The sequence below is a fragment of the Stenotrophomonas sp. NPDC077421 genome, from assembly GCF_049545505.1.
Taxonomy (GTDB): Bacteria; Pseudomonadota; Gammaproteobacteria; order Xanthomonadales; family Xanthomonadaceae; genus Stenotrophomonas; species Stenotrophomonas nematodicola.
The window spans coordinates 1-55,847 of the sequence record NZ_JBMWDP010000028.1 but is presented as its reverse complement, the minus strand read 5'-3'; the positions used below and the strand labels follow the sequence as shown (position 1 = coordinate 55,847).

Sequence of the window (55,847 nt, the reverse complement as noted above, 5' to 3'; positions counted from 1 at the left end):
ACTGGACCGCGATGGTTTCGCCGCGACCTGGGTGCGCGACGTGCCGCTGTTCGATCCGCTGTTCGGCGACGCCGGGCAGGTGTTCGATCTCTTCACCTATCTCGCCTTCCTTGCCGCGCGTACCGAGCGGCTGGCGTTGGCCACGGGCAGCGCGATTTTCACGCTGCGGCACCCGATCGACCTGGCCAAGGCGGCGGCCACCCTCGACCAGCTGTCCGGCGGGCGCCTGGTGCTGGGTATCGCCTCCGGGGATCGACCGGTCGAGTTCCCCGCGTATGGGCTGGATCACGCCACGCGCGGCGAGCGCTTCGCCGCGTCGGTCGCCTACGTACGCCAGTTGATGCAGTCCGGCCCGCTGCAGATCGACTCGCCGCTGGGCGTGCTGCAGGGCGTGGAACTGCTGCCCAAACCGGTGGCCGGCGCGATTCCGCTGCTGGTGACCGGTACCTCCCGGCAGACGCTCGACTGGGTGGGGCAGCACGCCGATGGCTGGCTCACCTATCCCGATGCGACCCACCATGCCGGTGGGCCGCAGCGTCTGGCGGAGAAGATCCGGGCGTGGCGCCGTCTCATTCCCGACGGTGGTTTCCGGCCGCATGTCACCAATGAATGGCTGGATCTGGTGGAGGACCCGAACCATCCACGCACCCCGCTCAATGGCGGCTACACGCTGCGGACCGGCCGCAACGGGCTGATCGAGCTGCTCGGCGAGTGGCAACGGGCCGGCGTCAACCACGCCGCGCTCGGCATCCAGTTCTCGCAGCGGCCCGCCGCAGAGGTGCTGCAGGAGCTGGCCGAGTACGTGCTGCCGCTGTTCCCCTCGCATGACGGGCCACCCGCAGCGCCCGTGCGCTGGTAACACGCAGGCCCCATCGCCAGCCCTCAGCCGGCGGTGGGGCGCTGCAGGCAGATGCGCGCCGCACCGGCGGTGATGTCCACCTGGCTGTCGAGCATCGCGTCGGCACCCAGGATCAACGCCGGCCGATCCTCCAGTCCAATCGCCTTGAACACCGGCAGCGCGCTGATCCGTACCTCGAAGGCCGGATGCTGCCACGCGCCACTGCGCAGCGCGGGCAGGGTGTACAGCCAGCTTGGCTGAGGTTGCCCGCCCAGCCCCTCGGTGCCTTTCTCGCGAGGGACCACCCGCGGATCACTGCCATCAGTGCGCAGCCCCAGGGCCTGCGCGGCGGCGGCGTTGAGCACGGTCTGCGCGGCCCCGGTATCCACCACTGCAATCGCCTCGATGCCGGCGTCGCCCAGGCGGGTGGTGATGAAGCCGAAGCCCTCCAGACCCCGACGTCGTTCCGGCATCGCATTGGTCTGGCAATGGGGCCCCCCGGCGAGCTGGCCGGCCGTCCACAACTGCAGTTCCTTCGCGGCAAAATCCCAGCGGGTATCCCAGCGCCGCGTGAGGTCGTTGCCGAGAATGCCGTCAACGGTGACCGCCTTTTCCGGCGCGGACAGGCGTGACAGGTCCGAGTGCATGCCCACGATCTTCAGCGTCATGCTGCCGATCGCCCAGTCGGCCTGCCGCATGCGGTTCGCCGTGGCGCTGCTGGCGGACGCGCCGCGGATCTGCCCGGTGGTCGGGTTGCCGACGTCTTCCAGGCCATAGCGGCGGGCGATCCGGCTGTCGAGCAGGGTGGCTCCTGCGGCGCTGTCCACCACGAACCGCAGCGGCTCTGCGCGTCCATCCAGGCGCACGGCGATGGCAGGGTGCATCGCCTGCATCCACATCGGCAGCACATGTTCCGGTGCTGTCGCGGCGGGGGCGATCGGGGCGGTGGGGACGGCCGCGGCCGTGGCGGCAAACAGCGGGAGCAGGGCAGGGTGCATGGGAAATCGCCGTGGAAAGGAGGCGTCATTGACCCGCATTGCCGTATCGCGGGAATGTCCGCGTTGATACCGTGCCGATACAGAGCTGCCCGATACTGCACGCATGAACGCAACCGCCGACATCATCGTGGTCGACGATGACACCAGCATCCGCGACGCCCTTGCCGAGTGCCTGGAAGGGCATGGATTCCGCGTGCGCGTGGCCGCCGATGCGCAGGCGCTGGACCGGTTGCTGGCGGTCCAGCGCCCCGACGCGATCATCCTGGACTGGATGATGCCGGGTGAGGATGGCCTGTCGGTCTGCCGACGGCTGCAGGCCCGTGCCATCCCGATCCTGATGCTGTCGGCGATGGGGGCCACGCCGGACCGCGTCATCGGTCTGGAAATGGGGGCCGACGATTATCTGGCCAAACCCTTCGATCCGCGCGAGCTGATCGCGCGCGTGCGCGCGCTGCTGCGCCGGCAGGACAAACTGCGGGGGCAGGCCGTGGTCGAGCTGCGCTTTGCCGGCTGGCGCCTGCTGCCGGAGCAGCGTCGTCTGTGGGCGCCCGATGGCGCCGAAGTGCTGCTGAGCCGTGGCGAGTTCGCGTTGCTGCAGGCGCTGGCCGAGCGTCCCGGCCGCGTGCTCGATCGCGAGCGGCTGATGCAGCTCACCCGCGGCGACGCGCATGACAGCGTGGACCGCGTCGTGGATCTGGCCATCAGCCGGCTGCGTCGCAAGCTGGCGCAGGCGGCTGTCGGCGGCGAGGCGCTCGTCCACACGCTGCGGGGCGAAGGCTACCGGTTCGACGCCACCGTGGAGACGCTGTGACCCGGCGCTGGTCTACGGCTGCCTGGATCGCGATGCTGGCGGTGAGCAGCCTGCTGCTCGCCACTCTGGTGAGCCTGGTCGTGATCGGCTGGATGCCACGGCCCGCGCCACCGCAGATGCGGCTGGATCGTGCCGTGGAGGTGCTGCGCGGCGCACGCGCGCCAGGGCCGGAAGGGATGCGCGTGACCCTGCGCGAGGTGCCGCCTGGCGGGTATGCCAGTCCCTGGCTGACGCAGTTGGCCGCCCAGCAGCTGGGCCAGCCGGTTGAGCACGTCAGGCTGGTCTGGAAAGGGGCCGACAAAGCCCCGGACATCAAGGTGTTCGCCCGCGGTGCATCGGTCAGCGCAAGCGCCGACCCCGACGTGGTACGGACGCAGGGCGCGCTGCTGGCAGCGCTGCAGTGGCCGGCGTTCGAACTGGGCGTGCGCGGCGCCGACGGCCGTTGGCAGGTGCTGGGCAGCGACGTCAGCGACGTTGCCGCGTGGCGTCGGCAGGTGCTGCTGGCGTTGCTCGGCGGCACCTTGCTGCTGGCCCCGTTGGCGACCTGGGCCGCACGTCGGATCGGGCGTCCGCTGCGGCGGCTGGCCGATGCCAGCGCTGAGGTGACCCTGCACGCGATGACGCGGCTGCCCGATGATGGCCCGCGCGAGGTCCAGGTGCTGGCCAGTGCGATCAACGCCGGCCGCGAGCGCCTGCGCGACCAGGCGCAGGACATGACGCGCATGCTCGCCGCCGTGGCGCACGACCTGCGTACTCCCTTGACTGGCCTGCGCCTGCGCGCGGAATCCGCACCGCCTGCGCAGGCCGCGCGGATGGTGGCCGACATCGAGCGCATGAACGCCATGATCGAACAGGTGCTCGACTACGCCCGCGGCGAACTGGAGCCGGCCTCGATGCGGCCTGTGGAGATGGGCGCGCTGCTGGACGACTGCGTACAGTCCGCGCGCCTGCGGGGCGTGCAGATCCATGCCGATCTGCCCGTGCACCTGCCCTGGCACGGCGACGCGCTGCTCCTGCGGCGCGCGCTGGACAACCTGATCGACAACGCCGCGCGCTATGCCGGCGCGGTGGAGGTGGCCGTCCAGCGCACGGCGGAGGCGCTGTGGGTGGACGTTGCCGATCGTGGCCCGGGCATTCCCGAGGCGGAGAAGGCCCGGTTGCTGCAACCCTTCCAGCGCCATGAAACCTCGCGCAACCGCAGCACCGGCGGCACCGGCCTGGGCCTGGCGGTGGTGCAGGGCGCGGTGCGTCAGCACGGTGGCCAACTGCAGCTGGTGGACCGGCCGGGAGGCGGGTTGATCGTTCGTCTGTGCTTTCCGATATAGTTAGCCGCCGTATTACGTGATCCGTGCCCGCATGCTGGAACCAAAACACCACGCCTTTCTCAGCGAACTGCAGCGCCGTGGCCACGCCGAGCACGAGGGTCTGACCCAGTGCTTCCAACTGCTGTCGCTGTCCCGCGCGATCGACCAGGACTGCGCGCACCGCCTGGCCCCGCTGGGGCTGAGCGAAGGCCGCTTCGTGCTGCTGTTCCTGCTCCAGGGGGCCGAGCAGCCCCTGTCGCCACACCAGCTCGCCGAGCGCGCCGGCGTGACCCGCGCCACCATCACCGGGCTGCTCGACGGCCTGGCGCGGGATGCGCTGCTGGAGCGCCACCCCGATCCGGACGACAGGCGCCGGGTCAACGTGCGTCTCACCGCCGCGGGCGAGGCGCTCGCGGTGCAGCTGTTCGACCAGCACACGCAGTGGATCGGCGGCCTGTTCGCCGATCTCAGCGATCAGGAACGCAGCCTGCTCAGTGGCATGCTGTGCCGCATCTGGGCACGCACCGATGCGGGGAAGATCGCATGACGAAGAAGCCGCCGTTGTCACGCGAGCGCCGTGCCCAGCTGGATGCGGGCCGGGTCGAAGCGGCGCATCTGGCCGAGATCCTCTCGCTGGATTTCGCCCGCCTGCTTGCCGCTGTCGCCCCATCCCTGCCGGCCTCGGCCGTGGACAGCATGCGCAAGGCCGCCAACAGCGGCATCACCCTGCGCATGCAGGGCGCGGCGACGCTGCTGCGCGCGCATGCGCTCGGCGATCCGCAGCACTGGCAGCGCCATACCAGCGACACCGTGCGTGGCTGGGCCTGCTATCTGATCGGCAGCGACCCGCGCCTGACACTGGAGCACAAGCTCGATGCGATGCGCGCGCTGGCCGACGATCCGCATTTCGGCGTGCGCGAATGGGCGTGGCTCGCACTGCGCCCGCACATCGCCGCCGAGCCGCTGCGGGTGCTGGCGCATGTGCACGGCTGGACCGCCGATGCGTCCCCCAACGTGCGCCGTTTCGCCTGCGAAGCGCTGCGTCCGCGCGGGGTGTGGGCCGCGCACATCGCGTTGTTCAAGCAGGAACCGCAGCACGCGCAGCCGCTGCTGGAAGCGCTGTGCTGCGATGAATCGCGTTACGTGCAGGACTCGGTGGGCAACTGGTTGAACGACGCCGGCAAGAGCCAGCCGGCGTGGGTGCGATCGCTGTGCGCGGCTTGGGCCGAACGCCATGACGGCGCGGCCAATGCATACGTGCGCAAGCGCGCGCTGCGCCTGCTGGACAAGGCGGGGTAAGCCGCCGCGATGCGACCGCGTCCACGCCTGAACGCGGCGCGCCAGTTGCGTTTGAAACAGTTGGCAGCCCTGAAACCCTGTGTTATCACTAGTCCCCAATGAACGCACGCCCCGCCAATGCCTACTTTTGGTATTACTTTCCGAAGCCACCGGCGGAGGAAGGCATGCGCTCACCCTGAAGAAAGCTTCAGACGCATTCCCGAAAGCCGCCAGCGCACCTGGCGGCTTTTTTGTTGCCGCCGCGCTGGGGACCCCCACCTTCCAAGGAGTTTCCCCCATGCCCCCGCACACCGACGACCTGCGCATCCGCAAGATCGAACCGTTGACCCCGCCGGCCCAGCTGCTGGCGATGCTGCCCTGTGACGATGAAGCCTCCGACACGGTAAGCGCCTCGCGCGCCGCGCTGCACGAGATCCTGCATGGCCGCGACGACCGTCTGGCGGTGGTGATCGGCCCGTGCTCGATCCACGATCCGGTGGCCGCCATCGAGTACGCCCAGCGCCTCAAGCCGCTGCGCGATGCGTATGCCGATGCGCTGGAGATCGTCATGCGCGTGTACTTCGAGAAGCCGCGCACCACGGTGGGCTGGAAAGGCCTGATCAACGATCCCGACCTGGACGGCAGCTTCAACATCAACAAGGGCCTGCGCGTGGCGCGTGGCCTGCTGCGCGACATCAACAAGCTGGGCCTGCCGGCCGGCGTGGAGTTTCTGGACGTGATCTCGCCGCAGTACATCGCCGACCTGGTGGCCTGGGGCGCGATCGGTGCGCGGACCACCGAAAGCCAGGTGCACCGCGAGCTGGCGTCTGGGCTGTCGTGCCCGGTCGGGTTCAAGAACGGCACCGACGGCAACATCAAGATCGCCGCCGATGCGATCGGCGCGGCCTCCAACCCGCACCACTTCCTCTCGGTGACCAAGGAAGGCGGCACCGCCATTGTTGCCACCGCCGGCAACCCCGATTGCCATGTGATCCTGCGCGGCGGCAAGACCCCCAACTACGATGCCACCCATGTCGAGGCAACCAGCCAGACGCTGGCGAAGTCGCACCTGCCCGCGCGCATCATGATCGACGCCAGCCACGCCAACAGCAGCAAGAATCCGGAAAACCAGCCCAAGGTCATCGCCGACATCAACGCGCAGCTGGCCAATGGCGAAGAGCGCATCGTCGGTGTGATGGTCGAGAGCCACCTTGTGGCGGGCCGGCAGGATCTGGTCGAGGGCCAGCCGCTGGTCTACGGGCAGAGCATCACCGATGGCTGCATCGGCTGGGACAGCTCCCTGGCCGTGCTCGAGTCGCTGGCGCAGGCGGTCCGCGCCCGGCGTGCCGCGCGGGTCAGCGAAGCGGCCTGAAAGTGGGGCGACGCCGGCAACGGTGATCCCGCTGAAGCATGGCATCGCCGCATCGTCGCATCGTCCGACGACGATGCGACGGCGGTGGTGGCGCGTGTGTCACGGCAGAACGCCGCCGGGCAGAACCCGGCGCTACGCGGGGCGTCGCAGCCGGGCCAATGCAAGGTAGATGGCCGGGGTGGTGTACAGGGTCAGCCACTGGCTGACCAGCAGCCCGCCGACGATGGCGATGCCCAGCGGCTGGCGCATCTCCCAGCCTTCGCCGGTGGCCAGCATCAACGGCAGGGTACCGAGCAGGGCGGCCACACTGGTCATCAGGATCGGGCGGAAGCGCAGCCGTGCGGCCTCGCAGATCGCATCGCAGGGCGACAGGCCGCGCTCGCGCTCGGCCGACAGCGCGAAGTCGATGATCAGGATGGTGTTCTTCATCACCACCCCGACCAGCAGGAACAATCCGAGCAGCGAGATCAGATTCAATTCGTTGCCGAACGCCATCAACGCCAGCAGCGCGCCGACGCCGGCCGAGGGCAGGGTGGAGAGGATCGCCAGCGGCTGCACGACGCTCTCGTACAGCACACCGAGCACCAGGTATACCGCCAGCATCGCGCCAAGGATCAGCCACAGCTGGCGTGCGCGCAGTTTCTCGAAGCCGCCGGCCTCGCCACTGAGCCGCGCCTGCACCTGGGTAGGCAGCATGATCCCGGCCATCGCGCGGTCCACCGCCTTCACCGCCTGCTCCAGGCTCACGCCGGGGGCCAGCGCGAACTCGATCCAGACCGAGGCGAACTGCTGGCTGTGGTAGATCCGGTCCGGTGCCATGCCGTAGTCCCAGCGGGCGATGGACGACAGCGGCAGGCGCTGGCCATCCTTGCCGATCACGTGGATCTGCTCCAGCGTCGAGGGGTCCTGCGTGTAGCGCGGGTCCAGTTCCATCACCACCCGATACTGATTGAGCGTGTCGTACAGGGTGGCCACCTGGCGCTGGCTGAAGGCGTTGTTGAGCACCGAGGCGATCATGCGCATGTCCACGCCCAGCCGGGCGGCCGCATCGCGGTCGATGTCCAGCACCACCTGGCGCATGCCCTCGTCACCTTTGGACGCCACGTCCACCAGTTCGGGCAGGGCGCGCAGCGCATCGCCGACCCGCGGCGTCCACTGGCGCAGCGCGGCCAGGTCGCCGGACAGGAGCTGGAGCTCGTACTGGCCGCTGTCACCGCCGCCCTCGAGCTTGAGGTCCTGGTCCACCCAGAGGAACATCCCGCCGCCGGGAATCTTCGGCATGTTGGCGCGCAGGCGGTCGATCACCTGTTGGCTGGACACCCTGCGCTCGGCCAGCGGCTTCATCTTGATCATGATGAAGGCGTTGTTGACCCCGCTGCGCCCGCCGATGTACCCGATTATGTCGCTGATCGCCGGATCGGCCAGCAGCAGCTGGCGATAGGCCTCGATCTTGGGCTGCATCACCTGGAAGGACAGCCCGTCGTCGCCACGCGCGAAGCCGCGCAGCTGCGCGGTGTCCTGCTTGGGCACGATGCCCTTGGGCACCTGCTGGAACAGCCACACGTTCAGCGCGATCACACCGGCAAACAGCAGCAGCGGCAGCGCGAGCCAGCGGAGCATCGCCTGCAGGCTGCCCACGTAGGCGTTGCGCAGGCGCTCGAACAGCGCGGTGCCCGCACGCTGCAGTCCGATGCCGGGGCCAGGCCGCGCCTGCCCGGGCAGGCGCGCGCACAGCATCGGGGTCAGGCTCAGCGACACCAGCAGCGATACGCCCATCGCGGCGACCAGGGTCAACGAGAACTCGCGGAACAGTTTCTCGACGAAGTCGTCCAGGAACAGAATCGAGACGAACACCACGGCCAGCGCGATGTTCATCGACAGCAGCGTGGCGCCCACCTCGCCGGCACCGCGCAAAGCGGCCTGCAGCGGTGACGCGCCGAGCTCACGATGGCGGGCGATGTTCTCGAGCACGACGATGGCGTCATCGACCACCAGCACTGCGGCGACGATCAACGCCATCAGCGACAGTGTGTTGAGCGAGAACCCCAGCAGCGCGATGATTGCCAGCGCGCCCAGCAGCGACACGGGGATCGCCAGCGCCGGCACCAGCGCCGCGCGCCAGTGGCCGAGGAAGGCCAGTACCACCAGCACCACCAGCGCGACCGCCAGCAGCAGGGTCAGCTCGGCCTCGCGCAGGGTGGCGCGGATCACCGGCGAGCGGTCCATCACCAGTTGCATGTCGATGCTGGCCGGCAGCAGTGCCTGCAGGGTATCCATCTGCGCGGTGATCGCATCGACGGTCTCGATGATGTTGGCATCCGGCTGGCGGCTCACAATCAGCAGCACCGCCGGACGTGCGTTGTGGAAGCCGCTGGCGTAACGGTCCTCGACCCCTTCGCTGACCGCCGCCACGTCCCCCAGATGGACCGGCCTGCCGTCACGCATGGCGACCACAAGCGACCGGTACTCGGCAGCCGTGCGCAGCTGCAGGGTTGCCTCCAGCTGCCATTGCCGCGACCGGCTGGCGATCGTGCCGAGCGGTTTGAGCGCATTGGCATTGCGGATCGCCGCGGCCACATCGTCCAGCGCGATGCGGTACTGGTTCAGCGCGTTGGGGTCCAGAGACACGCGTACCGCCGGCAGCGAACTGCCGCCCACCTGTACCTCGCCCACGCCGGGGATCTGCGCCAGCTTCTGCGCGATCACGGTCGAGGCCACATCGTAGATCTGGCCTGGCGAGAGACTGTCCGAGCTCAGCGCCAACGCCAGGATCGGCGCCTGCGAGGGATTCACCTTGCGGTACTGCGGCATGCCCGGCATGCCGCTCGGCAACTGCGCGCGTGCGGCGTTGATCGCGGCCTGCACATCACGCGCGGCATCGTCCACGTTGCGGCCCAGCGCGAACGTCAGCTCCACCTGGGTGGAGCCCTGCGTGCTGGCCGAATCGATCCCGGTCAACCCGGGAATCGTGCCGAGCGCGCGCTCCAGCGGCGTGGCCACGTTGGCGGCCATCGACTCGGGGCTGGCCCCGGGCAGGCTGGCGCTGACATTGATGGCCGGGTAATCCACCTGTGGCAGCGGCGCGACCGGCAGCAGGCGCAGCCCGAGCAGACCGGCCAGCACCACCGCCACCGACAGCAGCACCGTGGCGACGGGGTGCTGCACGAACCAGCCGATCGCGCGCGACAGCGGTGTCACGCCTGCGCCTCGGCGGTATCGGCAGCGCTGGCGGGGCGACGGCGGAAGCGGTCGAAGAACAGGTAGATCACCGGCGTGGTGAACAGCGTGAGCACCTGGCTGACGATCAACCCGCCCACCATCACCACGCCCAGCGGCTGGCGCAGTTCCGCGCCGGAGCCGCTGGCGAACATCAGCGGGATCGCGCCGAACAGCGCAGCCAGGGTGGTCATCAGGATCGGGCGGAAGCGCAGCAGCGCCGCCTGGTGGATGGCCTCACGCGGGCGCAGGCCCGCTTCGCGCTCGGCCTCCAGCGCGAAGTCGATCATCATGATCGCGTTCTTCTTCACCAGCCCGATCAGCAGCACGACGCCGATCACCGCGATCAGGTCCAGGCTGCGGCCGCTCAGCAGCAGCGCCAGCAGCGCGCCCACCGTGGCCGAGGGCAGGGTGGAGAGAATGGTGATGGGGTGGATGAAGCTCTCATAGAGCACGCCCAGCACCAGGTACATCACCACCACGGCCGCCAGGACCAGCCACAGCGTGCTCGACAGCGACGCGCGGAACGCATCGGCGGCGCCCTGCAGGCGCAGCTCCACGCTGGTGGGCAGGCCGATCGCCGCGCGTGCGCCGTCGATCGCCGCGACCGCTTCGCCAAGCGAGGCATCCTCGGCCAGGTTGAACGAGAACGTCACCGCCGGAAACTGGCCGACGTGGTTGATCAGCAGGTGCGCCGGGCGCTGCTCGATGCGGGCGATGCCGGCCAGCGGAACCTGCCGTCCGTCCGGGCCGGTCACATGCAGGCGCGCGATCGCGTCGGGTCCGAACGCGGCGTCCTGCCGCGCTTCCAGCACCACGCGATACTGGTTGGCCTGGGTGAAGATGGTGGAGATCTGGCGCTGTCCGAACGCGTCGTACAGCGCATCGGCCACCGCATCCACACCGATGCCCAGGCGCGCGGCGGCCACGCGGTCGATCAGCACGTGCGCCTGCAGGCCCTGGTCCTGCAGGTCGCTGGCCACGTCGGCCAGTGCAGGCGCCTGCTGCAGATGGGCGAGCAGGCGGGGCGTCCACACGGCCAGCGCATCGCTGTCCGGGCTGGTCAGGGTGAACTGGTACTGGGTACGGCTGATCCGGTCTTCGATGCCCAGCTCCTGCACCGGCTGCAGGTACAGGCGGATGCCCGGAACATGCGCCACGCGCTGCTGCAGCCGCGCGATGATCGCCTGCGCATCGGCATCGCGCTGCGCATGCGGTTTGAGTTCGATCAGCAGCCGCCCGCTGTTGAGCGTGGCGTTGTTGCCGTCCACGCCGATGAACGAGGACAGGCTGGCCACGTCTTCGTCGGCCAGCAGCGCCGAGGACAGCGCCTGTTGGCGCTGCGCCATCGCCTGGAACGAGATCGACTGCGGGGCTTCGCTGATGCCCTGGATCAGCCCGGCGTCCTGCACCGGGAAGAAGCCCTTGGGCACCCACAGGTACAGCACCGCCGTCAGCAGCAGGGTCGCCACCGTGGCGGCCAGCATCAGCGGCTGGCGCTGCAGCACCCAGCGCAGCTGGCGGTCGTAGAGGGCGACCACGCGGTCGAACGGATCGCCCTGCTGCGCCGATTCGCGGCCGTCGCTGTCGCGGCGCGTGGCGTGGCCGGCCTTGAGCAGCCGTGCGCACATCATCGGGGTCAGCGTCAGCGAGACCAGCAGCGAGATGCCGATGGCCACCGCCAGGGTGATGGCGAACTCATGGAACAGTCTGCCCACCACGTCGGCCATGAACAGCAGCGGGATCAGCACCGCGATCAACGACAGGGTGAGCGAGATCAGCGTGAAGCCGATCTGTCGCGCGCCTTTGAGCGCGGCCTGCAGGGGCGTCTCGCCGCGCTCCAGATGCCGGGCGATGTTCTCCAGCATCACGATCGCATCGTCGACCACGAAGCCGGTGGCGATGGTCAGCGCCATCAGGGTGAGATTGTTGAGCGAGAACCCGGCCAGCAGCATCACCCCGAACGTGCCCACCAGCGACAGCGGCACCGCGATGGACGGGATGATCGTGGCCGGGATGTTGCGCAGGAACACGAAGGTGACCATCACCACCAGCGCGATCGCGATCAGCAGCTCGTGCTGCACCCCGCGGATCGAGGCGCGGATCGACTCGGTGCGATCGCTCATCACCGTCACATCCACGCCCTTGGGCAGCGAGGCCTGCAACTGGGGCAGCAGCGCGCGCACCTGGTCGACCACGGCGATCACGTTGGCGCCGGGCTGGCGCTGGATCGTGACCAGTACCGCCGGGGTGGTGCCCGACCACGCGGCGAGCTGGCGGTTCTCGGCGCCGTCCTCGATGGTCGCCACATCGCCCAGCCGCAGCGGCGCGCCGTCCTTGTAGGCCAGGATCAGCGCACGGTACTCGGCCACCGAGCGCATCTGGTCGTTGGCATCGAGCATGATCGCGCGGGTCGGGCCGTCGAAGCTGCCCTTGGGCACATTCACGTTGGCTGCGCCGATCGCCTGGCGGATGTGCGCCATGCTCAGGCCGTTGGCGGCCAGTGCGGACGGATTGGCCTGGATCCGCACCGCCGGACGCTGGCCGCCGGCCAGGCTGACCAGGCCCACCCCGGGCAGCTGCGACAGCCGCTGCGCCATGCGCGTATCCACCAGGTCGTGCACCTGCGGCAGCGACAGGCCCTGCGAGGTCACCGCGAGGGTCAGGATCGGCGTGTCGGCCGGATTGACCTTGCGGTACACCGGCGGCACCGGCAGGTCATCGGGCAGGACGCTGTCGGCGGCGTTGATGGCGGCCTGCACTTCCTGCTCGGCCACGCCCAGCACCACCTCCAACGAGAACTGCAGGGTGATCACCGAGGCCCCACCGGAGCTGGTGGACGACATCTGTTTCAGGCCGGGAATCTGCCCGAGCTGGCGTTCCAGCGGGGCGGTGACCGCGCGGGTGGTCACCCCCGGACTTGCGCCCGGGTACAGCGTGGTCACCTGGATGATCGGGTAGTCCACCTGTGGCAGTGCGGCCACCGGCAGCAGCCGGTAGGCCATGATCCCGGACAGCAGCAGCGCCACCATCAGCAGCGTGGTGGCTACCGGGCGCTCGATGAAGGGACGCGACAGGTTCATGCGCCGGTCCGTGCCGGGTCCTGCGCGACCACCTCCACCTTGGCGCCTTCGCGCAGACCGTCGATGCCTTCGACCACCACCCGCTCGCCGGCCCTGAGCCCCTCGCGGACCGAGACGCGCTCGCCGTCGGCGGGGCCGAGCACCACGTTGCGCAGGTGCGAGGTGTCATCGGCGGCAATCACATACACATAGGTGCCCTTGCTGCCGAACTGCACGGCCGCATTGGGGATCACCACCGCGTCGCTGCTGCTGACCTGCAGGCGGATGTTGACGAACTGGTTGGGGAACAGGGTTTCGTCGGCATTGGCGAACTGCGCGCGCAGCTTCAGCGTGCCGGTGGCGGTGTCGATGCGGTTGTCCAGGCTGGACAGCACCCCGTCACCGAGCGCCTGGCGTTCTTCGCGGTCCCACGCTTCCACGGTGAGCTGGGGGGTGGTGCGCACCGCGGCGACCACTGCCGGCAGGTCCGGCTCGGGCACGGTGAACAGCACGCTGATCGGCATGGTCTGGGTGATGGTGGCCAGCGGCTCGGTGTCGCCGCTGCGCACCAGGTTGCCCACATCCACGTTGCGCAGCCCCATGCGCCCGGCCACCGGCGCGGTGATGCGGGTGTACTGCAGTTGCAGACGTGCTTCGTCCACGGCGGCCTGGTCGGTCTGACGACGGCCCTGCAGCTGGCGCACTCGGCTCTGCTGGTCGCTCAGTTCCTGCGCCGAGACGAAGTGTTTGCTCTGCAGTTCGACAAAGCGTCTGAGCTGGGTCTGGGCGTTGTCCAGCTCGGCCAGGTTCTGCTGCTGGGTGCCCAATGCGCGCGCCAACTGCACCTGGTAGGGGCGCGGGTCGATCTCGGCGATCAGATCGCCCGCGTTGACGTGCTGGCCCTCGCGGAACGCCAGCCGCAGCAGTTCACCCTCGACGCGACTGCGCAGGCTCACGGTGTGCAGCGGGGTCACCGTGCCGAGCGCTTTCAACCGCACCACCAGGTCCTCGCGCGCTACCGTGGCCACGCGGACCGGGATGGCAGCGGCGGCAGGGGCCGCCTTGTCCGCCGGTGCCGGCGCGAACACACGCCAGGCGATCGCGGCGACGGCCAGCACGGCCAGCAGCAACAGCGGTTTGAACAGACGGCGGGTACGCGACGACGGGGGCAGCGGGGCAGACATGGGGCATCCTGCGCGCCGACCAGCGGTTGGCGCGTCCATGAGATACCGGCCCGTGGGGGCAGGCGGGACGAAGTGGGGATGTCTGGCGGGGCCGCAGTCGAATGCCGCAGCGTGGCTGGATGCCGTCGGCGAGGACGGGGCCGCTATGGTAACGCGCGCGGCCCCCTGCGCTCACATGACCTTGGTCATGTGTGCGTCAGCGGCTCAATGCACCTCGTCGCGGTACACGAACTTGGGCATTTCCCATTTGAAGTGGATCGCCAGCAGGCGGAACAGGAAACCGCCGCCGAGGCACCACAGCGTGGCTGCATTGAGCGACATCCCCAGTTCCAGCAGCACCAGCCAGGCCGCGCCGGTCAGCAGGGTGATCACCGCATACAGTTCCTTCTGGAAGATCAGCGGCACTTCGTTGCACAGCACGTCACGCAGCACGCCACCGAATGCACCGGTCAACATGCCGGCGATCAGCACGATCGGCGCGGTATGCCCACCTTCGCGCGCCACCGCGCAGCCGATCAGGGTGAACGCAATCAGGCCCAGCCCGTCCAGCACCAGGAAGGTACGGCGGAAGTGGTGCATCCAGCGCGCCACCCAGGTGGCGATCAGCGCCGCGCAGATGGTGAAGCCGAGGTACTCCGGGTGCTTCACCCAGCCCAGCGGGTAGTGGCCCAGCACGATGTCGCGCAGCGAGCCGCCACCGAGCGCAGTGACGCAGGCAATGATGACCACGCCGAACAGGTCCATGCGCCGTCGCCCGGCAGACAGTGCGCCGGTCATGGCTTCGGCGGAGATGGCGATGAGGTAGATCAGGGAGAGCAGCATGGGGGGCTCCGGACACGACAAACGGGGACGGAACCACGCACGGCGCACGCCAGCGCGGTGCACTGTCGTGAGAGGGGGATACCGTTGCCGCTCCCGCTGTCCTTTTGCCTGAGAGTTCGGTGGCCAGGCCACGTGCCCCTTCGGCGGGTCATTGAAGACCTCTCTCCAGATCGGCGTGTCGGATGCATGGTTGGTGGCGTATCGGGCCACCGGCCTGAGCGATTATGGGAGCCTGCGCCTTCGGCGGGCGCCAGCGCGGCGCCTCTCTCCTGCATCCGGGGCGGATTCTAGCAGCCAGCGGCACCGGTCCGGGGGATAATCCCGGTATGTCCGCTGAACCGCCCACCGCGTCCGCCTGCTGGTATCTGTACCTGCTCGAATGCCGCAACGGCAGCTTCTACGCGGGCATCAGCACCGACGTGGCGGCTCGCTTCCAGGCCCACCTGGCCGGCAAGGGGGCCCGCTACACGCGCGCCAATCCGCCGGTGAAAGTGCTGGCCATGCGCGCCTACCCCGACCGCGCGGCAGCCTCGAAGGCCGAATGGGCGCTCAAGCGCCAGCCGCGCGCACGCAAGCTGGCGTGGCTGCAGGCGCCCTGAGCAGACCCACTGGTCGCCCACGCGATCCTGGCCGACAATCCCTGCAGACCACCCACTCTGGATTGCCATGACCCGCGATGTTGCGTTGTACCCGGAAGACGAAAACGGCGATGTGCTGTGGAACATGCTGCAGGACGGCGACGACCTGACCATTCCCCGCGAAGTGGACTTCGCGCTGATCTTCCCGACCGAAGACGTCGCCATCGCGTTTGCGGTGCACCTGCTGCGCAACGAGCAGAAGGTGTCGTTCTCCGCCTATGAAGAGAACGAGGACTTCCCGTGGCAGGTGGTGGTGCATCCGCTGATGATCCCGACCTACCAGAACATCGCCGGCTTCGAAGGCCTGCTGGTCAGCGAGGCGGTGTCCTACAGTGGCAAGGTCGACGGCTGGGGCTGCATGTCGCAGGCCAGTTGACCGCACGCCCGCATGAACAAGGAACGCACATGACCGACATTGCAACGCAGCGGCAGGCCGATGCCCTGGCCGCGATAAAACAGGCCATCGGTACCGAGGCCGCAGAGGACGGGGTCGACCTGTTCGCCAGCCATCATCGCGAGGAACTGCCGGCCAGCTACTGGCGCCAATACCTTGGCCAGACCGAACCGGATACCGCCAGCATCATCGGCCTGCTCCAGTTCGCCTCGGCATGGGGGGAAGATAAAATGGAGTACATCGATTTCACCCTGCCGGGCGACGTCACCCAGTACGTGCTGTCGGTCCATTTCGACGACGCAGGCGTGATCGACGGCATTTCGATGGAAAGCTGACCGGGTCCGTCCCGCACGACCCGACACAAGGAGCAGCGTGTCATGACGACGATGGAAGAAGGGGCGGGCGGGGACCGCTGGCGAGGCAGAGCCGGCGCGGCTGCAATGGGCGGCGCGTCGGGTGCCGCCCCGCGCGTGGCGGCGTCAATGTGGCTGTGCGCGGTGGGCGTGCCGCTGGACGCCGATTCCGCCAATGCGTGAGACCGGAGCCGCGAATCGGACCAGGGCCGATCCTCACCGTGTGCGTCCGCCACGGCACCGGCGTGATCGACGCCATCGACGACTGACGTGGGGCGCGGATGCAGCGCCCGGCAGGCACCGGGCGCTGCAGGGAGCGCTCAGGGGAGGTAGTTGCCGAGGCTGAAGGACCTGTGCTCGTGCAGGCTGGCGCTTGCCGCAACCGACAGCACGAAGTCCCGGTATCGCGGCTCGTCGTCGAAGCGCTTGGAGATCCGCTCCTGGTCGTCCATCAAAACCTGGGCGTGCTTCGCCCAGTCGGCCTGGATGGCGTCGCACTGTGTCGTCGTCAGTGAGGGGGACACCCACAGCGTGCCCGCTGTTTCCGGGGAGGCGTCGGCGAGGGCCCTGGCCACGGGGAGATGGCGGCACAGCTCGGAGTACTTTCCGCCCATCTGCGTTCCTGCCCGATACGTCATCGGCTGGGCAATGGTGGTCCCGATCACCAGCGACTTCGTGTCCACCACCGTAGGCGCATCAGCGGCGAAGCCCAGGACGTGGCTTTCCATCGGCCAGTCGGTTGTGGAGCCGATGTTCACATCCACACCGTTGCCGTATTTCCTGCTGGTGATTGCGTGGTGGGTGTGCCCCGAGACGTAGGTCCACCCTGCGGGGCGCACCTTGTTGAACAGCGCGATGAGTTTCCTGCGATCTCCCTTGAGATCGTTGAGCGGGAAATGACCGCCGACAATCAGGCTCCTCTCATCCGCCATGCCATCCAGCATCCTTGTCAGCGTTGCGTACTGCTCCCAGCCGAGACAGGCATTCTGTCCGGCATTGCTGAGCACATACGAGGGACCGCCGCGGGCGTTCTGGCACACGGACGTATCGATCAGCACCAGGGTGTGTCGCGCATCCAGGTCGACGGCCTGCACCATGTACGAGTTCCAGCTGCGGGCGTAGTCCGAGTGTCCAGGCGTCGTGGACTGCTTCGGGCGGTACCAGATGCCTTCGGAGCGATAGTTCAGTGCAGCCAGCGGTGTCCCAGGCACGGCGCTACCCGTGAATCGCAGTCCCCCGTGCTTTGCCGTGCCGCCCGGTGTCTGGACCAACCCCTGCGCCTCAAGGCTCGCTGCATAGCGTGCCATCCAGCGCACCTTGTTCATCGGGGTGCCGGGTTGCCCCCCGTTCCGGACAGGCTGATAGCAGCCGTCGGCCCAGTTGCGGTTGGCCATACTGGTGCCGGTGACCACAGGAGACGGCGTCGCGGTGTACCAGGTTTCGTCCACCGGCAGCGGCGCCCTGCTCATGTGATCAAGCGGGCGGGTATCCTCTGGACGGGGCCCATACGAGTTCACGGTGCCCATCAGGTAACTGTCGTGATTGCCGTGTGCCATCAGGCGGATCGTGGTATCGGAACGTCGAAACTCCGCATCGAATACCTCGGCCTCGCCGCTACAGCCAATGTTGGTTCCATCTCCCAATACGACGACCAGGCGATTGTCCGCTGGCAGCTGTTCCATCCCACGGGTCAGTGAGTGCCTCAGCACAAGCGGCGCCAGCAGGTTGACCTCCGGCGGCCGGATCGCCACGCCCGACACCCAGTTGGACACCGGAAACATCTGCTTCAGCGCGGCGCCGTACACGTTGTGGATCTGCGGATCCGCCAGGAAGAACACCTGCGTGGGCGATGTCGTTTCCTCCGCGCCCAACGCCGACGCCGAACACGCCGCCAACGCGGCGGCAACCAGTACCTTGTGCATGCACTACTCCTCCTTGGTGGTGACACGTGACGCGGCCACTGGGGCAGTGAACTCCAGCATTGCCCGGACCAATGGGCCGCGGGGGAAGTGGTTGTTGCGCCGGAACGGGCGCATCAGCGGGGCGGGGCTGTCCTCGAACGGCAGCGCGATCGACCAGTGGTCGGCACGGAACACGCCCAGCACCGTGCTGCCGGGAATCACGGCGTCTTCCAGCAGCACCTGTCCGTCGTTGCGCGCGTCGATCAGCGACAGCCACGCGTGCGTGCCGGCGAGCAGGGAATTGACGTTGCCACGATCGGCAACGGCGACGACGCTGTAGGTGGGAAACGGCGGACGCGATGCCGCAAAGGCGTCGGCGACGCGCATGGCCTCCGCATGCGTCAGGCTGCGGACGCCCCCGGCATCGCTGCGGTCGCAGGTGGGCAGATCGAACCGCGCCAGGTCGCGATACAGCGTGTGCCCGTCATCCGCGAGCGGCGAGCCCTGCACCGCGCCGGCCACGGCGATCAGGGCCGATACCTTGTGCCGCCACGCAGCAGCCTGTGGCTGGCTGGCCGCCAGCATCACGTCGGTGGCGCCCTTGGAATAGGCGATGATCACGGCGTTGGCACCCTCCGGCAGCCGTGCCAGGTGGGTATGCAGGTGGTCGGCGTTGCGCGCCGCGGACGCGCGCCCCTCCACGTCCGCCACGCTGACCCGGTAGCCCAGCGCTGCCAGCGCCGCATGGTCGTGCGAGAAGGGCGTTACCCACGGTGCCACGCACTCGCCGAAGATGCCGGGGATGATCACCAGATCGCGTGTGGCGGGCAGCGGGTCGGACAGGGGCCGGTCGGCGACGCCGGTGGCCCCGGCCTCGATCGGCCACCACCACCGCGCGCAGTCCTGCATCGCCGTGGCGGGCGTGGCCTGCAGGTGCCGGCAGAACACGGCGGAGAACGGCTGGCGTGCATCGGTGATGCCGGCCTGCGCCCAACTGCTGCGCACCGTCGGGTACGGGACGTCCTTCACGCCGATACCGGTGGTCGCGCTGCAACCGGCCAGCAGGGCCGACAGGGCCAGCGGCCAGCCTCGTACCTGACGGTGATGCGTCATGCGGCTTCTCCCCCTGAAGAAACTGCCGCGACTCTACCGCCGATCCCGGCGGTCGTCGAATCCGGGTCCGCGTGGTCGCAACGTGGTGATCCGCGATGGCGACGCGCACGACCATGCGCAACGCCTGCACGCTGCCTGCGGGACAGTCCGCGACGTGTGGCCGGCGAAGCGGGACGACACCGCACCGGAGGCCGTCACCGCCAGCGTAAGGCACCTGCGCACGCCACGCATCGACGTCGCCCGTCGCCCGCCCGGCTGAGTGCCGCCGGGCTCAGGGTGACGGGGGACGGAGCCGTCGGTCGTCGCGGTCGTCGCCGAAGATGATCCGCGCGCTGCGCTGGTAGCTCCAGTACGCCACGGCCCAGTTGAGCAGCACCACGATGCGGTTGCGGAAGCCGATCAGGAAGAACACGTGCGCGGCCAGCCAGAACCACCAGGCGAGCACGCCGGACAGCTGCAGCCTGCCCAGGTGCACGATCGCCGCCATGCGCCCGATCGTGGCCAGGTTGCCGACGTCCTGGTACGCGAAGGGGCCCGGCGTGGGCTTGCCCTCCAGCCGCGCGCGAATGGTCGCGGCGACGTGCTTGCCCATCTGTTTGGCGGCGGGCGCAACGCCCGGTACCGGTTTGCCGTCGGCCTGGCTGATGGCAGCCAGATCGCCGGCCACGAAGATCTCCGGGTGACCGTCCAGCGTGAGGTCGGGTTGCACCGGCACGCGGCCGGCGCGGTCCAGCGGGACGTCGAGCGTGCGGGCCAGCGGCGAGGCCGCCACGCCAGCGGCCCAGACCACGGTGCGGGCGGCAAAGAACCGGTCGCCCAGCTGGAAGCCCTCGCCATCGATGTGGGTCACCGGCGTGCCGGTCAGGACGTCCACGCCGAGCTTCTCCAACTGGCGACGCGCCTTCAGCGAGAGCACCTCGGGGAAGCTGGACAGCACGCGCGGACCGGCCTCCACCAGGCGGACCTTGGCGCTGGCCGGGTCGATATGACGGAACTCGTTGCGCAATGTGTGGCGCGCGATCTCGGCCAGCGTGCCGGCCAGCTCCACACCGGTCGGGCCGCCGCCGACCACGGCGAAACTGAGCCAGGCGGCCTTGCGCGCCGGGTCCGGTTCGGCCTCGGCGCGCTCGAAGGCAAGCAGCAGTTTGCGGCGCAGTGCGATCGCATCGTCCAGGGTTTTCAGGCCTGGCGCGTCGGCGGCCCATTCGTCGTGGCCGAAGTAGGCATGCGTGGCCCCGGTGCAGAGCATCAGCATGTCGTAGCCGAGCTGGCTGCCGTCGGCGAGGGTGATGCTGCGGGCGTGCTTGTTGATCGCGGTGACTTCGCCCAGTCGCACCTCGACGTTGCGCTGGTTGCCGAGGATATGCCGCAGGGGTGCGGCGATATCGGGTGCAGACAGGCCGGCGGTGGCCACCTGGTAGAGCAGCGGCTGGAACAGGTGGTGGTTGCGGCGGTCCACCAGGGTGATGCGGACGTGCGCCCTGGCCAATGCGCGGGTGGCCCAGAGGCCGGCGAAACCGCCACCGATGACGACCAGGTGGGGCAGGGGGGCGCGGGTCATGCAGTCACTCCTGGGCTGGGGCCGGCCATCCGGCACCGTGGGAACGTTGTCGACGCGTCGTATCGTCGCACGTGACGCGCGATGTTCACGTGGATGGTCGATACTGGGTTCAGCAGCGGTCGCGCTTGCCGGCGGCCTGTGTCCATCCGCACTGGAGGTCGAGATGTCCGAACCGGAAAAGCGCATCGCCCTGTTGATCGATGCCGACAATGCGCCGTCGTCGAAGATCGACGTGGTACTGGCCGAGGTGGCGCGCTATGGCGTGGCCAACGTGCGCCGCGCCTACGGGAACTGGAAGAGCCCGCGGTTGAAAGGCTGGGAATCGGTGCTGCACGCCTACGCGATCCGCCCCATCCAGCAGTTCGCGTACAGCCGGGGCAAGAATGCGTCGGACATGGCGATGGTGATCGATGCGATGGACATGCTGTATGCGCGCAACCTGGACGGCTTCGCCATCGTCTCCAGCGATGCGGATTTCACCCCGCTGGTGATGCGCCTGCTGACCGACGGGGTGAAGGTGTATGGCTTCGGCGAGAAGAAAACGCCGGAACCGTTCGTCAACGCCTGCTCGAAGTTCACCTACCTCGAAGCGCTGGGACAGGGCCACGCTGCCGACCCGGAAGTGGAGCAGGACAACGAGGAAGCGCGGCCGCGCAAGACCGGCCCGGAGCTGCGCAGCGACACCCGCCTGGTACAGATGCTGCGCCGCGCGGTGGCGTCGGCCGAAGCCGAGGATGGCTGGTCGCACCTGGGCCCGGTCGGAAGCCAGATCGGCAATCAGGCCTCGTTCGACTCGCGCAACTACGGCTACGCCAAGCTGAGCGAGCTGCTGGCCGCGACGGGCCTGTTCGAAATGAAGAAGGACGGCAAGTCGACCTACGTCCGCGCGCTCCCCAGGAAAAGCGCCCGGTAGCGCCGACCGTTGGTCGGCTGCGCTGCGCGCCTGAGCCGACCAGCGGTCGTCGCTACCGGCGAGGTCCCGGCTCAGGTCAACGCCGTCATGACACCGCGCTGGTACGCGGGCCGCTGCTTCAGGCGCTCGTACCAGTCGGCCAGGTGCGGCAGCGCGGGGCGCTGGATGGGCATTTCGAACCACGCGTAGGCAAAGGCGCCCAGCGGAATGTCGCCCATCGCGAAGCGCTCGCCGGACAACCAAGGCTGGCGCGACAATGCATCGTCGGCCATCGCCAGCAGCTCACCCGAGCGCACCAGCGCGGCCGCAATGCGCGCGTCGTCGCGGTCGGCCGGGGCGGTACGCAGCGTGCCCCAGAACAGATCGCGGAAGGCGCCGGAAAAGGTGGAGGTGGTCCAGTCCATCCACTTCTCCGACTGCGCACGCTCGACCACATCTTCCGGATACAGCGTGCCGAGCGAATAACGCGCGGCCAGATAGCGCACGATGGTGTTGGATTCCCACAGCGGCAGGCCGTGGTCTTCGATCACCGGCACCAGGCCGTTGGGATTCATCGCACGGTACTCCGGCGACTGTGTGCCGCCAAACGCGCCGCCAACCTCGATCGACTCGTACGGCGCTCCGATTTCTTCGGCGCACCACAGCACCTTGCGCACGTTGCTGGAATTGCGACGGCCCCAGATCTTCAGCATGGTCAGGCTTCCCGTTCGAATGGAATGCGCGCCACATGGCCGCGCGGTGCGGCTACGATACGCCGATCGACCGCGTCACGGTCACCTTCAAGGAGCGAAACGGATGGGGATGTACGTCTTGGAACTGGGGCTGTTGGTGGTCGGCGCGGTGTTGCTGGTGGTGGGCTATCGCCGCAACCGCCGCACCATGCTGGTGGCGGCCGCGCTGGTGTTGCTGGTCAGCGGTGTCGTGCCGGATGTGGTCGAGGGTTTCGCAGAGGGACGCGCCAACGCCGACGCGCGACCGTTGGCCTTGCTGCAGCACTGACATCGCGTATCGGAGAGGGCGCGGGCCGACGCGCGCAGCGTTCAGTACAGGTCAGTCGGGTCCACATCCAGCGACCAGCGCACGCGCCGCGCCTGCGGTAGTGCGGAGATCTGCGGGGTGACCTGGTCCAGCGCCCGATGCAACGGTCCGCGCGCGGGGGCCGACAGCAGCAGCTGCACGCGTTGATAGCCGGCGCGGCGCGGCATCGGGGCCGGCATCGGGCCGTAGCGTTCGATCACCGCGTCATCCGGTACCAGTGCGCGCACCGCCATCAGCATGGCGTTGGCATGCTCCACCTGCTGCGCTTCGGCACGCAGCAGAGCCAGATGCGCGAACGGCGGGAACCCGGCCGCTTCGCGCTGCTGCAGCTCTGCCGCGGCAAACGCGTGGTAGCCGCCATTGACCAGGGTGTCCAGCAGGGGATGTCCCGGATGATGGGTCTGCAACCAGACCTCACCGGGATGCTCGGCGCGTCCTGCCCGACCGGCCACCTGGATCAGCTGCTGGGCCAGCTTCTCGCTGGCGCGGAAGTCGGCCGAGAACAGCCCTTCGTCGATGCCCACCACCACCACCAGCGTGAGCTTGGGCAGGTCGTGACCCTTGGCCAGGATCTGCGTGCCGACCAGGATGCCGGCCTGGTCGCCGAGCGTGGCCAGCTGGGTCTCCAGTGCATCGCGTTTGCCGGTGGTGCCACGGTCGATGCGGATCACCGGCACCTCGGGGAATGCCTCGACCAGATGCTCCTCCAGTCGTTCGGTGCCGATCCCCTGCGGCTGCAGAGCGAGGCTGCCGCAGTCCGGGCAGGCCAACGGCGCCGCCTGGCGCGCACCGCAGTGATGGCATTGCAGTCGGCGCCCGCCGGCATGCACGGTCATCGGTGCATCGCAGCGCTGGCAGGGCGCGGTCCAGCCGCAGTCATGGCACAGCAGTACCGGCGCGTAGCCGCGGCGGTTCTTGAACACCAGCACCTGGTGCCCGGCCTGCACGTGTTGGGCGATGCCGTCCAGTACGTCCGGTGACAGCCCATCGCGCAGCGGCCGCTTGCGCACGTCCAGCACCCGCACGCGCGGCGGCCGTGCCTCGCCGGCCCGCTGTTTCAGGCGCAGGTGCATGTAACGCCCCGCCTGCGCGTTGTGCAGCGATTCCAGCGACGGCGTCGCACTGCCCAGCACCACCGGCACATCCAGCGCCTTGGCGCGCACCAGCGCGAAATCACGGGCGTGATAGCGGATGCCGTCCTGCTGCTTGTAACTGCCGTCGTGCTCTTCATCGACCACGATCAACCCGGCGTTGGGCAGCGGGGTAAATACCGCCGAGCGCGTGCCGACGATGATCTGCGCCTCGCCACGGGCGGCGGCGGCCCATACGCGGGCGCGCTCGTTGTCGTTCAGGCCCGAATGCAGCGCATGCACCGGAATGCCGAAGCGGGTGCGGAAGCGCGACAGTGTCTGCGGTGTGAGGCCGATCTCCGGCACCAGCACCAGTGCCTGCCGGCCCTGCGCCAGGCAGGTGGCGATGGCCTGCAGATACACCTCTGTCTTGCCACTGCCGGTCACGCCGTCGAGCAGGAACGGGGCGAAACCGGTGGCGGCGCTGATCGCGGCGATCGCGTCGGCCTGTTCGGGATTGGGCGCAGGCGCGGCGCGCACGCTGACCGCCGGCGCCGAATGGGCCAGCGCCACCCGCTCCACCAGTCCGCGCTTGGCCAGCGACCGTGCGGCGCTGCGCCAGTCGTCCATGAGGCCATCCAGCCGGTCCTCGTCCACCGGCCCGTCGGCCAGCCAGGTTGCCAGGCGCTGCGGGCGGGTGCCCGCGCGCAGCCGCTCACGCTGCTGCGTGCCCTCGGCGGTGAGCTGCCAGCCCCACGGATGGGTGTCCGGCACCGGATCGCCCCGCCGCAATGGCGCCGGCAGCGCCGTACTCACCACCTCACCGAGCGGGGCGTGGGTGTAACGCGCCAGCCACTGCAACGAGGCCCACAGTTCGCCGCCCAGCAGCGGCTGCGGATCGATCCACGCCTGCGCCTCCCGCAGGCTGTCCGGGCTGTCCACCGCGCCGACCGCGGCCACCATGCCGATCAGCTCGCGCGCCCCGAACGGCACCCGTACCCGGCAACCGACCTGGCCCGGTACGGCGGCGGTCCCGGGCGGCGGCGCGTAGTCGAACAGCTGCGGCAGCGGCACCGGCAGGGCCACGCGCAGGGTCGGGAAGGACGGGGTCGGATCGGGTCGGGCAGACGCCGACCGGGGCAGAACGGGGCTGGACATCGGTGCAGTGTAGCGGCCCAACCGGACCCGTCGGCCGTGCATCGAGACAGTCTCGCCATGCGGCGAGAAGAATAAATCGCACCTAAATATCGGTGTGGATTGGAGATTCAGGCTTATCCACATCTTCTGTGGATAAGTCTGTGTGCGACTGCCGATCTTGGGACGATGGGTAAGGAACTTCCGACCTTCGTGTCGGATTGGTCAAAAAATAGCCACATAACAATAGTCAATAAAAACAACAAGATATCTGTGAAACAAAGTTGAAACATCCCCCGGTCCCGTGAGGCGCTGCCACTTCCTGCCGATTTCGTTGGTGCTGTGCACAACCTGCGGCTGATTGCGACATCGAGGTCGGCATGGGCCTTCACATGTCAACTACATCGGCATGCCCGACGGGCCGGCGCAATCGCTATCATTTCCCCACTTGATGGAGTTGCTATGACGGCTGCGACCGCCCCCGTTTCTTCTACTGCAGCCGGTGCGCTGTCGGCGTTTCTCCGCGGCGTTGAACGCCGTGCCCTGGTGGTGGCCGAGCTGCAGTGTGGCGACCCCACCGTGGCCGAGCAGGCACTGGTGGCGGTGATGCGCGCCTTTGCCGGCATCGCCAGCGATGTGCCGATGGCCCAATGGCCGGACCGGTTCTGGATCCTGCTGGCGCACCGCCACCCGATCCGCGTGCCCGCTGCGGGGGGACAGTGGCCGCCCGGGCTGGCCCATCTGCCGACGCTGGCACCGCCGGCCCGGCTGGCGCTGCTGCTGCGTGTCGGCGGGGGCCTGGACGAGGCCGCTGCGGCACAGATCCTGGATCTGCCGGTCGCCGATTACCAGCAGGCGCTGGCCGAGGCGTGCCCGCGCGATGCCCAGGGCCATCCCGACGCAGCCGGCTGGCGCGCGCTGGCCGAGCAGGTCCAGCAGCGCCTGCGCGAGGTGCCGGCCACGCGCCTGCAGCGCCTGCAGCAGCCGGTGGCGGCGCCTGCCGCGCCCAGCGATGCGGCGTCGTGGCGCACCCCGGTCAAGACCGACGCCGCACCGGCACCCCGCGTCCGGGCCCGCCGCCAGGGGCGCCGTGTGCCGTGGCGCGGCCTGGTGATCGTGGCGGGGACGGTGGCCGCGCTGCTGGGCGGGGCCACGTGGTGGAAGCACAGCCGTTCCGCGGTCGATCCGGCCGCCAGCGTGCCCGACGGCGCGGTGGCCGTGGACAATCCGGTCAGCACCGAAGCCCTGCCCGAGGCCGATCCGCCGACCATCGCGCCCGCCGCCGCCGCCCATGCGGCCAGCGATGCGGCAATGCTCGCCGATCCGGACCTGGCGGTGGCCCGCGATGCCGATCTGTACGCCTGGTTCGCCGCGGGCGGCCCGGTGCCGGTGGACGAGTCACAGCCGCAACCCAGCCGCCCTGAACCCGCTACCGCCGGCCTGGAGACGGCAGGCGCCGATGAATAAGCCGATCCTGCTGATGGCCTGCCTGGCCGCGACCCTGTCGGTCCCTGCGGCGGCGACGTCGGTGCCATTGCCGCTGCCGTCGGAGGCCACGCCGGTGCCGGCCACCCGCACCGCCATTCCGACCACCGCCAGCGCGCTGGACCCGGCCCAACTGGCCGAGCTGCGCGCCCGCTATGCCATCTGGCAGTCGCTGCCCGAGTCCGAGCGCGCCCGTGTCCGCGACGGGGCACGCCGCATTGCCGCGCTCACGCCGGCCCAGCAGCAGACCCTGCGCGAGCGTTTCGCCCAGCAGGACCAGCGCTTCCGTGATGGCTGGCTGCTCGGGCCGCACCTCGGCCAATCGTTCCCGAAGCTGCAGGGCCTGTTCGGCTACCTGCCGGCCGAGCAGCGCGAACCGGCGCTGGCGGTCCTGCGCCAGCTCAGCGTGGACCAGCTCGCCCAGCTCAGCCTGATCGCCCAGCGCACGCCGCCGCAGGAACGGGAGCAGGTGCGCAGCCAGTTCCTGGCGCTGGCGCCGGGCGCCCGCGATGCGTGGCTGAAGCAGCACGTCGGCCACTGACACCGCGCGCCCATTCACTTGGCATCGTGGGTTTTGTCATGCCGCGCGCGTAAGATGGCGGGCCGCAACCCGGTGCCTGTGCCCTCCGCGCGCGACCGTAGTTGCCGTCTGTGATCCCCATGTCCATCGCTACCCCCACGCCGCGCCTTTCCCGGGAAGTGCGCGCCACCGGTCTGCTTGCGTTGCCGCTGGTGCTCGGCCACGTTTCCACCGGCCTGATCTCGTTCGTCGACAACGTCATCGCCGGCCACCACGGCACGCAGACGCTCGCCGCGGTCACCATCGGTACCGCGCTGCTGTGGCTGCCGATGCTGATTCCGATCGGCACCCTGATCTCGCTGACCGCGTCGGTGTCGCAGCTGCACGGTGCCGGACGCGAGCGTGAGATCGGTCCGTTGTTCCGCCAGGCGCTGTGGTTGGCGCTCGGCCTGGGCCTGATCATGTTCGCCTTCCTCACGGTGGTACCGCCGCTGTTGCCGGCATTCGGCATCGCGCCGGACATTGTGCCCGGTGCGACCGCGTTCCTGCATGCGGTGCGCTGGGGCGGCCCGGCACTGACGCTGTACTTCTGCATGCGCTATCTCAGCGAGGGCATGCACTGGACGCTGCCAACCATGATCCTGGGCTTCGGCGGCCTGCTGGTGCTGGCGCCGCTGGGCTATGTGCTCTGCTACGGCAAGCTCGGTTTCCCGGAAATGGGCGCCGAAGGGCTGGGCATCGCCTCGGCGACGATGATGTGGCTCCAGGCGCTGTGCTTTGCCGGCTACCTGTGGAAAACCAGGCGCTTCGCCCACCTGCAGCTGTTCTCGCACGTTGAGCTGCCGCGCTGGGCGGCAATCTGGGACCTGCTGCGTACCGGCCTGCCGATCGGCATCACCGTTCTGATGGAAGGCGGTCTGTTCATCGTCACCGCTCTGCTGATCGGCCGCCTCGGCGCCACCGAAGCAGCCTCGCACCAGATCGCAATCAACGTGGCCCAGCTGTGCTTCATGATCCCGATGGGCGTAGCCGAGGCCACCACCGTGCGCGTGGGCCATGCGGTCGGCAGCGGCAACGGGCTGGGCGTGCGGCGCGCGGCCAATGCCGGTCTGGTGATCATTCTGGGCACGCAGACGCTGTCGGCGCTGGTGCTGCTGTTCGGCCACGACGCCATCGTCGGCGTCTACACCGCCGACCTGGGCGTGGCCGCCCTGGCCTCCACGCTGCTGCTGTACGCGGCCGCGTTCCAGTTCCCGGACGGCATCCAGGTGCTCTCGGCCGGCGCGCTGCGCGGTCTCAAGGACACCCGGGTGCCGATGTTCATCGCCATGTTCTCGTACTGGGGGCTGGGCATGCCGCTCGGCGCCGGGCTGGGCCTGGGGCTGGGCATGGGGCCGCAGGGCATGTGGCTGGGCCTGATCCTGGGCCTGACCGCGGCGGCGATCCTGATGGCCTGGCGTCTTCGCGTCAGCAGCCGCCGCATCGGGCTCGCCCAGGCGTCACCCTGACTTGTGTCCGATGCCGGATCCGCCGGCACCGGCTATTCTGGCAATACGGCAAGAAGCCAACCTGGAGTTTTCCATGAACCAACCCGCGCGTCGCAATCCCGTCGCCAGCTTCTTCATCGGGCTGTGGGATGTGATGAACTTTACCCGCAGGCTGATCCTCAACCTGCTGTTCTTCGGTCTGTTGTTCCTGCTGCTGATTGTGTTCATCGTCGCGATGGGCAAGGGCGCCGGGGCCAGCAAGCCGCTGCAGGACCGGACCACGCTGGTGATCGCGCCGGAAGGCCGCCTGGTGGAGCAGTTCAGCGCCGATCCGGTCAGCCGCGCGCTGGCCCGCGCCGTGGGCGACAACAGCGCCGAGGAAGTGCAGCTGCGCGACCTGATCCGTGCCATCGAAGCGGCCCGCGACGACAAGAAGATCGAGCGCGTGGTGCTGCAGCTGGACAAACTGCAGCCGAGCGGTTTCGCCTCGATGCGCGAAGTGGTCGCGGCGCTGCAGGACCTGCGCGCGGCCAAGAAGCAGGTCGTGGCCTTCAGCGAGAACATGAGCCAGTCGCAGTACCTGCTGGCCTCGCAGGCCGATGAGGTCTATCTCGATCCGATGGGCTCGGTGGTGCTGGAAGGCCTCGGCCGTTACCGGCAGTACTTCCGCACCGGCCTGCAGGACAAGCTGGGCGTGGACGTGCACCTGTTCAAGGTGGGCGAGTTCAAGTCCGCCGCGGAGCCGTACGTGCTCGATGCCGCGTCGCCGCAGGCCAAGGAAGCGGACCTGTTCTGGATGAACGACGTGTGGCAGCGCTACCTCGGCGACATCGCCAAGGCCCGCAAGCTGGATGCCGCGCAGCTGGCAGCCGGTATCGACACCATGCCCGAAGGCGTGGCCGCCGCCGGTGGCGACCTGGCCAAGTTCGCCCTGCAGCAGAAGCTGGTCGATGGCCTGAAGACCCGCGAGGAAGTGGAGGACCTGCTGGCCGACCGTGGTGTGGCCGATGGCGACGCCGACGGTGGCTACCGCAACGTCAACATGGACGCGTACCTGGCGCTGCTCGACACCCGCCGTTCGCCGGTGGATGCGCGTCCGCAGGTGGCAGTGGTGGTGGCTGCCGGCGAGATCTCCGGCGGCGACCTGCCGGCCGGCCGCATCGGTGGCGAGTCCACCGCCGCGCTGCTGCGCGAAGCGCGCGACGACAAGGATGTGAAGGCCGTGGTGCTGCGCGTGGATTCGCCCGGCGGTGAAGTGTTCGCCTCCGAGCAGATCCGTCGCGAAGTGGTCGCGCTGAAGGCCGCCGGCAAGCCGGTGGTGGTGTCGATGGGTGACCTGGCCGCCTCGGGTGGGTACTGGATCAGCATGAACGCCGATCGCATCTATGCCGACGCCTCGACCATCACCGGTTCGATCGGCATCTTCGGGATGATCCCCAATGTCAGCCGTTCGCTGGACAAGATCGGCGTGCACACCGACGGTGTGGGCACCACGCGCTTCGCCGGTGCCTACGACATCACCCGCCCGATGGACCCGGCCGTGGGCCAGGTCATCCAGTCGGTGATCAACAAGGGCTACGCCGACTTCACCGGCAAGGTCGCCGAGGCCCGCGGCAAGCCGGTCGAGGCCGTCGATGAGGTGGCCCGTGGTCGCGTGTGGAGCGGCGCCCAGGCCAAGGAGCGCGGGCTGGTCGACGCGTTCGGCGGGCTGAAGGAGGCGGTCGTCGACGCGGCAGGGCGTGCCAAGCTCGGCAAGAGCGATGCGTACCGCGTGCGCTACATCGAGAAGGGTGCCACGCCGTTCGCGCAGTTCGTCAGCGGGTTTGCCGGCAGCCGCATGGGCGGTTACATGCTCAGCGAATCGGGCATGGCACGCATGATGCTGGCCCGGTCGATGCCGGAACTGGATACCCAGCTGCGCTTCGTCGAAGACGCGGCGCGCGATCCGCGCGGCAGCGCACCGGTCAAGGCGCTGGCGTACTGCTTCTGCGGCTTCTGACCGCTTCAGCGTGAAATCAAAAAGCCCGGCAAACGCCGGGCTTTTTTTTCAGGGGTCCGCTCGGCGCCGGCCGTCCGGACAGGGCGCGACGCTCGACCCCGCAGTCAGCGCGATACCGGCGGAGCCGGCGTTGCCGGGGTGTCGGTGGCGGCGCGCTCGGCGGCATCCAGGTCCGGTGCTTTTTCCAGCATGTCGCGTGCGGCCTTGGCGCGATCCAGCGGCCGCTGGATCGCATCGCGCATCTGCGTGGCCTGCGGTTCGGGCGGGGTGTCCGGGGGCGCTGGCGCTGGACGGTTGCACGCGCCCAGCAGGAGCAGCGTCGGCAGCAACAGGAGGGTTCGCAGGGACATGGCAACCTCGCAACACGCACGGGCGGAGACGGCAGTGTCGCACCGCCCGGCGCGGCCTGTGTGAGGATGCGCATGCGCGTTATCCTGTCGCCCGGGGCGCCGTGTGGTGCCCGCACAGACGATTCCACGGCCGCCGCGCGGCCCATCGGCAGGAGAACACCGTGAGCACGCAACGTTGGCGATTGGATGGACAGACCGCATTGATCACCGGCGCCAGTGCCGGCATCGGCCTGGCGATCGCGCGGGAGCTGCTCGGGTTCGGTGCCGACCTGCTGATCGTGGGTCGCGACGCCGATGCGCTGGAGATGGCGCGCGATGAACTGGCCGATGCCTTCCCCGATCGCGAGATCCACGGCCTGGCCGCCGATGTCTCCGACGACGAGGACCGCCGCGAGATCCTCGACTGGGTGGAAGACCACACCGATGGCCTGCACCTGCTGGTCAACAACGCCGGCGGCAACATCACCAAGCCGGCCATCGAGTACACCGAGGACGAATGGCGGGGCATCTTCGAGACCAACCTGTTCTCGGCGTTTGAATTGTCGCGCTACGCCCATCCGCTGCTGACCCGGCATGCGTCCTCGGCGATCGTCAATGTCGGCAGCGTTTCCGGCCTGACCCACGTCCGCAGCGGCGCGGTGTACGGCATGACCAAGGCGGCGATGCACCAGTTGACCCGCAACCTCGCGGTGGAATGGGCCGAGGACGGCATCCGCGTCAACGCGGTGGCGCCGTGGTACATCCGCACCCGCCGCACCTCCGGTCCGCTGTCCGATCCGGACTATTACGACCAGGTGATCGAGCGCACGCCGATGCGCCGGATCGGCGAGCCCGATGAAGTGGCCGCCGCAGTGGGGTTCCTGTGCCTGCCCGCCGCCAGCTACATCACAGGCGAGTGCATCGCCGTGGATGGCGGCTTCCTGCGCTACGGGTTCTAGCGCGCCCGCGTCAGTCCGGCACGGCGCAATCGCTGGCGGCCAGGACCGCATGCAGGCGCTCGCGCTCGGCCGTGGCGGCGGCATGATTGTCCGCCGTGGCGAAGCGTTCGCGCCCGCGGGCGTCGCGGAAGCGCTGCTGCCAGCTGGCACAGCGTTGCGGTTCCGGCACTGCCTCGCAGGTGTCGCGTACCACTTCGCAACCGGCCGCGTTGACCGGTGTGTTGCCGCCGCCGAGGCCGGTCACCGACATCAGCAGGCAGATCGGCGGGGCCGGCTCCAGCTCATGCAGGTAGGTGCCCCGCTCGGTGGACTCGCAGCGGAAGATCGGCGGCAGTGGCGCCTTGGGCGCCGCCGCGTCGGCGGCCGATGCCGTGGCGGCGTCGCGGCGCAGTGTGTCGCTGTCGAGGATGCCGTTGCCGCTGTCGTCGGCGGGCCCGGCCTGCAGCACCGGCAGCGCGCCCGGTGCCGGCACCCCTGGACGCGGTACCGGCACGGCGGCACCGCGGGGCGCCGGTGACGCCGCTGGTGCGGGTGCCGGCGTGGCGGCGGGGGCCGTACGGGCGGGCATCGCAATGCGCTGGATGCGCTGCTGGCTGCCGGGCGGGCAGGCGGCGTTCTGGATGGTCAGGCCGCCGTCGGCGGCCGTGCAGCGGTAGAACACCGCGTCCTCGGCCGTGGCCGGCAGCGTCAGTGCCAGCCCGGCCAGCGCGCAGGCGCGCGGAAAGAAAGACATCATGCGGTGGGATTCATACGTGCTGGTCGAGCAGGATCGGATTGCCGTCGGGATCTTCCAGCATGATGCTGGCCGGGCCGGTCGTGGTTTCATCGGCTTCTTGCATGTGTGCCTCCTTGCGCCGAAACGCGTCAATTGCAGTCACGGTCCAGCCGCGCATCGATGCTGCGCTGTTCGCGGTTGATCGCATCGCGTTCGCTCTGCAGGGCGCTGTTGTAACGCCGCTGCAGTTCCCAGCGCCGGTCGTTGAGGCGTGAGCATACGTCCTGCTGGGGCAACGGGTGGCAGGCATCGCGGACCAGCACGTTGCCGGCCGGCATCTCCAGCCCGCCGTAGCCGGGCCGCGGATAGCCGTTGCCCTCCCACTGCGAACTGCCGCCGCCGAACGCCAGACGGCCGCCGACATGCGAACCCTGCCCCGAGATCGACACCGATCCGCCGCTTGAGGTCACCGAGCCGCTGTCCATCGGCACCACCGGTGGCAGCGGGCGCGGTGGTGGCCGGCCGCCACCCGGCGGACGCGGACCCGGCCGACCGGGCGGATAGGGCAGATACACACCGGTCCACACCGGCACCCAGCGCGGGTTGCCCTCATTGCTGTCGCTGACGTAGCGGTCGCCGTCGCTGGTGACGCATTCGTACATCGGCTGTGGTGGCTGCACGTACACGTGGCGAACCTCACGCTCGGGCGCGCGGGTGGCCGCGGGCGTGGCCGGATCGGCATCGCTGCGGACCACGCGCGGGGCCGGGTCGCGCGGGCGCTGCATGTCGCGCACTTCCTGCTTGCCGGTGCTGCACGGGGCATCCTGCAGCGACACCGCGCCCGTGCTGCCCACGCAGCGGTAGATGCGCACGCTGGCATCCTGCTGGGCACCGGCCGGGCCGGGACCGAGCAGCAGGAACAACGGCAACCACAGGGCAGGGCGGGGGCGCATGTCCACAGTGTGCGGCTTTGCCGCGGCCCGCGCAAAACCCGGCGCAGGCGGCCGGCTCAGCTGCGCAGCACCTGGCCGCTGAGTGCGTCGCGGATCGGGGTCGGCTGGGCCAGGCCGCCGGTGGCGCCGTCGACGATGCCCGCCAGCAGGGGCAGCAGGGCCGGGTCCAGTTCGCCGCGCTGGCGTGCCGGTGGCTGGCCGGCGAGGTTGGCGCTGGTGGATACCAGCGGCCCGCCCCAGGCGCGACACAGCGCGGCCACCAGCGGGTGGGCGCTGATCCGCACGGCGATGCCGGTGTGCTCGCCCGTGATCCAGCGCGGGGCGCGTGGGCCGGCCGGTACGATCCAGGTGTTGGCGCCGGGCCAACTGGCCCGTACCTCGGCCAGGCGCGCGGCGGGCAGCGCCTCCAGGTCCACCCAGCCGTCGAGCTGGGCGGTATCGGCGGCGACCAGGATCATGCCTTTCTCGATCGGGCGCTGCTTGATCGTCAGCAGCGTCATCACCGCCGCTTCGTGGCCGGGATCGCAGCCCAGGCCCCACACCGCTTCGGTGGGGTAGGCGATCACCCCGCCAGCGCGCAGCGCAGGCAGGGCGGTGTCCGGGGTGAGTACGTTCATCGGGTGCTACCGGGGGTCAGGCCTTCTTGGCGACGGCCTTCTTGGCCACCGTCTTCTTCACGGCCTTCTTGGCGGCCGTTTTGCGGGGGGCGGCCTTCTTCGTGGCGGCCTTCCTGGTCGCCGTCTTCTTCACCGCCGCCTTCTTCGGCGCAGCCTCCTTCTTGACCGCGGCCTTCTTGGCCACGACCTTCTTGGCGGCCTTCTTGCCGAAGCCCTTGCGCACCGGCTTGCCGGTTTCTTCCATCAACTGCTGGACGTCGGCCAGGGTCAGCGAGGCGGGCTCGCGATCCTTGGGGATCTTGCCGTTCATCTTGCCGTCGCTGAGGTACGGGCCGAAGCGACCGTTCAGCACCTGGATCTCGCTGCCTTCGAACTCCTTGATGATCCGGTTGCGTGCGATCTCTTCCTTCTCTTCGATCAGGAACACCGCTCGGGCGAGATCGATCGTATAGGGGTCATCTTCCTTCTTCAGCGAGGCGTAAGTGCTGCCACGCTTGGCGAACGGCCCGAAGCGACCGATGCCGACGCTGACGTCTTCGCCGTTGTCCTGGCCCAGCGCACGCGGCATCAGGAACAGTTCCAGCGCGTCTTCCAGCGAAATGGTGTGCATCGACTGGCCGGGACGCAGCGAGGCGAACTTCGGCTTGTCTTCGGCATCTTCGGCGGTGCTGCCGATTGCCGCGTATGGCCCGAAACGGCCCAGGCGCACGCTGACCGGCTTGCCGGTCTTGGGATCGGTACCCAGCTCGCGGGCACCGCTGGCCTCGGCCCGGTCCACCGATTCCTTCTTCTCTTCGACCAGCTTGTTGAACGGTTCCCAGAAGCGGGCCATCAACGGGATCCAGTCCTCTTCGCCACGCGACACCGCATCGAGCTCGTCCTCGAGCTTGGCGGTGAAGTCGTAGTCCACGTACTGGGTGAAGTGGCTGGACAGGAACTTTGACACAGCGCGGCCCACGTCCGACGGACGGAAGCTGCGGCCTTCCATTTCCACGTACTTGCGGAACAGCAGCGTCTGGATGATCGAGGCGTAGGTCGACGGACGGCCGATGCCGTACTCTTCCAGCGCCTTCACCAGCGCCGCTTCGGTGAAGCGCGGCGGCGGCTGGGTGAAGTGCTGTTCGGCCAGGATGCGTTCGAGCGGCACGCGGTCGCCGGGCTTCATCGCCGGCAGCTTGCGGCCTTCATCGTCGTCCTCGGCGCTCTTGTTGTCCTTGCCTTCCTCGTACACGGCCAGGAAGCCGGGCACGACCACGGTGGTGCCGCTGGCGCGGAACACGTGTTCGCTGCCGGCCGAGAGATCCACGCTGACCGTGTTGAGCGTCGCCGGGATCATCTGGCAGGCCACTGCACGCTTCCAGATCAGCTCGTAGAGCTTGCGCTCGTCGTCGGTGAGGTAGCGCGAGACCTGGGCCGGGGTCCGCAGTGCCGAGGTCGGGCGCACCGCTTCGTGCGCTTCCTGGGCGTTCTTGGACTTGGTCTGGTAGGTGTTGGGCTTGTCCGGCAGCGCGGCAATGCCGTAATCGCGCGCGATCACGTCGCGGATTTCGGCCAGCGCATCCTGCGACAGATTCACCGAGTCGGTACGCATGTACGAGATCAGGCCAACCGTGCCCTCATCGCCGATCGCCACGCCTTCGTACAGCTTCTGCGCCACCTGCATGGTCTTGCGCGTGGTGAAACCGAGCTTGCGCGAGGCTTCCTGCTGCAGCGTGGAGGTGGTGAACGGCGGCGCCGGACGGCGCTTGCGCTCCTTGCTGGCCACATCGGTGACGTGCAGCGCGCCCTGCGCGGCCTGCTGGATGCGCATCCGCGCGTCCTCGGCGGTGTCGCCGTCGGTCACCGTGAACTGTTCGAACTTCTTGCCGTCGAGCTTGATCAGGCGTGCATTGAAGTGCTGCGACGGGTGCGCGCACTCGGCATCGATGCTCCAGTACTCGCGGGCGATGAAGGCTTCGATCTCTTCCTCGCGCTCGACGATCATGCGCAGCGCCGGGCTCTGCACGCGGCCGGCGGACAGGCCGCGCTGCACCTTGCGCCACAGCACCGGAGAGAGATTGAAGCCCACCAGGTAGTCCAGCGCGCGGCGCGCCTGCTGGGCATCAACCAGGTCGCCGGCGATCGCGCGCGGCTGGCTCATGGCTTCCTTGATGGCGCGCGGCGTGATCTCGGTGAAGACCACGCGCTGCATCGGCTTGTCCTTGACCAGCCCGCGTTCTTTCAGGATCTCGGCGATGTGCCAGCTGATCGCTTCACCCTCGCGATCCGGATCGGTCGCCAGGAAGATGTCGTCGGCCCCTTTGGCGGCCTTGGCAATCGCATCGACATGCTTCTCGTTCTTCTCGATCAGGTCATAGCGCATCGCGAAGTTGTTGTCGGGATCGACCGCGCCTTCCTTCGGGACCAGATCGCGCACATGCCCATACGAGGCCAGGACGGTGAAGTCCTTGCCGAGGTATTTGTTGATCGTCTTGGCCTTGGCAGGCGATTCGACGATGAGCAGGTGCTTGGGCATGGCGTCTATTTCTATGGGCAGCAGCCCGGGGAGGGCGCTAGGGTGGAGCAAATGGCCGCATTAGTGAAGGGCAGCGGGCGATATCCATAAACTGAACGCCCGGGTATGCGCCGGGCGTTCAGCTTTCCTGCCTATTAGAGGAATCACGCCGGAGCTGCCCGTGTCAAGCGGCCCGGTGTGAGGGTGCGCCCGTCAGGCCATCGCGGCCAGCACGCCCACCATCGCCACGGCGGCGATGATCAGGGCCAGCGTGGACAGGCCAGCCAGCACCAGAATCACGATCGTGACGGTACCCAGTTCACGGTTTTGCAGGTGCGCGTTCTCGGTGAACGCCCACTTGTCGACCACCACCGTGTCGCACATCAGGTCGTGCAGCGCCTGCTTGCGCTCGGTGAAGGCGGCCATCAGATAGCCGATCATCAGGGTCAGGGTGCTGACGAAGGTCGCAAAGTAGCGGCCCACCGCACGGCCGCGGGTCAGGCGCTGGCCATCGCTGCGCACCACCTTGATGCCCACCGCCATCTTGCCCAGCGTGGCGCCGCCGGCCGAGGCGTGGAACTCGGCGTAGTACACCAGTGAGATCACGATGCCGAGCAGACCGCCGACGATGTCCGAGGTGCTCGACCCGGCGTCCGACCCCGCCATCGCACCGACGGCCAGGCCGAAGATGGCGCCGACGATGCCGCCGATCACCGCGCCGCAGAGGGTCAGCACCACATAGTCGATGAAGTAGGCCGCATACCGCTTCCAGAAGCCGGCATAGACCACCTCGCCGCCCTGCACCACACCTGCACCGGCATAGCTGCCGGTACTGGCCGGGGCGCTGTACGGCGAGTAGGTGCCGCCGCCGGTGCCCGGCAGCGGGGCGGTACCGTTCTCGATGGCGATGTAATCGCCCCGCAGGTCGAACCCGCTGCCGAGGTTCCCGGTGGCGTTGGTCAGATTCTGCAGCTGCAGTTCTTCAACCACATCGCCCAGCGCCTTCCACTGGTCGAAGCCCTCACGCCAGACCAGCGTGGTGAGGGTGATCTCGCCGCGCTGGAAGCGCAGGCGCAGATCGTCGGCGGGCAGTGGCCCCTGGCGTTGTGCGCCGTCGGCGAAGTACCACTCGGTCATTGCATGTGTCCCCTGTTGCTCTCGTCCGTGGAAGAAGTAAGGCGTTGCTCAGCCGCGGCAGACCGTCGGCAGGTACTTGTCGTCCGCGCCGCCGGTGCATTCCCAGTGCCGGGCGTCGCCATCGTAGTCCAGCCACAGCAGCGTGCCGTCCAGGCCGGTGCTGCCGGGAATCGACAGCTCGGCCTCGATGCCGCAATGGTTGTTGTCGAAACGGCCGATGCGCAGCGCGGAGATGCCGTCCAGCGCGTAGCCATCGGCCGGCAGGAAGCCTTCATCGTCATTGACCGGGCAATGCCCGTTGGTGGCGACGAACTCCTCGACCTGGGTCTTGATCGGCGCCAGCGCGACGTAGGCCGCGCTGGCCTTTGCGCGGTGGGTGTAGTCCTGGTAAGCGGGCAGGGCGATCGCGGCCAGAATGCCGATGAGCGCCAGGCCACCCACGCCGAGGACGGCCGCGACGATGCCGGCGATGGCACAGCCGGACAGACTCTTCTGCGGCACGGCCACCGGCTGTGCCGGCGGCGGCTGGCTGGCATAGGGGCCGGCGGGAATCTGCGGGGGAAGCTGGGCGGCAGGGCTGTCGGCGTCGACTCCGGCCGGCGGGTCGCTCGGGGCCTGCACCAGGCCGATCTCGTCGGCCACGGTGCGCAGGGCCTGCCACTGCGGCATGCCGTCGCGCCATACCAGCGTATCCAGCGCGATGCGGCTGGACTGGAACAGCGCGATCAACTCATCAGACGTCAGCGGCCCACGCTGCTGACGATTTCCTTCTGCATAGAACCACTCGCTCACGGCCCGCTCCTGAATGCGCAAGGCGCTCAGTGTACGGTCAGTGGAGCGGTTCGGGTTCGTCAATGAACATCTGGGTTTCCATCCAGGCGTAGGCGGCTTCGGCACCGGGCTGGTTGAACAGCACCATCAGCACCACCCACTTGAGGTCGTCCAGGTCCAGTTCGTCCTGGTCCAGGGCCATCGCACGGTCGAGCACCAGCTCGCGCTGGCCGGCGTCAAGGATGCCGTGCTGCTCCAGAAACAGCAGGAAACCGCGGCATTCCACGTCCAGCTTGTCCAGTTCCGGGCCGTGGTAGATCCGGACCGGACCGTCCACGCGCGGCTGGGCCACGGCCGGGCGCTGTTCGGCCAGGGCATCGAGCCAATCGAAGGCTTTGTTGATCTCTGCGGGGCTGAAGCCGGCCTGTATCAGGCTGTTCTGGAGGGTGTCGCGATCACGCACAAGATCCGCGTCTTCGCTGAAGTAGTGTTCGAACAGGTACAGCAGGACATCCAGAATGCTCTCTTTCATTGCCCCTCGGCCTGCGTCCATGACGCTGTGGAGGTGAAGAAACTAGGGTTTTCGACAGTAGCGGCCATGCATGGCCATTACCTTTCCGTCCAGTTCCATGACCAGCAGCATGGCCGACAGCCGGGCCGCCGTCAATCCGCTGCGTTGGATCAGGGAATCCATACCTGTTGGGTCGTGGTCCAGTGCCTGCCACAAGCACTGGTAGTCCGGGTCGGAGGAGGGGGCGGCGCTCACACGGCCTGCCCGTGCCTGTTCAGTGGGGGTGCCCAGGCGCGTTCGCAAGGCCTGGGCGAGGGTCTGGGCCAGGGGATTCAGGCCCGCGATCACCTCAGCCACGTCTTCCACCAGCGCCGCCCCCTGGCGGATCAGGCGGTGGCAGCCCCGCGCGCGCGGGTTGCGCACCGAGCCGGGCAGGGCAAACACCTCGCGCCCGGCCTCGGCCGCCAGCCGCGCGGTGATCAGCGCCCCGGAGCGCTCGGCCGCCTCGATCACCAGGGTGCCCAGCGCCAGCCCGGCGATGATGCGGTTGCGGGCGGGGAACTGGCCCGCGTGGGCGGTGGTGCCCGGCGGGTACTCGCTGACCACCGCGCCCTCCCTCGCGATCCGCGCCTGCAGGGCGGCATGTCGTGGCGGGTAGGTCCGGTCCAGGCCGGTGGCAACCACCGCCACGGTGCAACCGCCGGGCTGGTCCAGCGCCGCCGCGTGCGCCCGGGCATCGACGCCGGCGGCCAGCCCGCTGATCACCGACAGTCCCTGCCGCGCCAGCCCCCCGGCAAATTCGGCGGCCAGCTCTCCGCCGGCAGGGCTGGGCGTGCGGCTGCCCACCACCGCCACGCCGGGGTGCCATAGCCGCGCCGGCTGACCCTGGACGAACAGCGCCAGCGGCACCTGGGGCATCTGCCGCAGCAGGGGCGGATAGTCGGCGTGGGTGCAGGCCAGCAGATGGTGGTTGTCGTGCTCCAGCCAGCGCAGGGACCGTGCCAGCGCGGCGGAATCAGGCGTCTGCAGTCGCCCGCATTGCGCGGCGTCGCACCCGGCCGCGCGCCAGGCCGAGGGGCCGGCGGCCAAGGCGCGCTCGGCATCACCATGCTCATGAAGCAGGCGGCGGCGGGGGCGGGTCGGGCCGCCCGCCAGCAACAGCGTGAGCAGCGGGGAGGGGGCAAGGGTGGTCATCCCCCCACCGTAGGCCGGATGCGCCGACGGCGCCCTGGGGCGCCGTCGGAGTCTTGCGTAGGGATGTTCCGCGTACCGACCAGCGGTCTGTCCCTACTGGGCGTCCGGATGCTTGGCTGCGTAGCCCACATGGACCGGTTTGACGCCCTGCATCACCAGCGCGTAGCTGACCTTGTCGAAGGTGCGGAACACCATCGCATGGGCGGCATACTCGTCGGGCAGGGTGACGCGCCCGGCGCCCGTGCTCAGCGCGTCGTCCATCCGCGAGGAGTTGGGGTACTGCATGCGGTGCGCGACATGGCGACCCTGCCGCCACAGTGAGACCACCGTGCCGTTGTCCACACCATCGGCGCGGCCGGCGGACAGGGCGATCACATCGCGCGGGCCACCGGCCGAGAACATGTCGGTCACGGCCAGGATGCGGATGTCCAGGCCCTCGGTCTGGGCAGCGGGCACGTGCGGGTAGAACTGCAGGTCGTACGGATTGGCTTCCACCGGCACCAGGCGGTCACCGGCACGCACTTCGCGGCCGTCAACCCGGCCCTGAAGCGTCAGCGTGGTCACTTCCACGTTGCCGCTGGCCACGCGCGTCACGGTGCCCACATTGAGCTGGGCCAGCTCATAGCCCAGCGTTGCCTGGCGCTTGGTCGGGACGGTGAAGTCCTTCCAGAGGTTGCCGCTGCCGGGCATGACGTCGCCGTTGGCGTTCAGGTCTTCGGTCGGCTTGGGCAGGGCGTAGCGCACGGTCGGGCGGACCACGGCCCAGCGCTGGCCCACCTGGGCCTGGTCCAGACCGCGCACGTAGGCGATCTGGCCGGTGGTGGCACGCAGACGGTTGTCTTCCAGGCTGACCACGTAGGGCAGCGAGTCGATCTCGTCGACCACGCTCAGCTGCTTCAGGAACGGCTCCACCTGCTCCAGCGGAATCGCGTTGATCGGGGCTTCCTGGCGCGGGCCGGGCTGCTGGCCGACGACGCGATCCAGATAGGCCAGGCTCAGCACGTCGCCCGGGTAGATCAGGTGCGGGTTGCTGACCTGCGGGTTGGCCTGCCAGATTTCCGGCCAGAGCCACGGTTTTTTCAGGAAACGCGCGGAAATGTCCCACAACGTGTCGCCTTTGCGCACGACATAGGTATCCGGGTGCCCGCCATTCATTTCAACGGCGGTAGCATAGGTAGCGACGGTCAGCAGCGCCACGGCGACGACCGTACGAGTACGTTCAAACATGAGTGTGGTGCCTGATTCCCCAACAGGTGCCCGCACTATAGTCCAGAAACCGGGGCGCAGGGCAAGCGTTGGCGATAGAATCGCCCCATACGCCGTTCCCAGCGGCGCCCCCTACCGGTAATTGTCATGGCCATCCTGCCCATTCTTGAGTTTCCCGATCCGCGCCTGCGCACCAAGGCCGCGTTGATCGACGCTGCCGAAGTGACCACGCCTGCCTTCCAGGAGCTGATCGACAACATGTTCCACACCATGTACGAGGCGCCGGGCATCGGCCTGGCCGCCAGCCAGGTGGACGTGCACAAGCGCTTCATGGTGATCGACGTCAGCGAAGAGAAGGACACCCCGCGGGTGTTCATCAATCCCGAGATCGTCGCCAATGAAGGCGGCCAGGTGTACCAGGAAGGCTGCCTGTCGGTCCCGGGCATCTTTGCCGACGTCACCCGCGCCAACCAGATCACGGTGCGCTTCCTGGACCGCCAGGGCGTGGCCCAGGAACTGACCACCGACGGCGTGCTGGCGGTGTGCATCCAACACGAGATGGACCACCTGGACGGCAAGCTGTTCATCGATTACCTCTCGCCGCTCAAGCGCGAGATGGTCCGCAAGAAGCTGGCCAAGCAGCGCAAGCACGTTGCCTGAGATGGTCGCGGAAACGGCCACGCGGCAGGACCGCGTGCCGCTTCCGGTGTCGCGGCGCCGGCCACCGGCGCCGTTTTTCTTTCTGCAAGTGGGGTCGCCATGAGGATTGTCTTTGCCGGTACGCCGGAGTTCGCCGTCTCGTCGCTGCGGGCCGCCGCCCGCCACCATGAGGTGGTTGCGGTGTACACCCAGCCCGACCGCCCGGCCGGTCGCGGGCGCGGGCTGATGCCCTCGCCGGTCAAGCTGGAGGCGATCGCGCGCGGCATCCCGGTGTTCCAGCCGGAAAGCCTGAAGACCCCCGAAGCGCAGCAGCAGCTTCACGACCTGCAGCCGGACCTGATGGTGGTGGTGGCCTACGGCCTGATCCTGCCCAAGGCCGTGCTCGCCATTCCCTCCCACGGGTGCTGGAACGTGCACGCCTCGCTGCTGCCGCGCTGGCGCGGCGCCGCGCCGATCCAGCGCGCGATCCAGGCCGGCGACGCCGAAACCGGCGTGTGCCTGATGCAGATGGAGGCCGGCCTGGATACCGGCCCGGTGCTGCTGCGCCAGCACACCCCGATTGCGGCGGGCGAGCTGGGCGGCCAGCTGCACGACCGCCTGGCCGAGCTTGGTGCGCAGGTGCTGTCCGATGGCCTGGGTCTGCTGCGTGCCGGCATCAAGCCGATCGCCCAGCCGCAGCCCGAGGCCGGCGTGACCTACGCGCACAAGCTGGACAAGGCCGAGGCCCGGCTGGACTGGGCGCAGGACGCCCAGCAGCTCGAACGGACCGTGCGGGCCTTCAATCCCTGGCCGATTGCCGAAGCGCAGCTGGCCGGTGAGCGCGTGCGCATTCACGGTGCAGTGGCGCTGCCCGACAACAAGGGCAAGGCGCCCGGCACCCTGCTGGCGGCGGCCCGCGAAGGCATCGACATCGCCTGCGGCCAGGGCGCGCTGCGCCTGCGCGTGCTGCAGCGCGAAGGCGGCAAGGCGATCACCGCAGCGGACTACCTCAATGCCCGCCGCGACCTGGCCGTGGGCGCCTGAGATGGCCCATCCCCGGCAGGAAAAACAGGCCGCGCCGCGCGCTGCGATGGCACCCGGCGTGCCCACCCGCGTGCTGGCCGCCAAGGTGCTGGCCCAGGTGATCGGCCGCGGCCGGTCGCTCAAGGCCGAGCTCTCCACCGCTTTGCCCACGCTCGATGACAGCCGCGACCGCGCGCTGCTCGAAGCGCTGTGCTTTGCGGTGCTGCGCCGGCGCAATGCGTACGACGCGGCGCTGGCGCAGTGGATGCAGCGCCCGCTGAGCGTGCGCGAAGACGAACTGCGCGCATTGCTGCTGGTCGGCTTCGCCCAGCTGGATGCGCTGGAACTGCCGGCGCACGCCGCGCTGTCGGCCACGGTCGATGCCGCGCGCGCGCTGGGCCGCGAACGCCAGGCCGGCATGGTCAACGCGCTGCTGCGCCGCGCCCAGCGCGAGGGCATCCCCCCGCAGCCGGCGCGCGCGGCGTTCCCGCTGTGGATGGCCGACAGGATCGAACAGGACTGGCCGGACCAGGCCGACGCGGTATTCGAGGCCAGCCTGCAGCCGGCACCGCTGTGGCTGCGGGTCAACCGCCAGCACGGCGATCGCGACACGATGCTGCAGCGGCTGGAGGCGGCCGGCATCGCCGCCGAGGCGTCGCCGATCGCGCCGGACGCGATCCGCCTGCCGACGCCGGTGGCCGTATCGGCCCTGCCGGGCTTTGCCGACGGCGCGCTGTCGGTCCAGGACCTGTCGGCCCAGCAGGTCGCCGACGCCATGTCGCTGCGCCCGGGAATCCGGGTGCTGGACGCCTGCGCCGCGCCGGGCGGCAAGTCCGCCCACCTGCTCGAACGCGACCCCAGCCTGCACCTGCTCGCGCTGGACATCGATCCACGCCGGCTCAAGCGCATCGGCGAGACCTTCGCGCGCACCGGCGTCGGCGAACACGCGCAGGTGCGTGCCGGCGATGCGGGCGATCCGGCCGCGTGGTGGGATGGCCAGCCGTTCGACGCGATTCTGCTGGACGCGCCGTGTTCGGCCACCGGCATCATCCGCCGCCAGCCCGATGTGCTGCTGCATCGGCGCGAGACCGATATCGAGGCGCTGGTCGCGCTGCAGGCCCGCCTGCTGGATGCCTGCTGGACGATGCTCGCGCCTGGCGGCACGTTGCTGTATGCCACCTGCTCGATCCTGCGCGAGGAAAACCAGTTCCAGGTGGAGGCCTTCCTGCAGCGCACGCGCAACGCCGGTTTCCTGCCGCTGGGTGACGCATTCGGCCACGATTCCTGGGCCGGGCGACAGCGCCTGCCGGGTGAAAACGGCGCTGACGGCTTCTTCTATGCGCGTCTGCTAAAGAAGGGTTAGGCCAACACCGCTAGAATCGCGCCCCATGCTCAACACCCGCGCGTCCCGAGAGTTCTGGTTGCTCGCCCTGATGGCCCTGCTTGTGCTGGGGGCCGGTCTTGGCCTGCGCGACCCGTGGCCCTCCGATGAACCCCGCTTCGCATTGGTCGCCAAACAGATGGTGACCAGTGGCGATTGGCTGTTCCCGCATCGCGGCACCGAGCTTTACTCGGACAAGCCGCCGATGCTGATGTGGTCGCAGGCGATCCTGTATCGCCTGATCGGCGACTGGCGCGTGGCGTTCCTGCTGCCGTCGCTGCTGGCGGCGCTGGGTACGCTGGCCTGCGTCTACGACCTGGGACGACGCCTGTGGACGCGGCGGGTGGGGCTGTATGCCGCCTGGGCGCTGCTGTTTGCGGTGCATTTCACCTTCCAGTCGAAAAAGGCGCAGATCGATCCGCTGGTGGTGTTCTTCATCACCCTGGCCAATTACGGCCTGCTGCGCCACCTGCTGTGTGGGCCGGCGTGGCGATGGTGGTGGCTGGGCTGGTTCGCGGCCGGGCTGGGCGTGATCACCAAGGGCGTGGGTGTGCTCGCGCTGCTGATGATTGTGCCCGCGGCCACGGCGTCGCTGCTCGGATGGCCGCGGGTCAGGCTGCACATCCGCGATGCCCGCTTCTGGCTGGCGCCGCTGGCATTCGTGCTGGCCATCGCGATGTGGTTCGTGCCGATGGTGCTGACCGCGCTGGGCAGCGGTTCGGCCGAGTACCGGGCCTACCTGGACGACATCCTGTTCCGCCAGACCGCCAAGCGCTACGCCCAGTCCTGGGATCACCACCAGCCGTGGTGGTACTTCCTGGCCACCATGCCGTCGATGTGGCTTCCCGCCTTCCTGGTCCTGCCGTGGGCGGTTCCGGCCTGGTGGCGGCGGCTGCGGCGGCGCGATCCACGCTACCTGATGCTGCTGGGCTGGTGGCTGCTGATCGTGCTGTTTTTCTCGATCCCGCACGGCAAGCGCGATGTCTATATCCTGCCGGCGCTGCCGATGTTCTGCCTGGCGTTGGCCCCGCTGCTGCCCGGGCTGCTGCGGCGGCGCGACGTGCAATGGCTGATGGGCGCCTTCACTGCCGTGCTGGCACTGGCGCTGCTGGGCGTGGGCATCGCCATGCTCGGGGGCGAGCCCGGCTTCGAACGCAGCCTGATCATCAAGCGCGGCATCGACACCGCGGTGACCAGCGGCCTGGCCTGGATCGGCATCGCACTGGGCTGCGGCGCGGTGATGAGCCTGGTGTTCAGCGGGCGCCGGCGCTTCCACGTGGCGGCGATCGCCACGCTGGCGATGGCCTGGGTGGCCTACGGGCTGATCGGCTACCCGCTGTTCAACGATTCCAGTTCCGCGCGCGGGCTGATGCAGCAGGTCGGCCAGCGGATCGGCCCGGATGCGGAGCTGGGCCTGGTGGCCTGGAAGGAGCAGAACCTGCTGATGGCCGACCGCGCGGCCACCACCTTCGGATTCAACCGACGCTGGGACAACCAGCTGCGCGACGGCGTGGAGTGGCAGATGCAGGCCCCCGCGCAGCGCTGGCTGCTGGTGCAGGAAGACGCGCTGCTGGGCTGCGTGGATCGCGACAGCGCCACGCTGGCCGGGGTCGCCAACCGGCGTCGTTGGTGGTTGGTGCGGGCCAGTGATATCCGCGGTCCCTGTACGGCCACGGCGGCTGAACAGAAGCGCGAACGCGAGTTGCACAGAATCGATGGCGATGAGTAAAGATAGCCGGGGTCATCGGGCCATCCAGGTCCGCTGGCCGCTCCGTGGGCGCCGGTCGCGCCGGTCGTGTCAATGGGCCTTGCGGCCTGGGCGTGGTAGTCGAGGTTGGCAATGAAGCAGCAAGGCGCGTCCAGCACGACCGACGTGGCGTCATTCCCGCCCTTGCAGGGCCGTCTCGGCGTGGCGCATTGGGTCGCCAACATCGGCCTGTTCTGCCTGCCGGCGCTGATCCTCAGCGTGCCGCAGAACCTGCTGCCGTACGGCCTGCTGCTGTTGCTGGGCAGCCTGCTGGCACCGCTGGAGCTGTGGCGCGCGCGGGTCATCGCCGGTCGTCCGCTGGTGGTGCTGGGCTGGCTGATGCTGGCGGTGATCGCACTGTCGCTGGTGTCGATGCTGCTGTTCGAGCAGGGCCTGCGCGATATCGACAACCGCTCCCGCTTCGTCGTGATCCCGTGGATCATTCTGTGGGTCTGCGCGCTGCGCCCGGCGCTGCACTGGCTGTGGGCCGGTTCGCTGGTCGGCCTGCTGGCGGTGATGGTGTTGTCGGTGGTGCAGGTGATGGGGGGTGCGCCCCGCGCCGAACTGAGCACCAATGCGATCGTGCTGGCCGACATCGTGCTGATGCTGATGGTGCTGCTCGTGTTCTGTCGCCCGCACCACCGCTGGCCGTGGGTGATCGTGGGCATGATCGCCGGCTGCGTCACGATCGTGCTCAGTGGCAGCCGCGGCGTATGGCCGGCGCTGGTGGCCCTGCTGGTGGTGATGGCGATGAGCCTGCGTTGGCGGACCGGGCGGGCGCGGCTGTCGGTGCTGCTGGCGCTGCTGGCGATCGCCGGCACGCTGGCGTTGACCGTCCCCGGCCTGCGCGAGCAGGTGCGCCTGACCGAACTGCAGCACGATGTGGTGCGGATGGAGCGCGGCGACAGCGATTCCTCTGCCGGCGCCCGTGTCGAACGCCTGCAGGTGGCCTATGAGACGTTCTTCGACCACCCGCTGATCGGGGTGGGGATCGGCCACTTCGACAGCGCGATGCTGCGCCTGCCGGTGTGCCGCGAAGACCCGGACGAGCCGCGCTGCCACCTGGGCCACGCGCACAATGACCTGGCCGAGTGGTCGGCCACCCAGGGGGTGCCCGGGCTGTTGCTGCTGCTGGCCGTGTACGGCGTGCCGCTGCTGGTGTTTGCCAGGCTGCACCGGCGCAGTGGCCAGATCGGCTTCCGCGGCCCGGCCGCAGCCGGGATCATGGTGGTGGTGGCCTACCTCCTGTGCGGCCTGACCCAGTCGATGTTCGCCCACCAGATCACCGCGAGCTTCTACGTCACCATCGTTGCCCTGCTGACCGGCCTGTCGGTCCTGCAGGGACACGCCCACCGCCAGCGCCCGGCTCAGGCCGGCGGCTGATCCCGGGGCGGGTCCGCCACCGGCTGGCCGATCTGCAGCATCCACAACATGATGGTCTTCTGGCGCACGTAGTTGGCGCGCACGTAGGCGTACACCAGTCCGTGCCAGCCATCGCGGAACCCGCCGCGGAACAGCCAGCCGCGCCAGAAGCGCCACGCCGGGGCCAGCACCAGCTTGCCCAGCGTGGCGCGCTTGCCGCGGGCGAACTCGTGTTCGGCCATCATCCGCGCATAGCGCTGGGTCTTGGCCAGCTGCTGCTCCAGCGAACGGTAGGGGTAATGGATCAGGTCGCCGCGCAGGGTGCCGACGGTACCGTCGACGCTGGCCGCTTCATGGATCTCCCGCTTGCCGCGCCAGCCGCCGTGGCGGCGGTCGAACAGCCGCATCACCCGGTCCGGATAGGCGTTGCCGTGACGCAGGAACTTGCCGAAGTAGGCCGACAGCCGCGCGAACCGGTAGCCGTGATGGCCGGCGAAGCCGCCAGCCTGGGCGCTCTGGATCGAGGCGCGCAGGGTGTCGTCGACGCGCTCGTCCGCGTCCAGGCACAGCACCCAGTCGTGGCTGGCCTGCGCGACGCAGAAGGCCTTCTGGCTGCGGAAGCCGTCGAACGCGCGCTGCAGCACGCGGGCACCGACGGCGCTGGCGATGGCTACGGTGGCATCGGTGGAATGGGAGTCCACGACGATGATCTCGTCGCAGAAGGCCAGTGAGGCCAGGCAGTCGCCGATGCGGTCGGCTTCATTGAACGCGATAATGCAGGCCGAGATGCGAGGCCGTTCAACGGGAGCGGTCGTGGAGGACATGATGGCCGAGTACCTGCTGTTTGCGACGGAACGCTATGCGTTGCCTATTCTCGCCCCACTGGCCGAGGCGTTGCACGCATCCGGGCAATCGGTGTCGACCTGGTTCGTCGACGGCGCGGCCGGCGCAACGGTGCCGGGGGTGCCCGGGATAGACCTCAAGCAGGCGCTGGCGCTGCGTCCGCGCGCGGTGTTCAGCGCCGCCAACTGGGTGCCGCCGTTCATTGCCGGGGCCAAAGTACAGGTCTTCCACGGCTTCAACGTGCAGAAGCGCGACAGCGCGCGCGGCCACTTCCGGGTGCGCGGTCTGTTCGACCTGTACTGCACGCAGGGTCCGGCGACCACCACGCCGTTCCGTGACCTCGCCATGCGCGATGGCCATTTCGCCGTCGCCGAAACCGGTTGGCCCAAGCTGGACCCGCTGTTCCGCGATGACGGTGGCCTGTCGGCCGCCCTGCGCGCCCCTGCCCAGGCGCGCCCGGTGATCCTGTTCGGCTCCACCTTCACCGAGCGGCTGAGTGCGGCGCCGCACCTGTATGACCCGATCGCCGCCGACATCGCCCGCGGCGACCGCTACTGGCTGTTGACCCTGCATCCCAAATGTCCCCCCGCGCTGTTTGACCGCTACCGCGCGCTGGCCGGCGCCAACGCCGCCTTTATCGAGCCCGAGCAGGTGATGGCCGCGCAGCGGGCGGCGGATGTGCTGGTGTCGGACACCTCGTCGATCGTGTCCGAGTTCGTGGTGCAGCACAAACCGGTGGTGACCTTCCGCAACCGGGTGCCGCAGCCGCACATGATCGACTTCGACGATGCGGCGCAGCTGCCGGCGATGCTGGCGCGCGCACTGGCGCCGGAGCCGGCCTTGATGGCCGAGATCCGCCGCTATGCCGATGCGATCCATCCCTATCGCGACGGCTGTTCCAGCGAACGGGTGATCGCGGCCACCGAGGACTTCCTGGCCGGGGAACTGGGCCGCCTCAAACGCAAACCGTTCGGCGCCTGGACGCGGGGCCTGCAGATCCGCCGCGACCTGGGATACTGGGGGCCGTCCAGGCGCTGAGGGTGGGCCCCCGGCCGCGCGTCTACCAGTGCAGCCGGCGCCTGGCCAGCGCATCGCCCAGCTGCGCCTGCAACGCGCGGGCCTCGGCGTCGGGCAGGTAGCGCAGGCACAGCGGGAGGCTGCCGCTGGCACCGGCCGTATCCAGCCAGAGGCTGGCAGTGCCCAGCCAACGGTCCAGCGGCGAGCGTGACAGGCGCAGCGCCTGCACCTTGTCCACCTCGGCGAACCGCCACCAGCGGTGCCACCAGCCGCCGCGGACGGCCACGAGTGCGTCGTCCACGTAGTAGCCCATGCGCGCCATACGCCGCCGCGCGCTGAACGCCGACCACGGCAGCCACAGCAGCACCAGCAGGCCCCAGCGCTGGTCTTCCCACACGGCACCGGCAGCCAGCAGCAGAGCGATCACCAGCGCCGGCAGGCACAGCCGCCACCAGCCGCGCCGATCCACCGGCTGCCACGTGGCCGGCGGCCACTGCGCATGCGGCAGCAGGTGCTGCACCAGCGCATCGCACGCGGCCGGCGTGGCCAAGGGGGCCAGCTCGCGCAGGTCGCGCCGTTCGCCATCGCCCGGGGTGCTGGCGGCGATGTCGATGCCCAGATGGCGACGCCCGAACAGGCGCTGCAGGGGACTCTCGCGCAGGGTCCAGGCCTGGATCCGACGCCGCGCCACGCTGGTGCGCAACCGGGTCAGCAGGCCACTGGACACGGTGAGGCGTCGCTCGTGCTCGCTGAGCTGGAAACCGTGGTAGCGCAGGAAGGCCAGCGTCACCGACAGCGCCCGCAGCAGCAGCCAGAACACCAGCAGCGCGGAGGCACCGGCCACGACCCACATCCATGTGCTGGGATGCAGGTGGCTGGCGTAGCCGAACGCCTGCCGGCTGCCGTTGTCGAGTACGTCGGAGACCGTCCCGCTCGGCACAAACTGCATCACCGCGCCCACGGCCGCCAGCACCACCACCCAGCCACGGTCGGACAGCAGCCCGATGCGCAGCACGTCGCGTGCGCCCAGCCGCAGCAGGACCGGATCGGTGGGAAGTGGTGGCGGTTCGGTCGCGCCGGGCGCGGCGACGGCCACCGTCGGTTGCCCACGCTGGCGGACCAGTGCTTCCAGTGCGAGTGCCTGGTCCAGCTTGAGCACGCGCATCTCCGCTTCCGGCCGGTTGCCGCCGGCCGATTCCAGCTTCAGCTCGGCCACGCCGAACAGCCGGTGCAGCGGGTTCTGGTGCACCACCACGTTGTGGATGCGCGCGAACGGAATCTCGCGGCGGTTGCGCGACACCACCCCGCTGCGCACGGTGATCGCATCGCGCCCGATCTGGTAGCGGTAGGTCAGGTACTGCAGCAGGGCGTACGCTACCAGCCCCACCACGGCGATCAGCGGGCCCAGTGTGAGCCACAGCTGGTCGCGGTCGCCGCGGTTGCCGAACACCACCAGCGCCACCAGCGGCAGCAGGGATTGGCGCAGCTGCATCAGCAGCACGAACAGCCACGACCACGGATGCAGGCGTTGCTCGGGTGCCGGAGTTTCGGGGGCCGGGGTGCTCACAGGGCGTCGTCGTCCTGGTCGAGCTGGTGGGCCAGGGTGTCGCGCAGGCGCTCGGCATCGGCCTGGTCCAGGCCACTGATCGAGACCGCACTCATGCGGCTGCCGGCGGTGTGCACCACCAGCGTGGCCAGCCCTGCACTACGCTCGATCGGCCCGCGACGCAGGTCCAGGTGCTGTACGCGCGAGATCGGGACATGGGTTTCCTGCTGCCACAGCAGCTCGCGGCGCAGGCCCAGCCCGCGCGCATCCAGGCGCCACGACGTGCGGCGCTGACGGCGGAAGCCAATCACCGCGCCGATCAGCGCGCCGAGCACCACCATCGCGGCCACGCCCCACCAGCGCCCGGGCAGCGACAGCAGGAACCAGCCGGCACCGAGCGCGCCGCCGGGCAGCAGTGCGCCGGTCAGCGCGCCGCTGGCTGCGGCAATGGAGGCCGCACGCAGCGGCAACGGCTGCCAGGCTGCCGGAAGCGGCAGCGCGGGCGGCACGACGGGATCGATGGACTCGGTCAAGGCAGGGCGCTCGGCGTGGACAGGGCCGGACGCCCGCGTCAGCAACCGGCGCCCGTGGCGCAGACGGTAGCAGGTTGCCCGGTTACTGCGCGGCCTGGATCAGCGCGTCGACATCGAGCAGGTGCCCCGCGCGCTCGGCCTTGGTGCGCAGGTAGTGCTCGTTCTCGACGGTGATGTCGCCGGTGACCGGTACGCACTCCACCACCTCGATACCGGCATGGCGCAGGCGCTGGGCCTTGGTGGGGTTGTTGCTGAGCAGCTGCACCCGCGACACGCCCAGGCCCTGCAGCATCGCCGCCGCGCTGCCGTAGCGGCGTTCGTCGGCGCCGAAGCCGAGCTGTGCATCGGCGTCGATGGTGTCCAGGCCGTCATGTTGATAACCGTACGCGCGCATCTTGGCAGCGATACCGGTACCGCGCCCTTCCTGGTCCAGATACAGCAGCACGCCACCGCCAAGATCCTTGAGCTTGCGCAGGCCGCGGCGCAGCTGATCGCCGCAGTCGCACTTGAGCGAGCCGAACAGATCTCCGGTCAGGCAGGACGAGTGCACGCGTACCGGCACCACGCCGGACAGGTCCGGGGTGCCGACGATGATCGCCACCTGGTCGCGCTGGGCGACGCCGCCGCGGAACACCGCGAACTCGGTCATGCCGACGTCGCGCAACGGCACCGGCGAGCGCGCCACCAGCTCGTAGGCATGGGCGGCCTGCTCGGCGCCCTGGTGCAGGTCGCACAGCGAGACCTGCGCGCAGCTGTCGAAGCGGGTATCGGCCGGGTCCAGCAGCACCCCGACCGTGGCCGGCAGCAACAGGCCCAGCCGCGCCACTTCGATCGCGCCGTCGTCCAGCGCCTGGCCGGCGCTCCAGCCTGGCGGCATCGCCTCCGGTTCGCGCAGGTAGCCCAACGATGGCAGTGCATCGAAATCGATACCGGCCAGCGGCACGCGCGCGCCATGTTCGGCCGCCACGCCCAGCACCCGCGCGCGGGTGGCGGTGAGGAACAGGTAGTGCTGGCCGGCCGCGGCCTCGGCGAAGGCACCGAAGCTGCTGCGGGTGCTGCTGTCCAGGGCGATGAACGCCAGGCGCTGGCCGTGGCTGTCATCGATCACCACCGGGCGGCCGGCACGCAGCTCGGCGACCGCGCGCTCGCAGCGGATCGCGGCCGGATCGCCGAACAGGGAAGAAGCAGCATCAGACATGGCAGGGGCCGTGGGGGACATCGTGGGTTCACAGTGGGGACGAGGGGCGACGATTCCAATCGCGCCCGGGCGCGACACAGCGTCGCATTCAGTGCGGGTGTTCCTCGGTGGCGTAAGGGTCCACTTCGCCGCTTTCCGGCGGGCGCAGCGTGTAGCGCTTGTAGGTCCACTGGTACTGGCTCGGATCGCGGCGCGCGATCCGTTCAATCCCGGCATTGAGCGCGCTGGCGGCGGTGCGCGGGTCCGGGTCGGCCACCGTCGGCGGCGCCGGCTCGATGTGCAGGGCGAACTGCATGTCCGGGCCGATCCGCTCGCACCAGCCGTACAGCACGGTCGCCCCGGTACGCTCGGCGAGCCGGTTGACCAGGGTCATGGTCAGCGCCTCGATGCCGAAGAAGGGCGCGAACACGCCGTCGCCGGCCTTCGGCTGCTGGTCGGGCAGGATGCCGGTGGCCCCGCCGTCCTTGAGTACCTTGAACAGCTGGCGCACGGCCGGGCCCTCGGCGCGCACCTGCTGCACGTTGTCGCCGCCACGCACCAGCTGCAGGAAGGCGTCGCCCATCGCTTCATCGGGCGCCTTGTAGACGATGGCGATGGGCCCGCGCGAGGCCAGCCACTGGTTCAGCAGCTCCCAGTTGCCGTAATGCGGGGCGGCCACGATCACGCCCCTTCCCGAGGCCAGCGCGGCGTCGTACAGGGCCTCGCCGTGACGCTCGGTCAGGCAGGCCAGGTTGCGCTCGCGGGGCTGGGTCCACAGCCGCAGCGTTTCGATGGCCTGCATCGCGGTCGAGCGCAGCACCGCCTTGTGCAGCGCCGCGCGGTCGGCCGGGGCCAGCTCGGGGTAGGCCAGCTCCAGATTGCGTCGGGTCACCCGGCTCTCGCGGGCATTGAGGCGGATCCACAACCAGGCCAGGGCGGCGGCCAACCCACGCAGCCAGGCCCAGGGCAGGCGGGTGAACAGGGCAGCGGCGCGATAGGCCAGGCGGGCGGTGGTATGCGGTTTCATCACGTGGAAGTCTAGCCGCTGGGCGGTGCGGGGGCATCCGCAGCCCGCCCACGGTCCGGATCGCCAACCGCACCCCCAGCCTCTAAGGTAGTCCGCCCCCTGCCACGGAAGCCCTGCCATGCTTGTTCTCATCCAGCGCGTCAGCCAAGCCAGTGTCCGCGTCGACGATGCCGTGGTCGGGCAGATCGGGCCAGGGCTGCTGGCCCTGGTCGGCATGGAGCCGGGCGACACCGACGCGCAGATCCGGCGGATGGCCGATCGCCTGCTTGGTTACCGTGTCTTTGGCGACGAGGGCGGAAAAATGAACCGATCGCTGCTCGATACCGGGGGGGGCCTGCTGCTGGTCAGCCAGTTCACCCTGGCGGCGGACACCGCCAGCGGCATGCGGCCGGGCTTCAGTACCGCCGCCGCGCCTGCGGAGGCTGAACGTGGATTCAACCAACTGGTCGAAACATGCCGTCAAAAGCACGCCCCAGGGGTGGAAACCGGGCGGTTTGGTGCCCATATGGTTGTCAGCCTGGTCAATGATGGTCCCGTGACCTTCCTGCTCAGACCCTAGCCCCGGGACCACCGCCCGGGAAGGCGGGGCGCCGGGCTGGTATAATGCTAGGTTCTATTCCCTCTCCCAGCCGGTGGCGCGAGCACTACATGGCCAACGAACGTCCTGCCCAGCAAAACGACATCAAGCTTCTGATCAGCAAGGGCCTGGAACAGGGCTACCTGACCTACGCCGAAGTCAATGACCACCTGCCCGACGACATCGTCGACCCGGAGCAGATCGAAGATATCATCGGCATGATCAACGGCATGGGCATCGATGTCCATGAAGTTGCGCCCGATGCCGAAACCCTGTTGCTCAACGATGGCAACACCGGCAACCGCGAAGTCGATGACACCGCGGCCGAAGAAGCCGCCGCCGCGCTGAGCGCGCTCGACACCGAAGGTGGCCGCACCACCGACCCGGTGCGCATGTACATGCGCGAAATGGGTACCGTCGAACTGCTGACCCGCGAAGGCGAAATCGCCATCGCCAAGCGTATCGAAGAAGGCCTGGGCCAGGTCCAGGCTGCGCTCGGCACCTTCCCGGTGTCGGTCGAAACCCTGCTCGCCGATTACGACGCGCACAAGGAAGGCAAGAAGCGCCTGGCCGAAGTGATCGTCGGCTTCAACGATCTGGTCGAGGAAGTCCCGGCCCCGGCCGTGGCCGAAGACACCAGCGACGACGCCGACGCTGATGCCGACGAGGACGAAGACGACGACGTCGACGCCGAGGAAGACGCCGGCCCGACCGGCCCGGACCCGGAAGAAGTCGCGCGCCGCATGCAGGCGCTGACCGACGCCTATGCCGCGTTCAAGAAGGCGGCCGCCAAGGGCGACCGCAAGCCGCTGGCCAAGCTGCGCGACGACATGGCCGCCGTGTTCGTGACCCTGAAGCTGCCGCTGCCGCTGACCGACGTGCTGGTCAAGCAGCTGCGCGACGTCATGGCCGACATCAAGTCCCACGAGCGCCGCGTGCTGAACCTGGCGACCGTGACCGCGCGCATGCCGCGCAAGGACTTCATCCGTTCCTGGGAAGGCAACCAGACCAACCTGGAATGGGTGGAAGACGCCCTCAAGCGCAAGCAGAAGTGGTCCTCGGCCCTGCGTGATGTGAAGGACCAGATCATCGCCGAGCAGCAGGCCACGATCGACATCGAGAAGACCACCTGGCTGGAACTGGAAGAGCTGAAGGAAATCAGCCGGGCGATGGCCTACGGTGAAGCCAAGGCGCGCAAGGCCAAGAAGGAAATGGTCGAGGCCAACCTGCGCCTGGTGATCTCCATCGCCAAGAAGTACACCAACCGCGGCCTGCAGTTCCTCGACCTGATCCAGGAAGGCAACATCGGCCTGATGAAGGCCGTGGACAAGTTCGAGTACCGCCGCGGCTACAAGTTCTCCACGTATGCGACCTGGTGGATCCGCCAGGCCATCACCCGTTCGATCGCCGATCAGGCCCGCACCATCCGTATTCCGGTGCACATGATCGAAACGATCAACAAGTTGAACCGCATTTCCCGCCAGATGCTCCAGCAGTACGGCCGCGAGGCCACGCCGGAGGAGCTGGCCAAGGAAATGGACATGCCGGAAGACAAGATCCGCAAGGTGATGAAGATCGCCAAGGAGCCGATCTCGATG

51 protein-coding genes and 2 riboswitches (1 of these 53 running past the window's edge) are annotated in these 55,847 nt (G+C 69.0%); of the genes, 26 read left to right on the top strand and 25 right to left on the bottom strand.

The window, feature by feature from the left end; genetic code table 11:
• Positions 1-859, top strand: the 3' portion of a protein-coding gene (locus ACPEH1_RS14820; protein WP_206147326.1) for an LLM class oxidoreductase. Its footprint begins 191 nt before the window's first position; 859 of the gene's 1,050 nt are visible here — the last part of the coding sequence; the start codon falls outside the window, past its left edge; the stop codon is at positions 857-859.
• A gap of 23 nt (positions 860-882) precedes the next feature.
• Here the strand turns inward: ACPEH1_RS14820 and ACPEH1_RS14815 are convergent, their stop codons facing one another.
• Positions 883-1,836, bottom strand: coding sequence for a retropepsin-like aspartic protease (locus tag ACPEH1_RS14815; protein ID WP_262071252.1), 954 nt, complete (start codon positions 1,834-1,836; stop codon positions 883-885).
• A gap of 103 nt (positions 1,837-1,939) precedes the next feature.
• On the opposite strand from ACPEH1_RS14815, the gene ACPEH1_RS14810 reads away from it, so the two are divergent.
• The 5 genes from ACPEH1_RS14810 (at position 1,940) to aroG (ending at position 6,601) form a co-directional block, all read left to right on the top strand.
• A complete protein-coding gene (locus ACPEH1_RS14810) occupies positions 1,940-2,647 on the top strand; it encodes a response regulator (RefSeq protein ID WP_287252746.1) in 708 nt (235 codons plus the stop codon).
• 32 nt (positions 2,648-2,679) lie between these two features.
• Entirely contained in the window at positions 2,680-3,972 is a 1,293-nt protein-coding gene (locus ACPEH1_RS14805; RefSeq protein WP_423715990.1) for an ATP-binding protein, read from the top strand.
• Positions 3,973-4,003: 31 nt separating this feature from the next.
• The gene (locus ACPEH1_RS14800) at positions 4,004-4,498 is read left to right on the top strand and encodes a MarR family winged helix-turn-helix transcriptional regulator (protein WP_136004506.1); all 495 of its coding nucleotides are present in this window, start codon (positions 4,004-4,006) and stop codon (positions 4,496-4,498) included.
• Entirely contained in the window at positions 4,495-5,250 is a 756-nt protein-coding gene (locus ACPEH1_RS14795; RefSeq protein WP_017356751.1) for a DNA alkylation repair protein, read from the top strand. The genes ACPEH1_RS14800 and ACPEH1_RS14795 overlap by 4 nt, the downstream gene beginning before the upstream one ends.
• A gap of 277 nt (positions 5,251-5,527) precedes the next feature.
• A complete protein-coding gene (aroG, locus tag ACPEH1_RS14790; RefSeq protein WP_153164840.1) occupies positions 5,528-6,601 on the top strand; it encodes a 3-deoxy-7-phosphoheptulonate synthase AroG in 1,074 nt (357 codons plus the stop codon).
• 132 nt (positions 6,602-6,733) lie between these two features.
• Here the strand turns inward: aroG and ACPEH1_RS14785 are convergent, their stop codons facing one another.
• From ACPEH1_RS14785 to ACPEH1_RS14770, 4 genes are all read right to left on the bottom strand, one after another.
• Positions 6,734-9,799 (bottom strand): efflux RND transporter permease subunit, encoded by a 3,066-nt coding sequence (locus ACPEH1_RS14785; protein WP_423715988.1) that lies wholly within the window; start codon positions 9,797-9,799, stop codon positions 6,734-6,736.
• A complete protein-coding gene (locus tag ACPEH1_RS14780) occupies positions 9,796-12,900 on the bottom strand; it encodes an MdtB/MuxB family multidrug efflux RND transporter permease subunit (protein WP_423715987.1) in 3,105 nt (1,034 codons plus the stop codon). The genes ACPEH1_RS14785 and ACPEH1_RS14780 overlap by 4 nt, the downstream gene beginning before the upstream one ends.
• Positions 12,897-14,063, bottom strand: a complete 1,167-nt coding sequence (locus ACPEH1_RS14775; RefSeq protein ID WP_423715986.1) for an MdtA/MuxA family multidrug efflux RND transporter periplasmic adaptor subunit — start codon at positions 14,061-14,063, stop codon at positions 12,897-12,899. The genes ACPEH1_RS14780 and ACPEH1_RS14775 overlap by 4 nt, the downstream gene beginning before the upstream one ends.
• Positions 14,064-14,267: 204 nt before the next feature.
• Positions 14,268-14,885 carry a trimeric intracellular cation channel family protein gene (locus ACPEH1_RS14770; protein WP_136004499.1) on the bottom strand — a complete coding sequence of 206 codons (618 nt, stop codon included), beginning with the start codon at positions 14,883-14,885 and terminating at the stop codon, positions 14,268-14,270.
• Positions 14,886-14,973: 88 nt separating this feature from the next.
• Positions 14,974-15,064, bottom strand: a riboswitch (glycine riboswitch).
• A gap of 20 nt (positions 15,065-15,084) precedes the next feature.
• Positions 15,085-15,167: riboswitch (glycine riboswitch) on the bottom strand.
• A gap of 44 nt (positions 15,168-15,211) precedes the next feature.
• Here ACPEH1_RS14770 and ACPEH1_RS14765 point away from each other — a divergent pair.
• From ACPEH1_RS14765 to ACPEH1_RS14750, 4 genes are all read left to right on the top strand, one after another.
• Complete coding sequence (locus ACPEH1_RS14765; RefSeq protein ID WP_026070876.1) at positions 15,212-15,484, top strand: GIY-YIG nuclease family protein; 273 nt, start codon at positions 15,212-15,214, stop codon at positions 15,482-15,484.
• A 67-nt stretch (positions 15,485-15,551) separates the two neighbouring features.
• Positions 15,552-15,899, top strand: a complete 348-nt coding sequence (locus ACPEH1_RS14760; protein ID WP_026070875.1) for a ribonuclease E inhibitor RraB — start codon at positions 15,552-15,554, stop codon at positions 15,897-15,899.
• A gap of 29 nt (positions 15,900-15,928) precedes the next feature.
• The gene (locus ACPEH1_RS14755; protein ID WP_313241569.1) at positions 15,929-16,252 is read left to right on the top strand and encodes a DUF2004 domain-containing protein; all 324 of its coding nucleotides are present in this window, start codon (positions 15,929-15,931) and stop codon (positions 16,250-16,252) included.
• A 42-nt stretch (positions 16,253-16,294) separates the two neighbouring features.
• Entirely contained in the window at positions 16,295-16,453 is a 159-nt protein-coding gene (locus ACPEH1_RS14750; RefSeq protein WP_153164837.1) for a hypothetical protein, read from the top strand.
• A gap of 137 nt (positions 16,454-16,590) precedes the next feature.
• On the opposite strand, the gene ACPEH1_RS14745 is transcribed toward ACPEH1_RS14750, so the two are convergent.
• On the bottom strand, positions 16,591-18,192 hold the full coding sequence (locus tag ACPEH1_RS14745; RefSeq protein ID WP_287252767.1) for a hypothetical protein: 1,602 nt from the start codon (positions 18,190-18,192) through the stop codon (positions 16,591-16,593).
• Positions 18,193-18,195: 3 nt separating this feature from the next.
• A complete protein-coding gene (locus tag ACPEH1_RS14740) occupies positions 18,196-19,284 on the bottom strand; it encodes a hypothetical protein (protein WP_017356742.1) in 1,089 nt (362 codons plus the stop codon).
• On the opposite strand from ACPEH1_RS14740, the gene ACPEH1_RS14735 reads away from it, so the two are divergent.
• Complete coding sequence (locus tag ACPEH1_RS14735) at positions 19,283-19,543, top strand: hypothetical protein (protein ID WP_153164834.1); 261 nt, start codon at positions 19,283-19,285, stop codon at positions 19,541-19,543. The genes ACPEH1_RS14740 and ACPEH1_RS14735 overlap by 2 nt on opposite strands.
• Before the next feature lie 12 nt (positions 19,544-19,555).
• On the opposite strand, the gene ACPEH1_RS14730 is transcribed toward ACPEH1_RS14735, so the two are convergent.
• Positions 19,556-20,845 (bottom strand): NAD(P)/FAD-dependent oxidoreductase, encoded by a 1,290-nt coding sequence (locus ACPEH1_RS14730; RefSeq protein ID WP_423715985.1) that lies wholly within the window; start codon positions 20,843-20,845, stop codon positions 19,556-19,558.
• 163 nt (positions 20,846-21,008) lie between these two features.
• Between ACPEH1_RS14730 and ACPEH1_RS14725 the strand changes: the two genes are divergently transcribed.
• Positions 21,009-21,758: an NYN domain-containing protein gene (locus tag ACPEH1_RS14725; protein ID WP_136004493.1), complete on the top strand. Its 750-nt coding sequence runs from the start codon at positions 21,009-21,011 to the stop codon at positions 21,756-21,758.
• A gap of 71 nt (positions 21,759-21,829) precedes the next feature.
• Here ACPEH1_RS14725 and ACPEH1_RS14720 read toward each other — a convergent pair whose 3' ends face one another.
• Complete coding sequence (locus ACPEH1_RS14720; protein WP_017356738.1) at positions 21,830-22,450, bottom strand: glutathione S-transferase family protein; 621 nt, start codon at positions 22,448-22,450, stop codon at positions 21,830-21,832.
• Between the two features lie 103 nt (positions 22,451-22,553).
• Between ACPEH1_RS14720 and ACPEH1_RS14715 the strand changes: the two genes are divergently transcribed.
• A complete protein-coding gene (locus tag ACPEH1_RS14715; RefSeq protein ID WP_229296492.1) occupies positions 22,554-22,757 on the top strand; it encodes a hypothetical protein in 204 nt (67 codons plus the stop codon).
• A gap of 41 nt (positions 22,758-22,798) precedes the next feature.
• Here ACPEH1_RS14715 and ACPEH1_RS14710 read toward each other — a convergent pair whose 3' ends face one another.
• The gene (locus tag ACPEH1_RS14710) at positions 22,799-25,024 is read right to left on the bottom strand and encodes a primosomal protein N' (RefSeq protein ID WP_313241567.1); all 2,226 of its coding nucleotides are present in this window, start codon (positions 25,022-25,024) and stop codon (positions 22,799-22,801) included.
• Between the two features lie 438 nt (positions 25,025-25,462).
• On the opposite strand from ACPEH1_RS14710, the gene ACPEH1_RS14705 reads away from it, so the two are divergent.
• The 4 genes from ACPEH1_RS14705 to sppA all read left to right on the top strand — a co-directional run bounded on the left by ACPEH1_RS14705 (position 25,463) and on the right by sppA (position 30,491).
• Complete coding sequence (locus ACPEH1_RS14705) at positions 25,463-26,467, top strand: hypothetical protein (protein WP_153164832.1); 1,005 nt, start codon at positions 25,463-25,465, stop codon at positions 26,465-26,467.
• Complete coding sequence (locus ACPEH1_RS14700) at positions 26,460-27,026, top strand: DUF3106 domain-containing protein (protein ID WP_136004485.1); 567 nt, start codon at positions 26,460-26,462, stop codon at positions 27,024-27,026. The genes ACPEH1_RS14705 and ACPEH1_RS14700 overlap by 8 nt, the downstream gene beginning before the upstream one ends.
• Positions 27,027-27,145: 119 nt before the next feature.
• Entirely contained in the window at positions 27,146-28,513 is a 1,368-nt protein-coding gene (locus tag ACPEH1_RS14695; protein WP_136004483.1) for an MATE family efflux transporter, read from the top strand.
• A 73-nt stretch (positions 28,514-28,586) separates the two neighbouring features.
• Positions 28,587-30,491 (top strand): signal peptide peptidase SppA, encoded by a 1,905-nt coding sequence (gene sppA, locus ACPEH1_RS14690; protein ID WP_136004481.1) that lies wholly within the window; start codon positions 28,587-28,589, stop codon positions 30,489-30,491.
• 104 nt (positions 30,492-30,595) lie between these two features.
• Here sppA and ACPEH1_RS14685 read toward each other — a convergent pair whose 3' ends face one another.
• Positions 30,596-30,841 (bottom strand): hypothetical protein, encoded by a 246-nt coding sequence (locus ACPEH1_RS14685; protein ID WP_136004479.1) that lies wholly within the window; start codon positions 30,839-30,841, stop codon positions 30,596-30,598.
• A 161-nt stretch (positions 30,842-31,002) separates the two neighbouring features.
• On the opposite strand from ACPEH1_RS14685, the gene ACPEH1_RS14680 reads away from it, so the two are divergent.
• Positions 31,003-31,779, top strand: coding sequence for an SDR family oxidoreductase (locus ACPEH1_RS14680; protein WP_136004477.1), 777 nt, complete (start codon positions 31,003-31,005; stop codon positions 31,777-31,779).
• Positions 31,780-31,789: 10 nt separating this feature from the next.
• On the opposite strand, the gene ACPEH1_RS14675 is transcribed toward ACPEH1_RS14680, so the two are convergent.
• From ACPEH1_RS14675 to ACPEH1_RS14635, 9 genes are all read right to left on the bottom strand, one after another.
• Complete coding sequence (locus tag ACPEH1_RS14675; protein WP_423715984.1) at positions 31,790-32,515, bottom strand: DUF4124 domain-containing protein; 726 nt, start codon at positions 32,513-32,515, stop codon at positions 31,790-31,792.
• Between the two features lie 128 nt (positions 32,516-32,643).
• On the bottom strand, positions 32,644-33,447 hold the full coding sequence (locus ACPEH1_RS14670) for a DUF4124 domain-containing protein (protein WP_136004476.1): 804 nt from the start codon (positions 33,445-33,447) through the stop codon (positions 32,644-32,646).
• Between the two features lie 56 nt (positions 33,448-33,503).
• Positions 33,504-34,064, bottom strand: coding sequence for a Sua5/YciO/YrdC/YwlC family protein (locus tag ACPEH1_RS14665; RefSeq protein ID WP_136004474.1), 561 nt, complete (start codon positions 34,062-34,064; stop codon positions 33,504-33,506).
• Positions 34,065-34,080: 16 nt separating this feature from the next.
• A complete protein-coding gene (locus tag ACPEH1_RS14660) occupies positions 34,081-36,579 on the bottom strand; it encodes a DNA topoisomerase I (protein ID WP_017355382.1) in 2,499 nt (832 codons plus the stop codon).
• Positions 36,580-36,771: 192 nt separating this feature from the next.
• Positions 36,772-37,695, bottom strand: coding sequence for an RDD family protein (locus ACPEH1_RS14655; RefSeq protein ID WP_017355383.1), 924 nt, complete (start codon positions 37,693-37,695; stop codon positions 36,772-36,774).
• A gap of 48 nt (positions 37,696-37,743) precedes the next feature.
• Complete coding sequence (locus ACPEH1_RS14650; RefSeq protein WP_017355384.1) at positions 37,744-38,487, bottom strand: GYF domain-containing protein; 744 nt, start codon at positions 38,485-38,487, stop codon at positions 37,744-37,746.
• Between the two features lie 37 nt (positions 38,488-38,524).
• Positions 38,525-38,998 carry a DUF494 family protein gene (locus ACPEH1_RS14645; protein ID WP_287252789.1) on the bottom strand — a complete coding sequence of 158 codons (474 nt, stop codon included), beginning with the start codon at positions 38,996-38,998 and terminating at the stop codon, positions 38,525-38,527.
• A gap of 42 nt (positions 38,999-39,040) precedes the next feature.
• Complete coding sequence (dprA, locus tag ACPEH1_RS14640) at positions 39,041-40,171, bottom strand: DNA-processing protein DprA (protein WP_312708533.1); 1,131 nt, start codon at positions 40,169-40,171, stop codon at positions 39,041-39,043.
• Positions 40,172-40,264: 93 nt separating this feature from the next.
• Complete coding sequence (locus ACPEH1_RS14635) at positions 40,265-41,398, bottom strand: LysM peptidoglycan-binding domain-containing protein (RefSeq protein ID WP_017354357.1); 1,134 nt, start codon at positions 41,396-41,398, stop codon at positions 40,265-40,267.
• Positions 41,399-41,524: 126 nt separating this feature from the next.
• Between ACPEH1_RS14635 and def the strand changes: the two genes are divergently transcribed.
• The 5 genes from def to ACPEH1_RS14610 all read left to right on the top strand — a co-directional run bounded on the left by def (position 41,525) and on the right by ACPEH1_RS14610 (position 47,550).
• Positions 41,525-42,037 carry a peptide deformylase gene (gene def, locus ACPEH1_RS14630; RefSeq protein ID WP_136004464.1) on the top strand — a complete coding sequence of 171 codons (513 nt, stop codon included), beginning with the start codon at positions 41,525-41,527 and terminating at the stop codon, positions 42,035-42,037.
• 99 nt (positions 42,038-42,136) lie between these two features.
• The gene (gene fmt / locus ACPEH1_RS14625; RefSeq protein ID WP_423715983.1) at positions 42,137-43,060 is read left to right on the top strand and encodes a methionyl-tRNA formyltransferase; all 924 of its coding nucleotides are present in this window, start codon (positions 42,137-42,139) and stop codon (positions 43,058-43,060) included.
• A gap of 1 nt (position 43,061) precedes the next feature.
• Complete coding sequence (rsmB, locus tag ACPEH1_RS14620) at positions 43,062-44,402, top strand: 16S rRNA (cytosine(967)-C(5))-methyltransferase RsmB (RefSeq protein WP_243746293.1); 1,341 nt, start codon at positions 43,062-43,064, stop codon at positions 44,400-44,402.
• Between the two features lie 25 nt (positions 44,403-44,427).
• The gene (locus ACPEH1_RS14615) at positions 44,428-46,149 is read left to right on the top strand and encodes an ArnT family glycosyltransferase (protein WP_136004460.1); all 1,722 of its coding nucleotides are present in this window, start codon (positions 44,428-44,430) and stop codon (positions 46,147-46,149) included.
• A gap of 111 nt (positions 46,150-46,260) precedes the next feature.
• Positions 46,261-47,550: an O-antigen ligase family protein gene (locus ACPEH1_RS14610; protein WP_423715982.1), complete on the top strand. Its 1,290-nt coding sequence runs from the start codon at positions 46,261-46,263 to the stop codon at positions 47,548-47,550.
• Here the strand turns inward: ACPEH1_RS14610 and ACPEH1_RS14605 are convergent.
• Positions 47,535-48,353, bottom strand: coding sequence for a glycosyltransferase family 2 protein (locus tag ACPEH1_RS14605; RefSeq protein WP_287255532.1), 819 nt, complete (start codon positions 48,351-48,353; stop codon positions 47,535-47,537). The two genes, ACPEH1_RS14610 and ACPEH1_RS14605, sit on opposite strands and share 16 nt — an antisense overlap.
• Between ACPEH1_RS14605 and ACPEH1_RS14600 the strand changes: the two genes are divergently transcribed.
• Positions 48,352-49,410 carry a CDP-glycerol glycerophosphotransferase family protein gene (locus ACPEH1_RS14600; RefSeq protein ID WP_312708113.1) on the top strand — a complete coding sequence of 353 codons (1,059 nt, stop codon included), beginning with the start codon at positions 48,352-48,354 and terminating at the stop codon, positions 49,408-49,410. The two genes, ACPEH1_RS14605 and ACPEH1_RS14600, sit on opposite strands and share 2 nt — an antisense overlap.
• Before the next feature lie 22 nt (positions 49,411-49,432).
• On the opposite strand, the gene ACPEH1_RS14595 is transcribed toward ACPEH1_RS14600, so the two are convergent.
• From ACPEH1_RS14595 to ACPEH1_RS14580, 4 genes are all read right to left on the bottom strand, one after another.
• Positions 49,433-50,956, bottom strand: coding sequence for a PH domain-containing protein (locus ACPEH1_RS14595; RefSeq protein WP_287255531.1), 1,524 nt, complete (start codon positions 50,954-50,956; stop codon positions 49,433-49,435).
• The gene (locus ACPEH1_RS14590) at positions 50,953-51,468 is read right to left on the bottom strand and encodes a PH domain-containing protein (RefSeq protein ID WP_423715981.1); all 516 of its coding nucleotides are present in this window, start codon (positions 51,466-51,468) and stop codon (positions 50,953-50,955) included. The genes ACPEH1_RS14595 and ACPEH1_RS14590 overlap by 4 nt, the downstream gene beginning before the upstream one ends.
• Positions 51,469-51,550: 82 nt before the next feature.
• Positions 51,551-52,687, bottom strand: a complete 1,137-nt coding sequence (ribA, locus tag ACPEH1_RS14585; RefSeq protein ID WP_026071013.1) for a GTP cyclohydrolase II RibA — start codon at positions 52,685-52,687, stop codon at positions 51,551-51,553.
• Positions 52,688-52,754: 67 nt separating this feature from the next.
• Complete coding sequence (locus ACPEH1_RS14580) at positions 52,755-53,672, bottom strand: lauroyl acyltransferase (RefSeq protein ID WP_423715980.1); 918 nt, start codon at positions 53,670-53,672, stop codon at positions 52,755-52,757.
• Between the two features lie 118 nt (positions 53,673-53,790).
• Between ACPEH1_RS14580 and dtd the strand changes: the two genes are divergently transcribed.
• Both dtd and rpoD read left to right on the top strand, forming a co-directional pair.
• Entirely contained in the window at positions 53,791-54,231 is a 441-nt protein-coding gene (gene dtd, locus ACPEH1_RS14575; protein WP_017357508.1) for a D-aminoacyl-tRNA deacylase, read from the top strand.
• Between the two features lie 89 nt (positions 54,232-54,320).
• On the top strand, positions 54,321-55,847 hold a 1,527-nt coding region (rpoD, locus tag ACPEH1_RS14570; RefSeq protein ID WP_423715979.1), incomplete at its 3' end, for an RNA polymerase sigma factor RpoD.

Bases quoted from the DNA above. Each gene is read 5' to 3' on its own strand.
- ACPEH1_RS14815 (WP_262071252.1), bottom strand. From the start codon at position 1,836: ATGCACCCTGCCCTGCTCCCGCTGTTTGCCGCCACGGCCGCGGCCGTC.
- ACPEH1_RS14810 (WP_287252746.1), top strand. From the start codon at position 1,940: ATGAACGCAACCGCCGACATCATCGTGGTCGACGATGACACCAGCATC.
- ACPEH1_RS14805 (WP_423715990.1), top strand. From the start codon at position 2,680: ATGCTGGCGGTGAGCAGCCTGCTGCTCGCCACTCTGGTGAGCCTGGTC.
- ACPEH1_RS14800 (WP_136004506.1), top strand. From the start codon at position 4,004: ATGCTGGAACCAAAACACCACGCCTTTCTCAGCGAACTGCAGCGCCGT.
- ACPEH1_RS14795 (WP_017356751.1), top strand. From the start codon at position 4,495: ATGACGAAGAAGCCGCCGTTGTCACGCGAGCGCCGTGCCCAGCTGGAT.
- aroG (WP_153164840.1), top strand. From the start codon at position 5,528: ATGCCCCCGCACACCGACGACCTGCGCATCCGCAAGATCGAACCGTTG.
- ACPEH1_RS14780 (WP_423715987.1), bottom strand. From the start codon at position 12,900: ATGAACCTGTCGCGTCCCTTCATCGAGCGCCCGGTAGCCACCACGCTG.
- ACPEH1_RS14775 (WP_423715986.1), bottom strand. From the start codon at position 14,063: ATGTCTGCCCCGCTGCCCCCGTCGTCGCGTACCCGCCGTCTGTTCAAA.
- ACPEH1_RS14770 (WP_136004499.1), bottom strand. From the start codon at position 14,885: ATGCTGCTCTCCCTGATCTACCTCATCGCCATCTCCGCCGAAGCCATG.
- ACPEH1_RS14765 (WP_026070876.1), top strand. From the start codon at position 15,212: ATGTCCGCTGAACCGCCCACCGCGTCCGCCTGCTGGTATCTGTACCTG.
- ACPEH1_RS14760 (WP_026070875.1), top strand. From the start codon at position 15,552: ATGACCCGCGATGTTGCGTTGTACCCGGAAGACGAAAACGGCGATGTG.
- ACPEH1_RS14755 (WP_313241569.1), top strand. From the start codon at position 15,929: ATGACCGACATTGCAACGCAGCGGCAGGCCGATGCCCTGGCCGCGATA.
- ACPEH1_RS14750 (WP_153164837.1), top strand. From the start codon at position 16,295: ATGACGACGATGGAAGAAGGGGCGGGCGGGGACCGCTGGCGAGGCAGA.
- ACPEH1_RS14745 (WP_287252767.1), bottom strand. From the start codon at position 18,192: ATGCACAAGGTACTGGTTGCCGCCGCGTTGGCGGCGTGTTCGGCGTCG.
- ACPEH1_RS14735 (WP_153164834.1), top strand. From the start codon at position 19,283: ATGCGGCTTCTCCCCCTGAAGAAACTGCCGCGACTCTACCGCCGATCC.
- ACPEH1_RS14740 (WP_017356742.1), bottom strand. From the start codon at position 19,284: ATGACGCATCACCGTCAGGTACGAGGCTGGCCGCTGGCCCTGTCGGCC.
- ACPEH1_RS14730 (WP_423715985.1), bottom strand. From the start codon at position 20,845: ATGACCCGCGCCCCCCTGCCCCACCTGGTCGTCATCGGTGGCGGTTTC.
- ACPEH1_RS14725 (WP_136004493.1), top strand. From the start codon at position 21,009: ATGTCCGAACCGGAAAAGCGCATCGCCCTGTTGATCGATGCCGACAAT.
- ACPEH1_RS14720 (WP_017356738.1), bottom strand. From the start codon at position 22,450: ATGCTGAAGATCTGGGGCCGTCGCAATTCCAGCAACGTGCGCAAGGTG.
- ACPEH1_RS14715 (WP_229296492.1), top strand. From the start codon at position 22,554: ATGGGGATGTACGTCTTGGAACTGGGGCTGTTGGTGGTCGGCGCGGTG.
- ACPEH1_RS14710 (WP_313241567.1), bottom strand. From the start codon at position 25,024: ATGTCCAGCCCCGTTCTGCCCCGGTCGGCGTCTGCCCGACCCGATCCG.
- ACPEH1_RS14705 (WP_153164832.1), top strand. From the start codon at position 25,463: ATGACGGCTGCGACCGCCCCCGTTTCTTCTACTGCAGCCGGTGCGCTG.
- ACPEH1_RS14700 (WP_136004485.1), top strand. From the start codon at position 26,460: ATGAATAAGCCGATCCTGCTGATGGCCTGCCTGGCCGCGACCCTGTCG.
- ACPEH1_RS14695 (WP_136004483.1), top strand. From the start codon at position 27,146: ATGTCCATCGCTACCCCCACGCCGCGCCTTTCCCGGGAAGTGCGCGCC.
- sppA (WP_136004481.1), top strand. From the start codon at position 28,587: ATGAACCAACCCGCGCGTCGCAATCCCGTCGCCAGCTTCTTCATCGGG.
- ACPEH1_RS14685 (WP_136004479.1), bottom strand. From the start codon at position 30,841: ATGTCCCTGCGAACCCTCCTGTTGCTGCCGACGCTGCTCCTGCTGGGC.
- ACPEH1_RS14675 (WP_423715984.1), bottom strand. From the start codon at position 32,515: ATGATGTCTTTCTTTCCGCGCGCCTGCGCGCTGGCCGGGCTGGCACTG.
- ACPEH1_RS14670 (WP_136004476.1), bottom strand. From the start codon at position 33,447: ATGCGCCCCCGCCCTGCCCTGTGGTTGCCGTTGTTCCTGCTGCTCGGT.
- ACPEH1_RS14665 (WP_136004474.1), bottom strand. From the start codon at position 34,064: ATGAACGTACTCACCCCGGACACCGCCCTGCCTGCGCTGCGCGCTGGC.
- ACPEH1_RS14660 (WP_017355382.1), bottom strand. From the start codon at position 36,579: ATGCCCAAGCACCTGCTCATCGTCGAATCGCCTGCCAAGGCCAAGACG.
- ACPEH1_RS14655 (WP_017355383.1), bottom strand. From the start codon at position 37,695: ATGACCGAGTGGTACTTCGCCGACGGCGCACAACGCCAGGGGCCACTG.
- ACPEH1_RS14645 (WP_287252789.1), bottom strand. From the start codon at position 38,998: ATGAAAGAGAGCATTCTGGATGTCCTGCTGTACCTGTTCGAACACTAC.
- dprA (WP_312708533.1), bottom strand. From the start codon at position 40,171: ATGACCACCCTTGCCCCCTCCCCGCTGCTCACGCTGTTGCTGGCGGGC.
- ACPEH1_RS14635 (WP_017354357.1), bottom strand. From the start codon at position 41,398: ATGTTTGAACGTACTCGTACGGTCGTCGCCGTGGCGCTGCTGACCGTC.
- def (WP_136004464.1), top strand. From the start codon at position 41,525: ATGGCCATCCTGCCCATTCTTGAGTTTCCCGATCCGCGCCTGCGCACC.
- fmt (WP_423715983.1), top strand. From the start codon at position 42,137: ATGAGGATTGTCTTTGCCGGTACGCCGGAGTTCGCCGTCTCGTCGCTG.
- rsmB (WP_243746293.1), top strand. From the start codon at position 43,062: ATGGCCCATCCCCGGCAGGAAAAACAGGCCGCGCCGCGCGCTGCGATG.
- ACPEH1_RS14615 (WP_136004460.1), top strand. From the start codon at position 44,428: ATGCTCAACACCCGCGCGTCCCGAGAGTTCTGGTTGCTCGCCCTGATG.
- ACPEH1_RS14610 (WP_423715982.1), top strand. From the start codon at position 46,261: ATGAAGCAGCAAGGCGCGTCCAGCACGACCGACGTGGCGTCATTCCCG.
- ACPEH1_RS14600 (WP_312708113.1), top strand. From the start codon at position 48,352: ATGATGGCCGAGTACCTGCTGTTTGCGACGGAACGCTATGCGTTGCCT.
- ACPEH1_RS14605 (WP_287255532.1), bottom strand. From the start codon at position 48,353: ATGTCCTCCACGACCGCTCCCGTTGAACGGCCTCGCATCTCGGCCTGC.
- ribA (WP_026071013.1), bottom strand. From the start codon at position 52,687: ATGTCCCCCACGGCCCCTGCCATGTCTGATGCTGCTTCTTCCCTGTTC.
- ACPEH1_RS14580 (WP_423715980.1), bottom strand. From the start codon at position 53,672: ATGAAACCGCATACCACCGCCCGCCTGGCCTATCGCGCCGCTGCCCTG.
- dtd (WP_017357508.1), top strand. From the start codon at position 53,791: ATGCTTGTTCTCATCCAGCGCGTCAGCCAAGCCAGTGTCCGCGTCGAC.